The organism is Fibrobacter sp. UBA3718, assembly GCF_002371935.1.
Classification (GTDB): domain Bacteria; phylum Fibrobacterota; class Fibrobacteria; order Fibrobacterales; family Fibrobacteraceae; genus Fibrobacter.
Genome location: NZ_DFHR01000001.1, coordinates 1 through 47,638 on the forward strand (window position 1 = coordinate 1; position 47,638 = coordinate 47,638).

General features: G+C 53.9%; 41 protein-coding genes and 1 other RNA gene. 15 read left to right on the forward strand and 27 right to left on the reverse strand.

Features of this window, described 5'->3' with window-relative positions:
* Positions 1 to 84 precede the first annotated feature (84 nt).
* From B4A77_RS00005 to B4A77_RS00025, 6 genes are all read right to left on the reverse strand, one after another.
* Positions 85 to 240: a hypothetical protein gene (locus B4A77_RS00005; protein WP_173352310.1), complete on the reverse strand. Its 156-nt coding sequence runs from the start codon at positions 238 to 240 to the stop codon at positions 85 to 87.
* Positions 241 to 413: 173 nt separating this feature from the next.
* The gene (locus B4A77_RS00010; RefSeq protein WP_414654888.1) at positions 414 to 1,574 is read right to left on the reverse strand and encodes an alpha/beta hydrolase; all 1,161 of its coding nucleotides are present in this window, start codon (positions 1,572 to 1,574) and stop codon (positions 414 to 416) included.
* A gap of 71 nt (positions 1,575 to 1,645) precedes the next feature.
* Entirely contained in the window at positions 1,646 to 2,185 is a 540-nt protein-coding gene (locus tag B4A77_RS00015; protein WP_290737203.1) for a flavodoxin family protein, read from the reverse strand.
* A 207-nt stretch (positions 2,186 to 2,392) separates the two neighbouring features.
* Positions 2,393 to 2,671: a DUF4160 domain-containing protein gene (locus B4A77_RS12820; protein WP_349678358.1), complete on the reverse strand. Its 279-nt coding sequence runs from the start codon at positions 2,669 to 2,671 to the stop codon at positions 2,393 to 2,395.
* A complete protein-coding gene (locus B4A77_RS00020) occupies positions 2,655 to 2,927 on the reverse strand; it encodes a hypothetical protein (protein WP_073055544.1) in 273 nt (90 codons plus the stop codon). The genes B4A77_RS12820 and B4A77_RS00020 overlap by 17 nt, the downstream gene beginning before the upstream one ends.
* A gap of 193 nt (positions 2,928 to 3,120) precedes the next feature.
* Complete coding sequence (locus tag B4A77_RS00025; RefSeq protein WP_290737205.1) at positions 3,121 to 6,366, reverse strand: type ISP restriction/modification enzyme; 3,246 nt, start codon at positions 6,364 to 6,366, stop codon at positions 3,121 to 3,123.
* Between the two features lie 812 nt (positions 6,367 to 7,178).
* Here B4A77_RS00025 and B4A77_RS00030 point away from each other — a divergent pair.
* The gene (locus B4A77_RS00030; RefSeq protein ID WP_290737207.1) at positions 7,179 to 8,060 is read left to right on the forward strand and encodes a LysR family transcriptional regulator; all 882 of its coding nucleotides are present in this window, start codon (positions 7,179 to 7,181) and stop codon (positions 8,058 to 8,060) included.
* Between the two features lie 7 nt (positions 8,061 to 8,067).
* On the opposite strand, the gene B4A77_RS00035 is transcribed toward B4A77_RS00030, so the two are convergent.
* Positions 8,068 to 9,294, reverse strand: a complete 1,227-nt coding sequence (locus B4A77_RS00035) for a hypothetical protein (protein WP_290737209.1) — start codon at positions 9,292 to 9,294, stop codon at positions 8,068 to 8,070.
* On the reverse strand, positions 9,291 to 10,139 hold the full coding sequence (locus B4A77_RS00040) for a TIGR02147 family protein (protein WP_290730078.1): 849 nt from the start codon (positions 10,137 to 10,139) through the stop codon (positions 9,291 to 9,293). Before B4A77_RS00040 ends, B4A77_RS00035 begins: the two co-directional genes overlap by 4 nt.
* Positions 10,140 to 10,308: 169 nt before the next feature.
* On the opposite strand from B4A77_RS00040, the gene B4A77_RS00045 reads away from it, so the two are divergent.
* Together B4A77_RS00045 and B4A77_RS00050 are read left to right on the forward strand one after the other, a co-directional pair.
* On the forward strand, positions 10,309 to 11,985 hold the full coding sequence (locus tag B4A77_RS00045; protein ID WP_290727245.1) for a glycosyl hydrolase: 1,677 nt from the start codon (positions 10,309 to 10,311) through the stop codon (positions 11,983 to 11,985).
* 25 nt (positions 11,986 to 12,010) lie between these two features.
* Positions 12,011 to 13,396, forward strand: coding sequence for an SGNH/GDSL hydrolase family protein (locus B4A77_RS00050; RefSeq protein ID WP_290737211.1), 1,386 nt, complete (start codon positions 12,011 to 12,013; stop codon positions 13,394 to 13,396).
* A 9-nt stretch (positions 13,397 to 13,405) separates the two neighbouring features.
* On the opposite strand, the gene bioD is transcribed toward B4A77_RS00050, so the two are convergent.
* The 4 genes from bioD to bioA are packed head-to-tail and all read right to left on the reverse strand — an operon-like array spanning position 13,406 to position 17,397.
* Positions 13,406 to 14,071, reverse strand: coding sequence for a dethiobiotin synthase (gene bioD / locus B4A77_RS00055; RefSeq protein ID WP_290727243.1), 666 nt, complete (start codon positions 14,069 to 14,071; stop codon positions 13,406 to 13,408).
* On the reverse strand, positions 14,068 to 15,297 hold the full coding sequence (bioF, locus tag B4A77_RS00060) for an 8-amino-7-oxononanoate synthase (protein WP_290737213.1): 1,230 nt from the start codon (positions 15,295 to 15,297) through the stop codon (positions 14,068 to 14,070). Before bioF ends, bioD begins: the two co-directional genes overlap by 4 nt.
* On the reverse strand, positions 15,294 to 16,085 hold the full coding sequence (locus B4A77_RS00065; protein ID WP_290737246.1) for a 6-carboxyhexanoate--CoA ligase: 792 nt from the start codon (positions 16,083 to 16,085) through the stop codon (positions 15,294 to 15,296). Before B4A77_RS00065 ends, bioF begins: the two co-directional genes overlap by 4 nt.
* A 1-nt stretch (position 16,086) precedes the next feature.
* On the reverse strand, positions 16,087 to 17,397 hold the full coding sequence (gene bioA, locus B4A77_RS00070; protein ID WP_290737215.1) for an adenosylmethionine--8-amino-7-oxononanoate transaminase: 1,311 nt from the start codon (positions 17,395 to 17,397) through the stop codon (positions 16,087 to 16,089).
* Between the two features lie 137 nt (positions 17,398 to 17,534).
* Here bioA and argH point away from each other — a divergent pair, with 137 nt between their 5' ends.
* Positions 17,535 to 18,959 (forward strand): argininosuccinate lyase, encoded by a 1,425-nt coding sequence (gene argH / locus B4A77_RS00075; RefSeq protein ID WP_290737217.1) that lies wholly within the window; start codon positions 17,535 to 17,537, stop codon positions 18,957 to 18,959.
* Here the strand turns inward: argH and B4A77_RS00080 are convergent, their stop codons facing one another.
* The 4 genes from B4A77_RS00080 to B4A77_RS00095 are packed head-to-tail and all read right to left on the reverse strand — an operon-like array spanning position 18,960 to position 22,376.
* Positions 18,960 to 19,871, reverse strand: coding sequence for a TraB/GumN family protein (locus tag B4A77_RS00080; RefSeq protein WP_290737219.1), 912 nt, complete (start codon positions 19,869 to 19,871; stop codon positions 18,960 to 18,962). It lies immediately after the preceding gene.
* Positions 19,872 to 19,881: 10 nt separating this feature from the next.
* Positions 19,882 to 20,631 carry an ABC transporter ATP-binding protein gene (locus B4A77_RS00085; protein WP_290737221.1) on the reverse strand — a complete coding sequence of 250 codons (750 nt, stop codon included), beginning with the start codon at positions 20,629 to 20,631 and terminating at the stop codon, positions 19,882 to 19,884.
* Positions 20,628 to 21,605 (reverse strand): FecCD family ABC transporter permease, encoded by a 978-nt coding sequence (locus B4A77_RS00090; RefSeq protein ID WP_290730055.1) that lies wholly within the window; start codon positions 21,603 to 21,605, stop codon positions 20,628 to 20,630. Before B4A77_RS00090 ends, B4A77_RS00085 begins: the two co-directional genes overlap by 4 nt.
* A gap of 9 nt (positions 21,606 to 21,614) precedes the next feature.
* The gene (locus tag B4A77_RS00095) at positions 21,615 to 22,376 is read right to left on the reverse strand and encodes a hypothetical protein (RefSeq protein ID WP_173365546.1); all 762 of its coding nucleotides are present in this window, start codon (positions 22,374 to 22,376) and stop codon (positions 21,615 to 21,617) included.
* A 105-nt stretch (positions 22,377 to 22,481) separates the two neighbouring features.
* Here B4A77_RS00095 and nspC point away from each other — a divergent pair, with 105 nt between their 5' ends.
* Positions 22,482 to 23,609: a carboxynorspermidine decarboxylase gene (gene nspC / locus B4A77_RS00100; RefSeq protein WP_290730052.1), complete on the forward strand. Its 1,128-nt coding sequence runs from the start codon at positions 22,482 to 22,484 to the stop codon at positions 23,607 to 23,609.
* The gene (gene tsaE / locus B4A77_RS00105) at positions 23,610 to 24,032 is read left to right on the forward strand and encodes a tRNA (adenosine(37)-N6)-threonylcarbamoyltransferase complex ATPase subunit type 1 TsaE (RefSeq protein WP_173382667.1); all 423 of its coding nucleotides are present in this window, start codon (positions 23,610 to 23,612) and stop codon (positions 24,030 to 24,032) included.
* Here the strand turns inward: tsaE and B4A77_RS00110 are convergent.
* Positions 24,029 to 24,730 (reverse strand): hypothetical protein, encoded by a 702-nt coding sequence (locus tag B4A77_RS00110; RefSeq protein ID WP_290737223.1) that lies wholly within the window; start codon positions 24,728 to 24,730, stop codon positions 24,029 to 24,031. The genes tsaE and B4A77_RS00110 overlap by 4 nt on opposite strands.
* A 150-nt stretch (positions 24,731 to 24,880) precedes the next feature.
* On the opposite strand from B4A77_RS00110, the gene B4A77_RS00115 reads away from it, so the two are divergent.
* The gene (locus B4A77_RS00115; RefSeq protein WP_290727231.1) at positions 24,881 to 25,444 is read left to right on the forward strand and encodes a manganese efflux pump MntP family protein; all 564 of its coding nucleotides are present in this window, start codon (positions 24,881 to 24,883) and stop codon (positions 25,442 to 25,444) included.
* On the opposite strand, the gene B4A77_RS00120 is transcribed toward B4A77_RS00115, so the two are convergent.
* The 3 genes from B4A77_RS00120 to dapF are packed head-to-tail and all read right to left on the reverse strand — an operon-like array spanning position 25,441 to position 29,066.
* Positions 25,441 to 26,961: a sigma 54-interacting transcriptional regulator gene (locus B4A77_RS00120; RefSeq protein WP_290737225.1), complete on the reverse strand. Its 1,521-nt coding sequence runs from the start codon at positions 26,959 to 26,961 to the stop codon at positions 25,441 to 25,443. The two genes, B4A77_RS00115 and B4A77_RS00120, sit on opposite strands and share 4 nt — an antisense overlap.
* A 27-nt stretch (positions 26,962 to 26,988) precedes the next feature.
* The gene (locus B4A77_RS00125; protein ID WP_290737227.1) at positions 26,989 to 28,197 is read right to left on the reverse strand and encodes an LL-diaminopimelate aminotransferase; all 1,209 of its coding nucleotides are present in this window, start codon (positions 28,195 to 28,197) and stop codon (positions 26,989 to 26,991) included.
* The gene (gene dapF, locus B4A77_RS00130; protein WP_290734758.1) at positions 28,197 to 29,066 is read right to left on the reverse strand and encodes a diaminopimelate epimerase; all 870 of its coding nucleotides are present in this window, start codon (positions 29,064 to 29,066) and stop codon (positions 28,197 to 28,199) included. The genes B4A77_RS00125 and dapF overlap by 1 nt, the downstream gene beginning before the upstream one ends.
* A gap of 261 nt (positions 29,067 to 29,327) precedes the next feature.
* Here dapF and B4A77_RS00135 point away from each other — a divergent pair, with 261 nt between their 5' ends.
* Positions 29,328 to 30,218, forward strand: a complete 891-nt coding sequence (locus B4A77_RS00135) for an FKBP-type peptidyl-prolyl cis-trans isomerase (RefSeq protein WP_206674505.1) — start codon at positions 29,328 to 29,330, stop codon at positions 30,216 to 30,218.
* 203 nt (positions 30,219 to 30,421) lie between these two features.
* On the forward strand, positions 30,422 to 32,542 hold the full coding sequence (locus tag B4A77_RS00140) for a glutamine synthetase III (RefSeq protein ID WP_290737230.1): 2,121 nt from the start codon (positions 30,422 to 30,424) through the stop codon (positions 32,540 to 32,542).
* 113 nt (positions 32,543 to 32,655) lie between these two features.
* On the opposite strand, the gene B4A77_RS00145 is transcribed toward B4A77_RS00140, so the two are convergent.
* From B4A77_RS00145 to B4A77_RS00160, 4 genes are all read right to left on the reverse strand, one after another.
* Complete coding sequence (locus B4A77_RS00145) at positions 32,656 to 33,168, reverse strand: PAS domain-containing protein (protein WP_173365537.1); 513 nt, start codon at positions 33,166 to 33,168, stop codon at positions 32,656 to 32,658.
* Positions 33,165 to 34,667, reverse strand: a complete 1,503-nt coding sequence (locus B4A77_RS00150) for a LamG-like jellyroll fold domain-containing protein (RefSeq protein WP_290737232.1) — start codon at positions 34,665 to 34,667, stop codon at positions 33,165 to 33,167. The genes B4A77_RS00145 and B4A77_RS00150 overlap by 4 nt, the downstream gene beginning before the upstream one ends.
* Positions 34,660 to 35,499, reverse strand: coding sequence for a TIGR02147 family protein (locus tag B4A77_RS00155; RefSeq protein ID WP_173365535.1), 840 nt, complete (start codon positions 35,497 to 35,499; stop codon positions 34,660 to 34,662). The genes B4A77_RS00150 and B4A77_RS00155 overlap by 8 nt, the downstream gene beginning before the upstream one ends.
* A gap of 218 nt (positions 35,500 to 35,717) precedes the next feature.
* The gene (locus tag B4A77_RS00160; RefSeq protein WP_173382820.1) at positions 35,718 to 37,340 is read right to left on the reverse strand and encodes a cellulase family glycosylhydrolase; all 1,623 of its coding nucleotides are present in this window, start codon (positions 37,338 to 37,340) and stop codon (positions 35,718 to 35,720) included.
* 130 nt (positions 37,341 to 37,470) lie between these two features.
* Between B4A77_RS00160 and ssrA the strand changes: the two genes are divergently transcribed.
* Positions 37,471 to 37,830, forward strand: a transfer-messenger RNA (tmRNA) gene (gene ssrA / locus B4A77_RS00165).
* A 57-nt stretch (positions 37,831 to 37,887) separates the two neighbouring features.
* Here ssrA and rpmA read toward each other — a convergent pair.
* On the reverse strand, positions 37,888 to 38,148 hold the full coding sequence (gene rpmA, locus B4A77_RS00170; RefSeq protein ID WP_173365533.1) for a 50S ribosomal protein L27: 261 nt from the start codon (positions 38,146 to 38,148) through the stop codon (positions 37,888 to 37,890).
* A 3-nt stretch (positions 38,149 to 38,151) separates the two neighbouring features.
* Positions 38,152 to 38,637 carry a 50S ribosomal protein L21 gene (rplU, locus tag B4A77_RS00175; protein WP_290727222.1) on the reverse strand — a complete coding sequence of 162 codons (486 nt, stop codon included), beginning with the start codon at positions 38,635 to 38,637 and terminating at the stop codon, positions 38,152 to 38,154.
* A 131-nt stretch (positions 38,638 to 38,768) separates the two neighbouring features.
* Between rplU and B4A77_RS00180 the strand changes: the two genes are divergently transcribed.
* The 3 genes from B4A77_RS00180 to hisI all read left to right on the forward strand — a co-directional run bounded on the left by B4A77_RS00180 (position 38,769) and on the right by hisI (position 43,431).
* Positions 38,769 to 41,600: a glycoside hydrolase family 2 protein gene (locus B4A77_RS00180; RefSeq protein WP_290737234.1), complete on the forward strand. Its 2,832-nt coding sequence runs from the start codon at positions 38,769 to 38,771 to the stop codon at positions 41,598 to 41,600.
* Positions 41,601 to 41,765: 165 nt separating this feature from the next.
* Positions 41,766 to 43,037: a glutamate-5-semialdehyde dehydrogenase gene (locus B4A77_RS00185; RefSeq protein WP_290737236.1), complete on the forward strand. Its 1,272-nt coding sequence runs from the start codon at positions 41,766 to 41,768 to the stop codon at positions 43,035 to 43,037.
* 46 nt (positions 43,038 to 43,083) lie between these two features.
* Complete coding sequence (gene hisI, locus B4A77_RS00190; protein ID WP_290737238.1) at positions 43,084 to 43,431, forward strand: phosphoribosyl-AMP cyclohydrolase; 348 nt, start codon at positions 43,084 to 43,086, stop codon at positions 43,429 to 43,431.
* 62 nt (positions 43,432 to 43,493) lie between these two features.
* On the opposite strand, the gene B4A77_RS00195 is transcribed toward hisI, so the two are convergent.
* Positions 43,494 to 44,672: an iron-containing alcohol dehydrogenase gene (locus B4A77_RS00195; protein ID WP_290737240.1), complete on the reverse strand. Its 1,179-nt coding sequence runs from the start codon at positions 44,670 to 44,672 to the stop codon at positions 43,494 to 43,496.
* A 210-nt stretch (positions 44,673 to 44,882) separates the two neighbouring features.
* Here B4A77_RS00195 and aspS point away from each other — a divergent pair, with 210 nt between their 5' ends.
* Both aspS and aqpZ read left to right on the forward strand, forming a co-directional pair.
* Positions 44,883 to 46,670 (forward strand): aspartate--tRNA ligase, encoded by a 1,788-nt coding sequence (aspS, locus tag B4A77_RS00200; protein ID WP_290737242.1) that lies wholly within the window; start codon positions 44,883 to 44,885, stop codon positions 46,668 to 46,670.
* Between the two features lie 158 nt (positions 46,671 to 46,828).
* Positions 46,829 to 47,569 carry an aquaporin Z gene (gene aqpZ / locus B4A77_RS00205; protein ID WP_290737244.1) on the forward strand — a complete coding sequence of 247 codons (741 nt, stop codon included), beginning with the start codon at positions 46,829 to 46,831 and terminating at the stop codon, positions 47,567 to 47,569.
* Positions 47,570 to 47,638 lie beyond the last annotated feature (69 nt).

Sequence of the window (47,638 nt, forward strand, 5' to 3'; positions counted from 1 at the left end):
ATTTGAAGGGGTTGCAACTTTGCAGCAATTCCGAAGAAAGCCGAGCAAACGAGCATCGGTTCAAAAATTCGGCAAGGGTCATGTCTAGAAACCTTGTTCGCGGAGGAAATTTCTAACGAGCAGGATTTTATCACCAAAATCCTGTTTACGCTCGTTCTTTTCGGCGTATTCGGCTTCCTTGAGAAAGCGTTCAGCGTCTTCCCCTTGAAGCGTCGGTATGGATCTTATTGCCACTGCCATAGGTTTATTCCTCCGCTAAAAAATAGGTTTTGAATGTCTAATTGTCAATATGGCATTTACGCACATATCCCTAAAATAGCATTTAAAAATGGCAAAAAATGACAAAAAGCAACCAAGGTCACATTTGTGACCTTGGACAGCTGCGATAATCGCCGCAGTTTGATGGTTTTTGTTTACTTCAGGTTCGCCTTGAAGAATTCGTTCAGCTTTTCGAAGGGGATTTTTTCCAGGTTGTCGTAGAGGTCCACGTGGGAGGCTCCGGGGATAACGAGGAGTTCCTTGTTACCGACGGTCTTGCTCCAGTTCTTGGTGGCGTCAAGTTTTGCGGGGACGTTTGCCTTCTTGCCGGTCATCTTTTCGAATGCGCCTTCGCCGAAGTAGCGGCTATGGGCCTTTTCGCCGTGGATGATGAGCACCGGGTTACGGATTTCGTCGGCGTATGCGAGGAGCTTGGTGTTCATGAGCGAGGTGCCTGCAGAGGCGGCCCAGCCCTTGTTGCTGTTGAGGGAGCGCTTGTGATAGCCGCGCGGAGTCTTGTAGTAAGCGTAGTAATCCTTGACAAAGTAAGGAGCGTCGTCCGGGAGCGGGTCAATGACACCGCCGGCCAGGTCGTACGTACCGTTCTTGAAGTCCTTGGTGCGCTGGGCCATCAGAGCCTTGCGGGCTTCGTTACGGGCATCGGCGTTGTTTGCGGAATCGAAGTAGCCGTTTGCGGTCACGCGGCTCATGTCGTACATGGTCGAGGCAACCGTCGCCTTTACGCGGGTGTCGATGCCGGCGGCGTTAATCGCCATGCCGCCCCAGCCGCAAATGCCGATGATGCCGATTCGTTCCGGGTCAACGTTGTCGCGGGTCGAGAGGAAGTCCACGGACGCCATGAAGTCTTCGGTGTTGATGTCCGGGCTGTTCATGTAGCGCGGCTCGCCGCCCGATTCGCCGGTGAAGCTCGGGTCGAATGCGATGGTCAGGAATCCGCGTTCCGCCATCTGCTGGGCGTAAAGGCCGCTGGACTGTTCCTTGACGGCACCGAACGGGCCTGAGACTGCAATCGCCGGGAACTTGCCGTTCACCTTGAGGCTCGTGTCCTTGGGCACGAACATGTCGGCGGCGAGTTCAATGCCAAAATGGTTCTTGAAAGTGACCTTGGAATGTTCGACCTTGTCGCTCTTGGGGAAAACCTTGTCCCATTCGGCGGTGAGCGTAAGCTTGTTCATATTTTCTTCCTTTGTCTGTTGTGCTGCTTCTGTTGCGGACTTTGTTGTCGACAAGGTCCCTGATAAGGTTGGTGAGCCTGTTGAACCAGTCGAAGGGGCTTTTTCGGGGGAGCATGCCATCAGGGTGCATGCGGAAGCCACGGCAAGCGCCGCTTTTAAGAATTTGGATTTCATGATTTATCTCCTTGCTGTTAAATTTTCTTTCCCATGGCGAACGCCTTTTTCAGGAGCGCGGAATTCTTCTTGACGTCGCCTGCGCTTTCGGCACCCGTGGCGCAGAGAGCGCCCTTGAGCTTCACGCCGTCGAAGCAGGCAATCCACCCGCCAATGCCGCGCTTCGCGATGTTCATGGCCTTCGCGTCGGTGTCGGCAGCAGATGTGAGCAGGTAAATCTCGCGGAACTTGTAATCGCTGGAATAGAGGGAATTCGCGCGGTCGAGCATGGTCTTGAGCTGGCCGCTCATCTCGTAATAGTAAATCGGTGTCGCGAACACGATGACGTCGGCCGATTCCATCTTCTTGGTGATGGCGTTCGCATCGTCCTTGATGACGCACTTGCCCTTCTTCTGGCAAGCGAGGCAACCCATGCAGAAAGCAATCTTCTTGCCGCGCAGCGACTCGAATTCCACCTTGTTGCCCGCCTCGGCGGCACCCTTCGCGAACTCCTGCGCCAGGGTTTCGGAGTTGCTTCCCTTGCGCAAGCTGCTGGACAAGACCAATACTTTTTTCATAGGTTCCTCTCGGTTGAAGTCTTTACATGTTCAAATATACCTTCATTTTTCAGATATTGCAAATACTTTGTTTTCATAACTAGATATGCTTGTAAGGCATAGATTTAAGCGGCATAAAAAGGCGGGGCATTCGGATTTACATTTTTTAGTTAGTAAGAAATCCTTACATACTGAGATTACTTCCGATTCATATCCTTTTAATTTTTCTTAGCAGAAATACGATATTTCGTTGAAATGAGCAATCCATTTTGCAACAACATCCTCATGACGAGCTTCAACAATCCGAAGAATATTTTGCAAGATATGCGGATTAATACGCGAATTGTTATTTGCCAAGAGACATTTTCTAGCCCGAGTTATCCAGATTTTAGTGGCATTGGCGGCAGGTACACCTTCCGATACATGAACATGTACCGGTTCCAGAGGAACACCTTCGTTGGACCAGAAATAAACCCAGAAAGATCCTATCTTAAAGATTTGCGGCATTGCTGAACCCACCTTTCTGAGAAAATTCCATTATCAAATGAGCCGTAGATTCAATCACCTTCTTATAGCGATTGATTTCCTCATCTGAAAAACCGAATATATCTTCCCATGTATAGGAGGGTAAATAGCATGTCGCCCGATGGAAGCCGTCCTTTGCGTCGGGCTTTTCGATGTACACCTTAACGCGGCCATCCTTGCCCATTTCGGAATGGACAATTTCCGCGTTATCGTCAAGTGTCATGAAGGGGTACATCATATTGCTTAACGGCAATATAACATTTTCAGGCCTTGTTTGGCTAGTATTCATCTTTCACTCCTCCCGCCTACATGCTTAAAAAGGCGGGGCTTTGATTGTTTTACACCGTGTGCGAAGAGCAACTTTCTACACACTTGTGCACTAAATATAAATTGCAAGACGGCGGTTGTCAAGAGGGTTGGAAAAAAAGTAATTACGCTTTTTTATCAAGTTCCTGCATCAAATTGTGAGTCTCGATAAGGATGGCGATGATTTTGCGGTAATGCGAAATGTCATCGTAGGTAAGGGAGCGGTTTTTGCGGTCCTTAAGCCACTTTTGGGCGGGTTGGTAACCGCCGATGTAGAAATTCCAGGCTAGTTCAGGAACATTGCCGAAATACTGCGTCTTGTTGATGTAGACCTTGCCGCAGTTGTCATTCCCGGCTTGACCGGGAATCTCCTTTTCATACTTAATATCTGTCACGGCATTGTCGCCTTCGATGTCGAAGGAGGTGGCCTGCGGTGGAATTTCTTCCATCAGGTGCAATTTGCGGAGTTTATTGCCGATGGAAACGATGCGTTCGAAATCTTCCTTGTTTTCGGGATAAGGAATACGCGGGAAATCAATTTTCAGGAATTCCTTGTATTTTTCACGATATGACGGTGTATGGAGAACACCGTAGATGTAATCAAAGATTTGTTCAGGAGTTGTAATATGCGAATTGTCATTCTGATCGTAGTTCCCTGAGCTTGCCGAAGGGAACGGAGTCGAAGAATCTAGGCATGCGTCGATCTTACGCCAAATAGTTTCATCTAGATTGGGCTTGCGGGACTCGCCGAGTTTTTCTTCACCTTCTGTTGGGTAAAGGTAGAGCGGGAAAACATAAGACTGTTCCTTCGTTTGCAAAGATACTGAATTTAAATCAGAAACTTTATTTGATGTGAAAATATGATTGTATTCACTAGAACTCAGTTGCTTGCAACATAAGAAACAGATGTTCTCTCTTAATAAATTGGATTGGATTTTATAAAATGCTCTTTTTATTAAGTTTTCATCATAATAAATTTTGCGATTATCTAATGGCCGATAACAAAAATCAATTATTTTATTCGATCTATATTGACTATTTGAAATTCGACTGATTAAATTATATCCACTAGAGTCTTTAACTTTATATGTTTCAATAAATGTGTCATCTTTATCTAAAGAAAAGAGTTTTAACATTCTATTAGAAAGATTCTCTTTGCTATAATCAACATATAAATTGTCACGACCGGTTTGGACTCCGCTAATATATTCGCCCATCAATTCATCAATTTTAAATCCCTTCTCGTATTCAATCTGAACAGAAAAATCTTTAGGGACAAAGAAATACTGTGGTGCTTGCGGAATGAGTTCATTCCAAGGAATATCGCTGAATGATGTCTTGGCTAAAAAATCGTATTTTTCAAAACGTTTGCCAAAGAGCTCGTAATGGTATACTCTGGCTAGAGATCCTTCGACTTCGCCCTTACGGGTTTCGCTCAGGATGACACTTTGTTTTTTCTTAACAAAGATGTTGATGCTTACACCTTGCATGATGTCAAAAACATTTTCGTCTTTGCCACCATCAAGAGCGGTTTCTTTTTTTCTTGTATTTCCATGCAAATCTAGAATGTAGATTTCGTCAAATGTTTCCATCAATGCTTTTCGCATTTGCCGATGGATGATTCCATCTATAAAACTGTTGTTTGAAATATATGCGAGAATTCCTTCGCCATTCTTTTCTACATAATAATGACCTAATCGAATGAATTTGATGTAATCATCCGAAAGTGGCTGGATATTTTTCTCGTTTAGATTCTTCTTGTAGGTTTCTGACAACTCTTGAATCCAAGCGCTTTTATTGCTACTGCTTACGCTATACGGCGGATTGCCAATCATCACCATTACGGGCGTATCGCGCTTGACAAGATTAGCCTCATTCGCTTCTTGCGCTAGCCACTGCGCAAACAATGTTCCCGTGTCGTGATCACATTCTTCAAGGGAATTGGTAAGGAATATGCGGAGTCGTTTGTCCTGCCTTGCCTTGTAGCCCGTCTGTGCTAACACCATGTCCAATTTAAGGTGGGCAACGGCGTATGGAGCCATCATGAATTCAAAACCGTTTAGGCGCGGGAGCAGATGTTCTTCCACATAGTTTTGCCAAGCGCCTTTCTGGTTTTCCATACCGGAATATATCTTGCGGACCACTTCGGCAAGGAATGTTCCCGTTCCGGTCGCAGGGTCGAGAATTTGAACTTTGTGGTATTCCCGCGTTTCGTATCTCTTGTGGTCTTTGGTGCGATTGTCCGTATATAGGTTCGAAGTTTGGCGAATCGCCACCTTGCTCGTGTCGGCAAGGCCATCACTCAAATTGAAGCGGGTTTTCAGAATTTCATCAACAGCATTGACGATAAAGTGGACAACAGGTTCAGGCGTGTAATAAACACCACAGGCCTTTTTCTGCTTGGGGTCGTAATAGCGCAGGAAATCTTCGTAGAAGTGAATCATCGGGTCGGCCTGCCCCGTAGCCTTTCCAAAATTCTTCATGACCTTCGGCATGTCCGTCACCCGGAATGTTTCTGCCAGGTCATCAACAATCCATGCGATGCTTGTGTCAACATCGAATGCGGCGACATTCTGGAAAACCTTGCGCAAGAACGGATTCGTCTTGGGAATGAGCGTGGCAGCTTCTTCTCGACTGAATGTGTCGGGAGTATCGTCATGGAGCCTTGCCGCAAACATTCCGTAGCAGATTGTCTGCGCATAAATATCGGCAAATTGCCGTTCCGTCAAATCGTGGATCAACACCTTCTGGAAAGACTTCCATTGTCCCGCCAGTTCGCCCGTTTTTTCGCTATCGGTTTCGAGAGTCTTTTCAATCACTTCGGCAAGGAGGCGCGCCTTGGCGGCCATCATCTGCGCTAATTTCGTAGAACTCGTAATTTTCTGCGGCATTGATTCCGCGAGATGCGCCACCATTTCAAGAAACATCGAGACATTGGCATCTACCAGCGCAATCTTATTTCCTCGAATTTCTGCAATACGGATGCTGTTAACAAATTCACCGTTTTCATAAGAATGGAAATCAAGGTAATCCGTGAAAAGGATATGGTCTAGGGAGTTCTTGTAACGGTTGAACTGTTCCTTGTGCTGACGGTTGCCATCCAGGTCACTGTCGCCAATGTCTTTAGCCTCTACGAAGGCAACAGGAATCGATGTTGCGCCTTTCCCTTTCGCGATAATGTAGTCCGGAGCTCCGCACTGGATGCGGCTCGGTTCGTTAGTGATGGTGAATTTGGGAAGCAAGTCGCCAAGGAGTTTCGCGAGTGCAGGGCGGTAGCTGTGCTCTGTCGCCTTGCCCGTAGAAAACTGCTTGGAAACCTCGTCGATGTACTGTGCGACGGCTTGAATCTTGCTCTTGTCCAAATCGGCCATGGTGGCTCCAGTGTTGCGAGAGCCGTTCCATTCCAAGCCATGATTAAGCAATGGATTCTATCGCTACGCCTAACGGCTTCGCTCCAGAATGACATTCCACACATTTCCATAAACAAAAAAGGCGTGGAGTCGTAGGCTTATATGCTGGACGGGTCACCACAACCCTGCAATACATAAACACAAACGACCCACGCCCAATGCGGGCGTGAGCGTTCGTCCTATTCTGTATTGCTTTTAGAAGTGGTGATTTTCCAGCATCGAATAAGAGACGAATCTCAAAATTTCCGGTCGCCCATGGCTTCTATCAAGGTTGGGCCGGCCCTTCGGCAGGCTCAGGGACCTTGAAAAGTCACGGGCTATGTCTGTGGGAAATATATATAAATATGCGAGAGGAAGATCCTCGCCTACGCGAGGATGACGAGAAAAGACGCGGGGATGACGTATGGAAAGGAGATGCAGAGTGGATCCTATCGCCGCATTGCGGCTCCAGGATGACTGGGGCATGGCATTGGGGTGGGCGGGGTAAGCCGGGGGTTTTAGGGGGCGGAGCCCCTTAGGCGACCCTTGGACACTTGGCCTTTAGGCCTTAGTGTACATGGCCACCTTTAGGTGGTGGGGTGCTGGAAGACTTGCCCTAGTTCGGTCTAGATCCTTCGACTTCGCCCTACGGGCTCCGCTCAGGATGACACTAGGGCAAGGCTGCAAGCAGGGGGAGACATCCCCCTCCCCCATCAAATCAATCAGTTATTCCTTTCGGGCATTATTTTTGCAAATTCATACCCGCGGGGCTTGAATTTTATTAGTTTTCGGGTATGGAACTTCGAGTTTTGCGGTATTTTCTGGAAGCGGCGCGGTTGGGGAATGTCTCGCGCGCGGCGGATAATCTTTGCGTGACGCAGCCGACGGTGAGTCGCCAGCTCAAGGAGTTGGAGGAGGAGCTGGGCGAGAAGCTTTTCGAGCGCACGAACTACGCGATTCGGCTGACGCCTGCGGGGGAACTCTTGCGGGAGCGTGCGGAGGATATCCTTTCGATGGCGGACAGGACGGTGCAGGATTTCAAGTCGCTGAAGGAAGACGAGGTGGTGGGTGAAATCGCCATTGCCTGCGCGGAATCGCGGAACGTGAATTTTCTTTCGAAGTGCATCGGGATTCTCCAGGACGACTATCCGAAGATTAAGTACAACTTATATTCGGGCGACAGCGAGCGCGCCCTGGAAAAGCTGGACAAGGGCATTTTTGATTTTGCGGTGGTTGTAGACAACGTTGATTTGGAAAAGTACAACTGCCTTGCGGTGCGTTCGGTGGACCGTTGGGGCGTGGTGATGCGTCGCGACGACCCTTTGGCCAGGCGGGATTTCATCGAGCCGAAGGACTTGCTCGACAAGCCGCTGTTGGCGTCGCGCCAGGCGATGGTGGCGGATTTGCCGAAATGGTTCGGCGACGATATTTCGAGACTGAACGTGATTGTGGGGCTGGATCTTTCGTACAACGGTTCGGTGCTTGCCAAAGAGGGCACGGGCTACCTGCTCACTTTCGACGGCCTGGTGGATACGAGCCGCACTTCGCGTTTGTGCTTCAGGCCTCTCATGCCCGAACTCACCACCAACATGTACATCATTTGGCGGCGGGGCCAGCAGTTCACGCGGGCGGGCGAACTTTTCCTCGACACGCTCCGGCACGTGCTGGAGGAATAGGCAGAAGCTAGAATTCTACGCCTTCAAAGACGATTTCGTCAATTTCCAGATAGCTTCCGCTACTGGCAAAGATGCTCACGAACCCGATTTCGTGGGCGATATTTTTCCACTCCACCTGGTAGACGGATGCATTGAGTTTTTCCCTGCCGGGCCTGAACACGATTTCCTTCCAGGTGGTGTCGGCGGTCGCGTGCCAGAGCGATTTCTGGAAGTTGTTGTCGCCAAGATCCTTGTAATGCTCCAATGCGAAACTGAAGTCGCAATCCCCGCGCACCTTCATGCGGATGGCGGTGAGAGCGCTCAGGTCATAATAGCCCGTGTCGAGTCCGAGATGCGTACCGAGAAGCACGTAGCCGGAATCGCCCAGGTCGAACTGCAGCGAAAGATGTTTCCCGCGGGCACCGTCCACGATGGCTCCGCCGAACCCGCCTACAGAATCGGGCTTAATCCAGGTTGCCGTACCCGAGGCGATATAGTACCAGCCGTAGTTCTTGTAAGTCTTCGCGAGGTTGTTCAGGCTGTCGCCATCGTCAAAATCCTCAAAGACGAATTCGCGGGTCAAATCCCAAATGTGCATGAGCGTATCAACGGATGTCCCGGCATCAAGCGAAACGTCAGCAACGGGCTCGTTCCACATAAGAACGGTATATTTTCCCGACGGGACGTGCGAGAATACAAACTCGCCACCTTCGTTCCTGGCCCAATAGGGAGTTGCATCGAGCATCAAGGAGACATCCGAAACCGCAGAATCAGAAGCGGCGGCACCAAAACGCACTGTTAGCGAAACGGACGGCAGAAGCTCGATTTCATTCATCGTAGAATCCGCAGCCTTGAGCCTTGTCCACACCATGAGCGAGGAGTCCTCGCCGGCAATTCCTTCGACATAGCACCTTGCATTCTGGCACTCGTCCAGTCGAGTCTCGAACTGCACCATTCCGGAATCATCCGCAGTGGCAGTTTCCAGCGCTGAAACATGGGACGGGAGGAATTGCGTTATATCTTCGGACGGGCTTTCCACGGGGACGGCACCAGAACGCTGGTACAGCGTAACGCGTGCCTGCGGTATAGGCTTGTGCGCCCCGTCAAACGCAATGACGGCAATCCCGTTCGTCGTCTCGCTCGTGGCTCCCGCAGTCTCGGACCCGCTGTCGGAACAGCCCGAGAACGCAACCAGCGCAAGGCCGAATGCGATGCAAAAAAGTGTCCTGTTCCTAAACTCCTGGGATAATCTCATCGTTCTTCCTTTTTCATCATCGGGAACAACTGGAAATTTAACTGATAAACGCTGTCGCAAATTTGCGAAGGCATCGCATTAACCACATTTACGATGGATTTTCGCGTCTCGGCGAGGATTTCGCGGATTTTTTCAATCTGTTTCGAGTCGAGCGCCATCGTGAGCGTGCTGATATCGCGCTTTTCCTTGGGGGTATCGGCGATGGACTTGCGGGCAAGTTCCGCAATGCTCGCCTGGTAGTCGCTGATGCAGGCGCTCAGCCAGTGTTCCTTCGTCTTGAGGTGGGCCTCGGTAGGCACCACGCGGCCGTCCTTGCGGGTATGCGCGAGCCCGAGCTGCAACAGCGCGTCCACTGCGGTCTGTACCTGCGTGGCGGTGAGTTTCGGGACGCTGCTCTCGCCAAGCTTTGCGGCATCCTGCGGGCCACGGTAGTCGAACACGTCGAGGGCCGAGCGTATCATCGGGTAGAACCACTGCTGAAAATAGCGGTAGCGGGCTTCGTCCAGCTCGCGGCAGGCGGCAGGGCGCATCTTCTGCAGCGTCTCGAAATGCTTGCGCACCTGTTCGTCAGTTTTCGCCTTCCCGTAGGCGACCATCTCGCGGAAATACTCCGCCTTGGCTTCCTTGAACCGGAAGAACTGCACGAAAGTCTCGATGCACTTGGGCGAAACGTGGCGCTTGCCCTGCAAAATCTTTACCAGGAGGCTCGCATCCATATTGACCGCAGTGGCGAACACGCGGTAGCTGAACGTCGGGTCCAGCGACTTTTCCAGTTCGTAGAACTCCTGCAAAAACTTGCGGTAGTCGGAATAGTCGTATATGTTGATCTTGTTTTTCGAAAACATGGCGGGCCTGCCGGTATAAATATAGTTTCTCGCTATTAAATTTCCAATTTTTTCGGGTCAATTTGTAAATTTTTTCACAACAATGTTGACTTTTTTGTCCACACCCGTGGACATTTTGCTGGCGGCAACCCGCAAAACAAGGTATATTCAGTATAACCAAGGAGTTCTAATGAATATCGGCCTTAAATTCGCAATTCTCGGTCTGTGCGTCTCGACGGCGGCATTTGCCACCAAGTACGAGGCGGAATCGGCAACGCTCTCCGGAGGTGCCAAAAATGTCAACGCCTCGGGCGTCTCGGGCACGGGTTACGCCGACATGCAGGAAGGCAACATCACCTTCGCGGGCGTCACCGCAGAAAAGGCGGGCAAGTACCAGGTGACCATCCGCTACAAGGCGGGCGATTTCAAGGCGAACTACATCGTGGTCAACGGCGCCACCTCGGGTACCGTCGACTTCGAGGGCACCTCCAACTGGTCCGACGTCTCGACCGTCGTCACGCTCAAGGCGGGCACGAACACCATCTCACTCGAAAAGTACTGGGGCTGGATTAGCGTGGACTATATCGACGTGGAACCCTACGAATCCTCCCCCTTCAAGCTCTCCGCGACCCCGGTCACCCCGAATGCGACCGAAAGCGCCGTGAAGCTCTACAGTTTCTTGCGCGAGAACTTCGGCAAAAAAACGATTAGCGGCATCATGACCGGCGACATGAGCGGATACACCCTGGGCGCCGACTTCAAGACCCACGACGACGTGAAGTACATCTACACGCGCACGGGCAAGTACCCGGTACTTGTCGGCCTCGACTTCCTTTTCGCAACAGGTCCGAGTGCATCGCAAAGCTGGAATATGGAATACACCAACAAGGCGATATCCATTGCAAAGGGCCTCTGGAAGGCTGGCGGCATTCCCGCATTCACCTGGCACTGGAAAGACCCGCTGGACAAGGATGACGCGTTCTATATCCAGGGCGCAGACAACGGCCAGGGATACACGACCTTCGATTTCGCGACCGGATTCAAGGCCGGCACTACCGAATGGAACACCGAAAGTGCAGCCTACAAGGGAATCATCGCCGACATCGACCACATCGCCGACTACTTCCTCGAACTGCAGAAAGAAGGCGTGGCGGGCATTTTCCGCCCCCTGCACGAAGCGGGCGGCAAATGGTTCTGGTGGAGCATCAATTCGGGCGACCAGTTCGCCGCCCTCTATCGCCTTGTCTATGACCGCATGGTGAAAGTCAAGGGCGTGAAGAACATGATCTGGGTGTTCAACCCCGAAGGGAGTACCGTCACCTCCTGGAATCCGGGCAGCGAATATTACGACGTGCTCTCCATCGACATCTACAACAGCGCAAACGACCATTCCAGCAACGCAAGCGCCTTCGACAAGTTCAAGAGCGCATCGAACGGCACGAAGATTCTCGCACTCAGCGAAAACGGGCCTATCCCCGACGTGAACAACATGCATACCGACGAAGCGGTATGGAGCTGGTGGATGCCGTGGTATAGCACCTGGAGCGGAACCTGGCCCGGCCAGACGAAGGACGCCGTGTGGAAGAGCAACATGGACGACGAACGAGTCCTTTCTCTCGAGGACATGCCCGGCTGGGACAACTACACGGCGGACGTCACTCCCGATACGACAGTAACGCCTCCCGACTCCGGCACGACCCGCATCGCGACCGCACCGCGCCTGCTCGGGACGGCAACCACCATCGGAATTTTCGACATGAACGGCCACTACGTGGGACTCACTACGCAGGGGCTTCCGCAGGGCCGCTACGTCATCCGCAAGCAGGTGCAGGGCCACGTCGTGAATACGCTTTACCTCAAGAAATAACTGGACAAAAAAAATGGATGTGTGTATGGGATACATGAACAAAAAAGTCGTTGTCGCCTCTACTGTGTTTTTCTGGGTTGGTTTGGCAAACGCCATAGTCCCGAACAAGTTGGTTTCTGGCGGTTTGCCGGCACATACGGGGGCGGCAACGACCGATTATTTAACAGACGGTTACCTGACGAACTGGAAGAGCAGTAACGCCAAGGAAATCGCGCTGAACGTGGGCGAAGGTCCCACGAAACTGCGAATCAACTGGGAATCGTTCGGCGATTGCGCCTGGGCTACCGACTTTACGAGCGGCTGCGGGCATAGCGGCGTCGCGCTTTCGAATTTCAAGATTTTGACCTCCGCGAATTCCACCGACGGCAAAGACGGCGACTGGGTCGAGGCGGCAAGCGTCAAGAACAATCCCGTAATGGCGCGCGGCGTCGACATCGAATTTGCGGGAAAGTCGTGGTTCAAGTTCGTGAGTGAAGGCGACGTGGGCCAGATTCTCGAAATCGAGGCATTCGACATGAGCGCGGGTGGTACCGACACGTGGTTCTTCATGGGCACAAGCATCAGCCAGATGGGAATCAAGCAGCAGGATACCGACTCCACGACGGCGCAAATCATTCACGCGAAGTTCCCGGAATACACGCCCGCCATGCTCCGCGGAGGCATCGGCTGCATCAACAGTTCCGAGGTCGTCGAGCACTTGGGCGAATACCTGGAGTACGCAGGCAACGTGAAGTTCTGGGCCATCGAGATGGGCACGAACGATGCCTGGGGTGGTGGTGACTGGAACCTCGCCACATACAAAAAGAACATGCAGACGATTATCGATTCGGCGAAGGCGCACGGAATCACCCCGATTATCGCCCGCATCATCGCGACAGATTCTTCCAAGGCGGGCTGGCAGGTGAACCCCGCATTCCTCGAGGCTGTCGACAAGCTGACCGAAGAAAACAACCTCCCGAAGGGTCCCGACTTTTTCGCCTACTTCAAAGAACATCCGGAACAGCTCGCGAGCGACGGCGTTCACCCGAACGGCGACAAGAAGGGCGGGCAGGCGATGCACCACCTGTGGGCCGAAGCGCTCGCCCCGCTGTACGCCGCGGGCGACACGACGAAAGCAGACAGTTCCAAACAGGATTCTTCTGGAATTGTTTCTGGCGATTCCTCAAACAGCCTTGCTTCGCAAAAAAGAAGCCTTTCCCTCCCCCACATTTATTCGGAGGGCAAAAGCATCATCATCAATACAATCGGCCATTCCGTTGACATTATCTTGATTTCGCCATTAGGTCAAGTTCTTGCCCAAAGCAAAACATCTTATGGAGCAGTAAGATTTGACAACCTTTCTGCAGGACGATACGTTGCAATCATTCGCGGCAACGGGATCCGATTCGAAGCGAACGTTATCGTAAAATAAACCACCAGACTAAAACGGCTGCACACCTAAATCGGTGTCGCCGTCTTTCACTTTTGCAAGGATTTCGAGACCTGTCAAATCCTGCATCATGCGGATGTTGTCGTCTTCCATTTCCAGGTTGCCGCTACAACCATAGCGGTTCACGATGAGTCCGCGAACATCAAGGCCGCGGCTACGGGCGTATTCTACGGTGAGCACGCAAGCGTTAATGGAGCCGAGGGCCGCCGTCGTTACGACAAGCAGCGGAAGGCCCAGCGTCTTCATGATATCGACGAGGAAAATTTTCTGATCATCGTAGCGGATGGGGCAAATGATTCCCCCGCTGCCTTCGGCAAAAATGAATTCATGGCGAGCGCAAGCCGCTTCAAAATCAGCCTGGACTTTCGAAAGTTCTACGGGGTTGCCTTCTTTGCGGGCGGCGAGATGTGGCGAGACGGCTTCTTTATAGATGTAGCTCACGAGCTGTTCTTGCGTATCGGGAAGATTTGCAATGTTTTTCACATAGTCGGCGTCACCGGCGACCCATTTGCCGTCGCGGAGTTCTGCGCCGCTGAGGGCGGCCTTGTAGTAGCCCGCATCGATGCCGAAATCGCGCCACTTTTTAACGAGAAGGGCGGTGATAAAGGTCTTGCCGACATCCGTTCCGGTGGCTGTGACGAAATATCCTTTACTCATACACACTCCTTTACTGCTTGCGCAATTACTGTTGCGGCGGCTTGGAGCTGTTCGTGCGTGTGCGTGGCCATCAGGCTTGCGCGTAGGCGGGCTTGCCCCTTGGCAACAGTGGGGTAACGAATTGCGGGGATAAGTATTCCCGCATCTTGAAGCGCTGCGGATATTTTAAGTGCGCGGGCTTCGTCGCCGATAACAATCGGAACAATTGCCGAAGGTGACTGTTCAACGTTCACGCCCTCATGCAGCAGGGCGTCGCAGAAGAATTTCACATTATCGCGCAGGTTCTGCACGCGTTCAGGATGCGCATCGATGTAGCGCAAGTTGTTGCGGGCTGCGGCGGCAACGGCAGGAGCCATCGCGGTCGTAAAGATAAAACTGCGTGCCTTGTTGCGGAGAAAATCAATCAGTTGCTGCTTGCCAGCCACGAAGCCGCCCTCGGCGGCAACGGCTTTGCTCAATGTGCCGACGGTTACGTCGGCATGAGCACAGCCGTAGTGTTCGGCAAGGCCTCGCCCGGTCTTGCCGAGCACGCCCGTGGCATGCGCCTCGTCAATCATCAGGAGGCATTCGCTTTCGTGCGCAATCCGAAGAAGTTCCGGCAAGTTCGCAAGGTCGCCATCCATGCTGAAAACAGCATCGGTCACGATAAGCCCACGAAAGGTCCGCGCATCTTGTTCTGCAGGCTTTTCACGTGTGCTGAATTCTGCTTTGGCTGTCGAAATCACGCGTTCCAAATCTGCCATGTCGTTATGCTTATAGACAAAGCACTTGGCTCGCGAAAGGCGGATGCCGTCAATAATGCTCGCGTGGTTCAGTTCATCGCTAAAAATAAAGTCGTTCTTGCCGCACAAAGCCGAAATCGTGCCGACATTCGCCATGTAACCCGTATTGAACGTGATGGCAGATTCTTCACCCTTGAATTTTGCGATAAATTCCTCTAATTCCTGATGCGGAGACTTGTTGCCTGTCGTAAGGCGAGCGCCGCCGCTTCCTGTTCCCCACTCCAAAACCGCCTGGGCCATCGCCTGCTTGAGTTCGTCGACGTTCGCCAAGTCCAGGTATGAATTGGAAGCCAGCAGAATCTGTTCCTGCGAATCGCCATCGGGCATGCGAATCTTCACGCACGACGATTCCGGCGTTTCCATCAAGCGCATGGTGCGGTAAGTGTTATTCGCCCGAGCCGTTTCCAAAGCGTCTTTCGTAAAAATGTCAAGAATGCGACTCATGCCCCGACATCCACCAAAATTTTCTTCTTCTGCAAGTACTCGATACACTCTTCGGCAGATGCCTTGCGCGAATCGAACAAGAAAATGCGGCCTCCGTTTTCGTCGCCCATTTCCTTCATCTTCATGATGCGTACGTAGCCGAGTTCCTTGCTCGCCACATAGCCCGTCACGTAGTTCGGGTCGTCGCTCACGCAAAATTCCGCAACCATCCCCGGGGCGTTTGCCACCTTGGTCGCAAGCACGATGGCTTCGTTAAAGTGATTCTTGCAACTGTCCACTTCGCTCGAATGCAGCGCATCCATATAAGTCGCACGCACACCGCGTTCGTGGTCAGGTTCCAGGCGTTCGCACGTCGCGATATCGTACAGCATCGCGCCGCGCATCGGGAAGGTCTCGCGCAAAAGTTCAGGAAGTTTTTGGGCAAAATCTTTGATGAGGACTCCGTATTCGTCATTGCGAGCTTCGCGAAGCAATCCATCACTTACAGTTTTATTTATGAATCCAAACGCCTTCTCCAACCCTTCCTGCCATGTTTCCACGTCTACACGCGTCACCGGCAAGGCCTTCAAAATCTGGATATCGCTTTCGTGAATCTTCTCGATTTTCACGTTGATGAAATCCGGGTCGCCCTTGGAATGCGTCATGGCCCGGCGCACCATCGCCGCACACACAGCCTCAACAGAATCCCGGTTCACGATGCGCTCGGCACCGGATATGTGCTGCTCACGTTTCTGTTCGCCCTCGCCCACTTGCTGCGAGGCACGCATTTTCAAGCTGTAATAATCCATATCACTCATGAAATTCGTCTTCGCCTTCTACGATAGGCGCGGGTTCACATTCGCCAATCATCTTGATGGCTTCGCAGATGCGGTCGATTTCAGGATCGGTCGTAATGAACGGAGGCATCGTATACACGTAATTGCAGAAAGGCCTGAGCCACACGCCGGTTTCGCGAATCACGCACAGAATGTCGTCTGCGGAAGGTTTCGCCTTCAGTTCCAAGACTCCGATAGCGCCGAGAACACGCACGTCGGCCGCATTTTCAAGCGCACGGAGCGGTTCCAGATTGGCGCGGAGGCGAGCTTCGATTCGAGCAACCTCCCCCGCATAATCACGGTTTTCGAACAACGTTAACGAAGCAATTCCTGCAGCACAAGCGAGCGGGTTCGCCATGTAAGTCGGGCCGTGCATAAATGCCGGAATCTTGCTGTTCGTAATCGTTTCGGCGACCTTCTCGGACGCGACACAGGCCGCCATCGTAATGCATCCGCCCGTAAGCGCCTTGCCAATACACATGATGTCCGGCGTTATCCCCGCATGCATCATTGCAAAGCGCGGTCCCGTGCGGTAAAAACCAGCGGCAATTTCGTCTAGAATCAACAAGATTCCGTAACGGTCGCAAAGTTCGCGGAGCGATTTCAGGTAACCCGCATTGTAAAGCCACATGCCGTTTCCGCCCTGGAATACGGGCTCACAAATTACGGCAGCAATTTCATCCTTATGTTCTTCGACGACGCGTTCCATCGAAGCGAAATCCGTCGGATTCCACGCCTCATCATAGCGGCAGTTCGGACGTTCCGCAAAGTAATGGTGCGGCATGATTCCGCGGAAAAGCGTATGCATGCCGTCCGGGTCAGAAAGCGCCATCGCCCCAGCGGTATCGCCGTGGTAGCCGCCCTTCAAGGCGACCAACTTGCAGCGCTCCGAATGTCCGAGGGAATACTGATACTGCACTGCCATCTTGGCGGCACATTCCACAGAAATGCTTCCCGAATCCGCAAAGAAAATCTTGTCGAGTCCTTCGGGCAAAAAATTCACCAGCTTTTCGCCAAGCTCAATTGCGGGCTCGTGCGTAAAACCGCCGAACATCACATGGCACATCTTTTCACTTTGTTTTTGAATCGCCTCGACAATTTCAGGTGCATTGTGCCCGTGCGCCATGCACCACCAGCTAGACACGGCATCAATCAGTTTCAAGCCGTCTGCCGTTTCTATCGTTGTTCCGTGAGCTGTCTTGGCAAGAAATCTTGCGGGAGTATTTTTCAGCGCTGCATACGGGTGCCACAAATGCTCGCTGTCAAAATCTAATAATTGTTTCATTTCACGTAAAAATATAGAAAAAAGAGACACTTTCTTAATCTTCGGGGTTCCTGCATATCAAGGCTATAAACCAGCGGCGACATACGAGAAACAATAAAATTCTATATTTGCGCATGAAAAACAAAAGGACATTAATCATGGCAAAGACCAACGGAAAAAACACTTCGAAAAAAGGCACCCAGACCAACATGTGGACCGGCCGTTTCGCTAGCGGCATGGCGCAAAGCATGGTGGACCTGAGCTTCAGCCTGCAATTTGACGCCGAACTCATCGAAGAAGACATCGAAGGAAGCATCGGGCACGGCAAGGGCCTGGTGGAATCCGGTGTGTTAAGCAAAGCCGACTACAAGAAGATTTGCGATGGACTGGAGAGCATCCTCAAGGACTACAAGGCCGGCAAGAACCTGTGGAAGGAATCCGACGAGGACATCCATATGGCCGTGGAACGCGTGCTCACCGAACGCATCGGTGCACTCGGCAAGAAGATTCACACGGGCCGCAGCCGTAACGACCAGGTCTGCACGGACTTCAAACTCTACATGCGTCACCGCGCCACCGAAATCCGCGCTCTCGAAGTGAGCCTGATGGAAACGGTGCTCGACCTCGCGAAAAAGTACTTCGGCAAGATGATGCCGGGCTACACGCACCTGCAGCAGGCGCAGCCCATCTACTTCAGCCATTACCTGATGAGCATGTTCTTTGCCGTGAGCCGCGACGTGAAGCGCCTCGACAACTTCCTCGAGCTGCACAGCGAACTTCCGCTCGGTAGCGGCGCCATGGCCGGTTCCGCATTCCCCTACCACCGCGCACTCGTCGCGAAGGAACTCGGATTCAACGGCGTGAGCCCGAACAGCATCGACGCCGTGAGCCACCGCGACATGATGCTCGAATTCGAAGCCGATTTAGCGATTATCGCAAACACCATGAGCCGCTACGCCGAAGATTTTGTGAACTGGAGCACCAGTGAATTCGGCTACCTCACCCTGCACGATGCCTTCTCTAGCGGGTCTTCTATGATGCCGCAGAAGAAGAACCCCGACTCCATGGAACTTATCCGCGGAAAGTCCGGCCGCATGCTCGGCAACTTCAGCGCCCTCTACACGCTGGTGAAGGGAGCCCCGCTCAGCTACAGCCGCGATTTGCAAGAAGACAAGGAACCGGTATTCGACTCCGTCCATAACGTGAAGGTGATTCTCCGCGTCATGAAAGAGGCCTTGGAAAGCGCACGTTTCAATTTCGACAAGATGCACGCGAAGATGCTGCCGGCGCTGCTGGCCACCGACCTCGCTGACTTGCTGGTCGAATCTGGCGTGCCGTTCCGCGATGCCCACCACGTGGTCGGTAGCCTGGTCGGCGAAGCCGCCCGCCAAGGCCTCGAATTCACGGACCTCTCTGATGAGGCCTGGGCCAGCGCCGGTGTTCCGAACGTCAAGCAGATGAAGAAGACCCTCACCTTCGAATACAGCGTAAGTCGCCGTAACATCGAAGGCGGCACCGGTCCCAAATCCGTGAAGCAGCAGTTCGTGAAGGCCGCCGCGATCTTGAAGAAATTCAAGAAGTAATTACTTCTGTTCGACAGTGAAGCCCTTGGCGCGGAGAAGTTCTATGACGTTTTCGTCCTTCCCTGCCAGATGCGCCGCACCTACGACGATAAAGACCTTGCGGTCGGAGGCCAACAAGCCTTCGACCGTTTTTGCCATCTTGCGGTTACGCGAAGTATAGATGCGCTCGTTGAGTTCCTCTGTCAGAAGCGAATCCTGAGCATCCTTCGGGTGCGATTCCAATTCCATAGCATCGCGGAACATCGCGACATCGCCGGTTTTCCACGCACGCATCATCAGCGTGATACTCGAATCGAGCAGCGGCATATCGCGCAGCGTACTCCTCATGTAGTAAATGCCCAGAGAATCTGGGATTCCCTCGCCCGAAAGCGCATTGACCTGTTCTTCGACCGTTTCGAGCGAAACAATAGGTTTCCCCATTTTGCGGGCAGCCATGAGAAAATAAAGGTCTATTCCATATTCGGGATGGAAGCCCCTTCGCTGTATGGCTACGGAACTCAAGGTCATTGCCGCTGCCCAAGGCCTGTATGGGTTGAACGTCCCTAACGGAATGTACCACGCCATGCAGAGGCTATCGAGCGAGCTCTGCACATCCGCAGGTAAAATCTTGTCAAGGCTTTCACTATCCGGGAGCAGACCGCGCTGCGCAGAAAGCACCATAATTTCCTTGACAACGGAAGTATCGCTCATGTCGAGTTCGACACCCAGCTCATCCGAATTCTCGAATGCGACCGTTATCTCGGAATCGAGCGGATAGAACGAGGAATCCGCAAAATGCACACTTCCGAGAAGATAGACACTGGAATTGGAATCCGAGACCTTCCACAGGATATGCTTGCGCGCGGGAGCCGAAGCGGAACATCCCGTCAAGAACATCACGGATATAAGACCAAGCAATATGAACCTTATCATATTCAACCTCCTAAAATTCACCTGTCCAACCGAAAAGGCCCTCGGCACGGGCATTGGATGCGGGGGCTGCACGGAGCGCACCACCGTCGATGACGAGAATGCGGTCGCTGTACCTTTCCGCATATTCGAGCGAATGCGTCGACACAACAATTCCCATGTTGCGGTCATGCGCCAACGACCGAAGGGTACGGAAGAGCGCATGGCTTCGCGGAATATCGAGGAACGCATTAGGCTCATCCAACAACAGGACGCGCACCTCCCGCGCGACCGCCTGAGCCAAGAAGACACGGCTGCGTTCGCCGTCGCTCAATTCCGCAATGGCGCGATCCGCAAAGCGCGAGACATCAAGAAGATCCATCGCATCAAAAATGCACTTTTCGTCTTCTGCACTTCTTCCATCGAGGATTCCCGAATAAGGCGTTCGGCCAAGGCTAACGAACTCGCGCACCGTCATGCGGGCGGGAGGCGCGACGCCCATGCGGACGAGCGCCACCAGCCGCGCACGCTCGCGGTCCGACATGCGGTCGGCCGAGCGCGCGGCCGAAACGGTCCTGCCGCAAAGCAGGACCGTCCCGCCCCGCGGGGGCAATAGGCCAGCAAACGTCTTCAAAAGCGTACTCTTGCCACAGCCGTTTTCGCCCATCAAAGCGACAACCTCTCCGCCATGCAATTCGAAGTCGAAAGCCGAAGCGAACGGTTCCCGACCCGGATATCCAAAAAACAAGCCTTCGACACGCAAGAGTTCTGCGACCGAATTCACAGCGACCTCCCCTGCCGCGCCCCGCGCACAAGTACATACAAAATAACAGGAACACCGACAACGCTCAACACTGCGTTCAAAGGAATCCATTGCGGAAACACACCCGCTACCAACGCGAGCAACGAACCGCACAATGCTGAGCCCGGCAGAAGAACCCGATGGTTCGTTGTCCTGAACATCAGATAAGACAAGTGCGGCACGGCAATTCCGATAAAGGCGACAGGCCCGCAGAACGCCGTCGCTGCGCCGGCGAGGATGCTCGAACCGACAAGGACGCAAAGCCTCGAACGTCCGACCTGGATGCCCAGTCCGCGAACAAATTCATCGCCCAGGTGTGCCGAATTCAGATAGCGCATGGACAGGACCACCGGCAAAAGTCCGACCGCGACCGCCAGGGCGAACACCCAGATGCCGTCAAGCGTGAGCCGCCCGAAACTCCCGAAGCCCCATGCCACATACACCTGGAGGCTTTCGCCTTCGGCCCCGGCAATCAGGAGGCTCACCAGTGCATCGATAAAGTAGCCAAGCAAAAGCCCCGCCACAAGCAAGACCGAACTCTGCGAGAACCTGGATGCGAACGCGATAATCACTAGCGTCACGACGAGCGCACCGACAGATGCAGCCCCGAGCGTCCCGAAATGTCCGATACTAATTCCCGCAAGCAGCGCAAGCGCCACGCCAAAACTTGCACCGCTGCTGATGCCAAGCACAAAGGGCCCGCACAGGGGGTTGCGGAACACCGTCTGTAGGCAAAGGCCCGACACGGCAAGCGACATCCCGGCAAGGACGGCGGCAGCCACCCTCGGGATGCGGAGCTCCCAAAGGATCCGCGACACCATTGAAGAATCCGGAGACATGAGCGAATCGATTAATTTCGAGAACGGAACGTCGACCGGACCAGACACCAGCGTCCAGACAGAAAAAAACAGAACGCCTAGAAAAAGCGTCCCGAAACAGAGGGCTATCCGTTTCATCAAAAGCCCTTATTTTTTGGATTTAGCCTTGGCCTGATCCTGCTTCTTGAGTTCGTCAGAAGCCTTCTGGTCGCGAACGTAGTTCTCGGGAGGAACGTTCTCGAAGCCCTGGAGTGCGTTAAGCCAGTTATCGTTCAGGTCGCGGAACTCGAGCTTCTTCAGGTTGTGCTTAAGCGTATCGCCCGAAATCTTGAAAGTCACGTAGTCCCAACGGATGACCTGACGATCGCGGAACACTTCGCGGGTCACCATGGAGGAATCGTTGTCGAAGCGGTAACGGGCCTTGTAGGCGTAGTCACCCGTCTTCTGGTAGCGGTCGGCAGACGCATAGGTGCGGGTGGCACCCGTAAGCGTGTCGTTCATGTTGAACTGGAGTTCGGCATCGCGGAATGCATGGCCGTGGGCCACAATCGGAGTACGCCAAACGCCGTTGACCTGGTCCTTGACCTTCTTCTGGAAAAGCGTATCGACCTTCCAGTGGTCGAAGTTGCTCTTGTCGTACTTGGCACGCTGGACATACTTGCCCGCCTGGATCATCTTGCGCACGCTGTCAGCCTTCGCCTTCGCAAGGCTATCGGAATTAGCCTTAGGGGCACTGGACTGGTTTGCGGAGTTCAAGGAATCCAGCTTGTGCTGAATCATCTCATCAAGAGTCCCCTGTGCGCCACGGGATGCGACGACAGAGTCGACCGGTTGCTGTGCAAAAGACACCCCCGCAAAAGCAAGGGATACAAACGCTGCAAAAACACACTTATGTATAGACAAAATCATCGTCTAAAATTTAGTTAAAGACTTAAAAAAAAGGCTCGGTCAACTCAAAAAACGGCAAAAAAAAGCAGTCTACACAAAAACGGGGCACAATTTTATATTTGGGGCATGCTCGATTACACCCAAGTCCCCAGCCCCTGCTTCGTTCTGGACGAAAAAAGGCTCGTCCGGAACATGGAAATTCTTGACGATATCCAAAAAAGAACCGGAGCCAAGATAATCTGCGCCCTCAAAGGCTACAGTTTTTGGCGTTCCTTCCCGCTCATCGCGCGCTACCTCCCCGGAGCCACCGCTTCGAGCCTCAACGAAGCGCGCCTTGCCCGCGAAGAAATGGGAAAAGAGGTCCATGTTTTCGCCCCAGTCTATGGCGACGACGAAATCGACCAGATCCTCTCGCTTGCCGACCACATCAGCTTCAACAGCTTCAGCCAGTGGACGCGGTTCAAGGCTAAGACCCTTGCCGCAGGCGTGAGCGCCGGCATCCGCGTCAACCCGCAATTTTCGACCGTAGAGACCGACATCTACAACCCCTGCGGCAAGTTCTCGAGACTCGGCGTCACCGAGGCTGAATTCAAACCGGAACTCCTGGATGGAATCGAAGGGCTTCACTTTCATGCCCTCTGCGAGCAGGACGCCGATGCCCTCGAAGGAGTTCTCTCAGCTTTCGAGCAGCACTTCGGCAAGTACATCGACCGCATGAAATGGGTGAACTTTGGCGGCGGCCACCACATCACACGCAAGGACTACCACAGGGACGACCTCGTGCGCATCATCAACAGTTTCAGGCAGCGCCATCCTGGAGTCGAAGTCATCCTGGAACCGGGGGAAGCGGTCGGCTGGCAAACCGGCGAACTGGTAGCAACGGTCGAGGACATCGTCCACAACGAAATGGACATCGCCATACTGAACATTTCAGTGAGCGACCACATGCCCGATTGCCTCGAAATGCCCTACAGGCCCGCCGTAACGGGCTCTGGCATGCCCGGCGAGAAGAAATTTACATACAAGTTAACCGGATGTTCCTGCCTTGCGGGCGACCAGCTCGGGGACTTTTCCTTCGACAACCCGCTAAAGGTCGGCGACAGGATTATTTTCGAGGACATGATCCACTACACCATGGTGAAGACTACTTTCTTCAACGGGGTAAGGCACCCGAGCATCGGCAAGTTCGACATGGAAGGCAAATTCCACCTGCTACACAAGTTCACGTACGAGCAGTTCAAGGACAAGCTGTAGATGACCTTCAATAGCGAAGAAGAGACCTACAACTGGGCCGTGGAATTCGGCAAATCGCTCAGGCCGGGCGACATGGTCGCCCTATACGGGAACCTGGGGGCCGGCAAGACGGTAATGAGCCGGGGAATCTGTAAGGGACTCGGTTTTGAAGGTTCCGTCTGTTCCCCCACCTACACCATCCTGCACGAATACCCGAACGAGCCTCCCCTTTTCCATTTCGACCTCTACCGTCTGGAACCGGGCGCAGAGCTCTACGAAGTCGGCCTGGACCACGACTACCTTTCAAAAGGCATCACGCTCATCGAATGGCCCGAAAGGCTCGACGGCGATACCGGCGACATCACGCACAAGATAACCATCGAAATCATCTCGGAAAATGTCCGCGAGGTGAAGCTCGAAACGTTCGACAGGAAAAACGGCTAGAAAGCGTACTTGACACCGCAGATCAGCATTCCGGCCTGCCCTAACCCATATTCGCCGAACACGGAGATGGGGCCTCCCAATTCGAAGCCGAGAACACCGACATTGAACATCAGTCCGTGGCCGTCATACCAGAACACGCCGCCAATGCCTGCATAGGAATAGAGCCTGAAATATTTGAAGTTCAGGTAGTTCAGCTTGATTCTCGGAATGACCGAGATAATCGCGTGACTGTCCACGGTCGTATAGTCGACCATGACCCCCACTTCCAAAAGGTAGAACAGTTCGAAACCGTAGCCGAGAGAATAGGCGATTACATCCGGGTCACGATCGTCTTTATGCGCCGCATGGATAATGATATCCAGCCAAGAGGAGAGCGGCAGGAATCCAAAAAAGACGCTGACATTTTGACGTCTCTTCTGCCAGGCATCCTCCCAGGATTCCTCTTTCGGAGCAGCAGGCTGTACCGCCTTGGTATCGTCATAGACGATAGGTTCCACACGCGCAGGCGGTTCCGGTGCAGGAGATGCGCTTTCTTGCGGCAGAGGCGTCGCCATCGGTTCCTCTTGCGGAGCGGACGCCTGGACGGAAGAATCCGCACCAGCGGCAACCTCCCCATTCCCGACTTCTTCATAGCCACCATCATCGACCTGCGCAAACGCGACAGAGCACGCGAACAGCAAAAAAGCAATTTTTTTCATCGGGAACCTCCGCTATACGTTTTTTACAAAATAACCTTTTTTTCAAGAAATGAACAAGGGCGCAACATGAAATCCGTAAAAAGTGACATGGAACACCCAATTCCATCGCATATTTTCTAATTTTTAGCCCCGACACAAGAAAAATCCAAAATGGGAATCGTTGAAATCATCATCGTCGCGATCGTAGAGGCCATGGACTGCTTCGCTGTCGCAATCGCTACAGGGCTTTCCAAGTCGGGAATCCGCTATAGCCGAGCGCTGCTCCAGGCGGTAAGTTTCGGCATTTTCCAGGGCGGAATGACGCTCCTCGGGTATTTCCTCGGAAGTTTCGCCGAGCGCTGGTTCAGCTCCGTAGGCACGCCCATCGCCTGCACGATACTCTGCATCCTGGGATTACGCATGATGTGGGGAGCCATCCACGGCGATGCCGGAGAAAAGGAAGGCGAAGAGATCGCGGCCAAGAACCTCACCGTCGCCAACATCCTGCTACTCTCGGTCGCGACAAGCATCGATGCATTCGCAGTGGGAATCTCGTTTGCATTCATCAACGCGAACATGGCCATCGCGACATCTTCCATCGCATTCGCGAGTTTCGCCATGGGTGTCATCGGCTACGAAATCGGACGCCACGCCGCCAAGAGATTCAAGACAAAAATCCCCGAAATCATCGCGGGGATTATCCTGATAGGCATCGGCGTAAAGATGCTGTTTTAGCGTCCGGACTTGATGCCGAGTTTGTTCATGCGGTAGTTCATCATGCGCGGAGACACGCCCAGGTCACGACCGGCGGCAGAGAGGTTCCCGTTGTTGCGCTTGATAGCTTCCGTAATGATTTCGCGTTCGTAATTGTTCATCATCACCTCGAGCGGGGCTACCTTCGTAGAAACCGTCCCGTCGTTCCCGACACTCAGGCTCGTCTGCAGCGATGGCGGCAGGTTGTAGCTGTGGATACAGTCGTCACTCGCCGTAAGCACAGCACGTTCAATGCAGTTTTCGAGTTCACGCACGTTGCCCGGCCAATGGTAGCTCATGAGCAGGTTGATGGCCGTTGTCGAAAGACGCGCAACCTTCTTGCTGTAGCGGAGGTTCATCTTCTCGATAAAATGCTCCGCGAGCAGGATGATGTCGGACTTGCGCTTCGCAAGGTCGGGCATCGAAATCGGGAAAATGTTCAGGCGGTAGAAAAGGTCTTCGCGGAACTTGCCCTGCGCTATCAGTTCTTCGAGATTGCGGCTCGTCGCGGCCAAGAAGCGCACGTCGGAATGGAGTTCCTCGTTGCTCCCCACTCGGCTGAAGGTGCGTTCCTGCAAGAAGCGCAACAGCTTCACCTGCGTCTGCATCGTAAGGTCACCGACTTCGTCCAAGAAGAGCGTGCCCCCGTTAGCTGCTTCAGCACGGCCGATGCGGCGGTTCATGGCACCCGTGAACGCCCCCTTCTCATGGCCGAAAAGTTCGCTTTCCACCAGGTTTTCCGGGAGGGCCGCGCAGTTGAGCGTTATAAACGGCTTGTCCTTCCTTGAAGAAAGGTTAACGATGGCACGCGCGATCATTTCCTTGCCCGTACCGCTCCCGCCTCGAATCAAGACAGTCGCATCGCTCGGGGCAACCTGGCGCACCTGTTCGTAAATCTGCTGCATCTCGCGGCAGTTACCCACAAGGTCTCCCGGATTATTCGAAAGCATGTCGCGGAGCTTGCGGTTTTCTTCCAGCATGGCTTCGCGTTCGTTGTGAAGTTCGATACATTCGTTTGCCGCATCGCCCGTAATGTTGGCGATAATTTCGAGCAAGGCAACATCGCGGTCAAGATCGGTGGCCCCATCCACGGGGCGGTCTATGGAAAGCGTTCCTATGACAACTCCGTCATGAATCAGCGGGACGCAGATGAAGGCCACCTGGCTTTCGTAATGGCGGCTTCCGGTGCGGTTCAGGAACCGGGAATCCTTGCGGAGGTCGGGAATCACGTGGCTGATGCCGCGTTCGGCCACATGGCCCGTAATGCCCTCGCCCATGCGGTACAGGCCTTTCTGTTTTTCGGATTCGTCAAGACCGCGCGAGGCTTCAATCTTGAGCGTGTCGCCAAATAGGAGAGCGAAAGTGCCGCGCAACATGCCGAGCTCGGATTCAAGAATGCCAAGCACATTCTCGAGTAACTTTTCCACATTGCGCTCATGAATGATGGCGACGCTAATCTTCTGGATGACCGAAATTTCTGAGCCTATAGGAATGGGCATGGACATAAAATAGAAATTCCTCGAAAATTAAAGTTTTTCCCTTATTCTCCTGAGGGCTTCGCAGGTGCGTTCGTAGTCGCCGAAGGCGGTCAGGCGGAAGTACCCCTCGCCGCAGGGGCCAAAGCCGCTACCGGGTGTACCTACCACTTCGCAGGTGGCAAGCAGACGGTCAAAGAAATCGAAGGACTTTTCGCCGTCAGGAATCTTCCACCAGATGTACGGGGCATGCTCGCCGCCGAACACCGTGTAGCCCGCCGCGGCAAGTTCCTTGCGGATAACGCCCGCGGTCTTCATGTAGCCTGCAATAACGGCCTTCGTCTGCTGCCAGCCGACCGGGGAGTAGATGGCCTCGGCGGCACGCTGGGTCACGTAGTTCACGCCGTTGAACTTGGTGCACTGGCGGCGGTTCCACATGGAGCGGAGCTTGGAAAGTTCATGCGGGATGGCCGTGTAGGCGCAGCGCACACCGGTAAAGCCGGCAGTCTTGCTGAAGCTACGGAACTCGATGGCGCAGGTGCGGGCCCCCGGAATCTCGAAGATGGAATGCGGGAGGCTTTCGTCCTGGATATAGCAGTTGTAGGCGCCGTCGAAGAGTATTATCGCGCCGTTCTCGTTCGCGTAGTCCACAAACTTCTGGAGCGTCTCGCGGCTGAGCACCGTACCCGTCGGGTTGTTCGGGCTGCACAGATAAATCATCTGCCCCGGATTCTTGGGCAGGTCGGGCTGGAAGTTGTTTTCCGCTGTCGATGCAAGGTAGGTGACCTTAGAAAAATGTCCGTCATCTTGCAACACGCCGGCACGACCCGCCATCACGTTCGAGTCCAGATAGACCGGATAGACAGGGTCCGGGATGGCGATTTTTACATTTTCTGTAAAAAGTTCCTGGATGTTCGCAACATCGCACTTGGAACCGTCACTCACGAAGATATCGTCCGGATCCATCTCGATACCGCGGGAGGTGTACTCGCCCGCAACAATCGCCTGGCGCAAAAAGTCGTAGCCCTGCTCGGGCCCGTACCCGCGGAAACTCCCCTTCTCGGCCATCTCGTCGACAGCCTTGTGCATGGCCTTGATGACTTCGGGAATGAGCGGAGTGGTCACGTCGCCGATACCCAGGCGCACGATATCGGCATCGGGTTTCTTGGCCTGGTATTCGGAGATCTTCTTTGCGATGGTAGAAAAGAGGTAACTGCCGGGCAGCAAGTCGTAATTCGGATTGATGATAGACGCGTTCATTAAATGGTTCCTCTAAAAACTTCCTGTGCGGGGCCGGTCATGAGAACCGGGCCATCGTTTTCGTGCTTGATGTGGAGCGTTCCGCCGTCGAGAATCACGTCGGCTTCTACGCCCACGCGGCCCGTACGCTGGGCCGCAACGAGGGTTGCGCAGCTACCAGTGCCGCAGGCCATGGTAACGCCGCAACCCCGTTCCCAAACCCGCATGCGGATTTGGGTGGGCGCCCCCTGAACTGCAGGCAAAACCTGCGCGAATTCAATGTTGCAGCGGTCCGGGAACTGCCTGTCGCATTCGAGCACGCGCCCCCAGTCTTCCAGCTGAATCTTCTCGATGTCGTCCACGAAAATGACTGCGTGCGGGTTCCCCATCGAAACCGTCTCCGCGGTAAAGTCAAAGCAGCCTGCCGTAAGCTTGATGCTCCCAAGAAAATTCCTCGGGTTCCCCATGTCGACGCACACGCGTCCATCGTCCAGGAGTGCAGGCTTCACGAGCCCGCTTCTGGTGTGCAGGTTGAAAACTTTCTGACCCGGCTTTGCAAGCCCGCGGCTCACAATGAACTTCGCGACACAGCGGGTAGCGTTACCGCACATCGCCGCCTCCGAACCGTCGGCATTGAATATGCGCATCTCGAAATCCACGCCGTTCGGCGCGGACTTCGAAGCAGGACCGACACCCGCATCGCCAAGCACCAGGCAACCCTCGGCATCCATCGGCGTCACGATAACCACGCCATCGGCACCTATGCCAAAACGGCGGTCACAGAGTTTCTTTACACGCTGTTCAAAGCCGTCGCCATAATCCGGCGACTCACCCGGCTCCAGCAGCACGAAATCGTTGCCCAGCCCGGTCCATTTTGAAAATTTTGTCATTATATACCTTATAAAGGGTTTCGTTTGCCCTTCAAATGCAAAAATTATGCCATCTTTACAAAAAATGTTATATTCAACCCCAAAATGACGTTTTTTATTAAAAAAGTCAATTTCAGGCCTCTAAAACTTTTACATAGAATGTAAAAAACATCGTTAGTTTTTACAAGTTCTGTAAAAGTTATATACAAAACCAAAAGGCCCGTCCTCTCAAAAAAAGAGTTATATTTACGACATCCCTGCTCCCCGCACCACAGACAATATATGTTTTCCAACCTGATACTCGCCCTGGCCATAGCAGCACCCCTCGCCACGCAGAAGGACTCCGTCAGCTACGCATTCGGAACATTCTTCGCCAAAAGCGCCCACAGCCAGCTCACGGCCCGAGATTCCGTCAACTTTAACCTGGACCTCTACCTCGAGGCCTTCAAGATCCATTTTCGCCAGGACACCGCACACTACCTGATGAAGGAGGACGCCATCTACAAGGCACTCCGCAATCTACAGCACGTGGCGCAGGAAGAAAAGCAAAAACTATCCGAGACACTCCTCGACAAGGGAACCACGGTCGGCTACGCACTGGGCGCATACCTCGGCAAACAGGTCCATGATCAAGTCGTAGCCCGCGATTCTGTCGACCTCAATATCGATATTTTCTGCCAGGCCTTCGAGATTCGTTTCAAGGAAAATTCCGCCAAGTACCTGCTGAGCGACGAAGAAGCACATGCAATCCTATTGGACGTATCCAAGCGGAAGAATGCAGAAAGGCGGCGCGCCAATGACGAATTTCTCGTAAAGAACAAGAAAGCCAAAGGCATCGTGACAACCAAATCCGGTCTCCAGTACAAGGTCATCGCCAAGGGCAAGGGTGCGACTCCCGGCCACACCGACATCGTCAAGGTCCACTACACGGGCACACTCATCAACGGAAAAAAGTTCGACAGCTCATTCGACCGCGGCGAACCACTCGAGTTCAAGATTGACGCAGTCATTCCGGGATGGACCGAGATGCTCGAACTCATGAAGGTGGGAGAAAAAGTCATGGTCTGGATTCCACCCGAACTCGGCTATGGCGAGAACGGACGGCCGCCCAAGATTCCGGGCCACAGCGTCCTCGTTTTCGAAATGGAACTGCTCGACACGCACGCCCCTTAATAAAAAAAGAAAAAAGCAGTCGCCCACACAGCGATGTAGTTTACATTATTTGTAATTAAAAAACATTTCTTTCATTTTCTGGAAAAAATCAAATTAATGTAATCGGCCGTTTTTACCGATTCCGTGCTAAAAATATCGCTTTACCCATCTTGGCACAATTTTTGCATCCATGGCACCGAAATCAAAAATCATAGGAGATTGCCATGAGCAACGAATACAGGCTGAAAGCCATCAAGGAAATCGCGAGCGAAGCCGCGGGCGCAAACATGCCCGCCGCACCCGCAAGTCTCGACTTTTACGGCGAGGACGTCTTTAACGCGGAGGCCATGCGCGCCTACCTGCCCAAGGATATCTGCAAGAAACTGTTCGCCACCATCGACGAGGGCGCACCCCTTGACGCGAGCATCGCGAACGAAGTCGCACACGCTATGAAGAAGTGGGCAATCGACCGGGGTGCCACCCACTTCACGCACTGGTTCCAGCCCCTTACCGGTTCTACTGCAGAAAAGCACGATTCCTTCCTTGAACCCGAAAACGGCAAGGCCATCATGGCCTTCAGCGGCAAGAACCTGATCGTCGGCGAACCGGACGCGTCCAGCTTCCCGAGCGGCGGCCTGCGTTCCACTTTTGAAGCCCGCGGGTACACTGCCTGGGACCCGACCAGCCCCGCATTCATCAAGCGTCACGGCAACGGCGCCACGCTCTGCATTCCGACTGCATTCTGTAGCTACACCGGCGAAGCCTTGGACAAGAAGACTCCGCTGCTCCGCTCCATTCAGGCCCTGCAGAAGTCCGCCGACCGCCTGATGAATTTGTTCGGAGTCGCCCAGCAGAAGGTTACCGTCACGCTCGGCGCCGAACAGGAATACTTCCTCATCGACAAGCGTTTCTACCTGCAGCGCCCCGACCTGTACCAGGCCGGCCGTACGCTGTTCGGTGCAGCCCCTGCAAAGCACCAGCAGATGGAAGACCATTACTTTGGTAGCATTCCTGCCCGCATTCTGAACTTCATGAACGACGTGGAAAAGGAACTCTGGAAGCTCGGCATTCCGGCCAAGACCCGCCACAACGAAGTCGCCCCGGCACAGTTCGAACTTGCCCCGATGTTCGAGGAAGTGAACCTCGCCTGCGACCACAACATGCAGATTATGGAAGTGCTCCGCCAGGTGGCCGACCGTCATGGCCTCGTGTGCCTGCTGCACGAAAAGCCGTTTGCCGGCATCAACGGTTCCGGCAAGCACAACAACTGGTCGGTGAACTACGGCAAGACGAACCTGTTGAACCCGGGCAAGGACCCGCACCAGAACGCCATCTTCCTCACCACGCTCTGCGCGGTGATTTACGCCGTGGATACTCACGCCGACTTGCTCCGCATGGCCGTTTCGGGCGCGGGCAACGACCACCGTCTCGGTGCCAACGAAGCGCCTCCGGCAATCATCTCCATGTACCTCGGCGACCAGCTTGCCGACGTCATCGACCAGCTCGAAAAGGGTGACCCGAAGTCCAGCAAGCAGGCAGGCGTCATGAAGCTCGGTTCCGACACGCTGCCGCCTCTCCCGCGCGACGCGACCGACCGTAACCGTACTTCGCCGTTCGCCTTCACCGGCAACAAGTTCGAATTCCGCGCTCCGGGCTCCAGCCAGAGCTGCTCCGAACCGAACGTCATCTTGAACACGATTGTTGCCGAAGCATTCGACATCATCGCCGACAAGCTCGAAAAGGTTCCGGCCGACAAGTTCCACGAAGAATTGCAGTCCTTGCTGCAGAAGATCGTGAAGGAACACAAGAAGGTCATCTTCAACGGCAACGGCTACACCGACGAATGGGTGGAAGAAGCTGCCAAGCGCGGCCTCCCCAACACCCGCACCACCATGGAAGCGCTCCAGGCCCTCAACAAGGCGGAAAACGTCGCCCTCTTCGAAAAGTACGGCGTGTTCAACAAGCGCGAACTGGAATCCCGCTACGAAGTGAACCTGGAAGAATACCACAAGAAGATCCACATCGAAGGAAAGATTTCCGATGACATCGCTAAGAACGTCATCTTGCCGCAGGTGCTCTGCGCCTACAGCGCCGCCCTCAAGACCAACGCCATGGCCAAGGAACAGGGCTTTGCCGCGGTGGATTCCTACGCCCAGGAACTGGGAGAAGGCTACAAGGCTCTCGCCTCTGCAATCGAGCGCATGGAAAAGGCCCTGGGTGAAAAGCACGAGAACATTCTCGAAGCGATGGCGGATCTCCGCGTGCAGGTGGACAAGCTCGAAAAGGTCATCCCCGACGAAAAATGGCCCCTGCCGAAGTACCGGGAGATGTTGTTCATATACTAGACCTTCATAAGCATACTCATCCTTATTGCTCAATAGAAACAAGGCCGCGCATCATTTGATGCACGGCCTTTTTAAGGATTACTCTATGAAGGACGAAGTTGTCTAGAATGCTTTTACACCTGCGCGGCAGCGAGATTGAAAGCCTCAGGATAGGCCTTCGCGGCACAATTGTCGCACAGCACACGCATGCGGGTTTCGGCAAGGGTATTCACGCGCACATGCTCTCCGCAATGGGCGCACTTGGAAAGGAACACCACAGACCGTGTTTCTTCCGCAGGAGCCTGCTCCTTCGCCAAGACGGGTTCGCCAAGACGGCTGACCGTGTTGCGGAACGTAATCTTTCCATCGGCATCCTGGACGATTTCGCGAGAGAGGCAGCACTTGAAGCTACGTCCCTTGCGGTTACGCATGCGGAAGATAAACTTCGTCTGGGAAAGGTTTTCGCAGCTGCTGAACATTTCCCAGTCACCATGATAGCGGTAACAATCGGTGATGTAGTGCCACACAACTTCGGATTCGGAGAACCCGAACATACGGCAGAACCGTTTGTTGCCCGAGAGAATTCGCCCGCTCTGGTTGACCTCGAAGCGCGCGATATCGAGATTGTTTTCGTTTTCGGCCATCATATTGCACCTCCCTTGAGATAGTAGCGGTAAAGCACATCCGACGCGGTAATCGCCGTGGTGCTCAGCCGCACATCGTCCAGTTTGATATCCATGGATTCCTTACCGAAGAAAATCGGTTCAGAAGAAACTCCGATGCGTTCAACAGACACCTTCTTCTGCGAAGCGAGATTTCCGTTGATGTAGAGCGAAGAAGTTTTCCCATCCCATACTGCCGTCACATACACCCACTTGTCAAAGTTTTCGTAAGTCGAGAACACCGCATCGCTGCATTCAAAGCCGCTCGAAGAACCATCCGCGATAAAGAACCCAAGAGAAATGTCCTCGCGTCCGCATTCCCCATCCAGCACGGCGATACTGAACACGTCCTTGTCTTCGGGCGAGCCGAAACCAAGCTTTCCAACGATGTTCTTGCGATACTCACCGGATTTGAGCTTAGACAGGTAAATCCAGGCCTCGAACGTCAACGCGGTTGCGCTGTCCAGTATGCCCCGGTCATTCTCGATAACACCGAATTCATCGGCTCCATAGAGCGCAAGGGCCTTCTGCGAAGGGCCATTTTCAAGCGAATCAACTCCATAGAGGAGGATTCCTTCCGTCCAGCCGCGCGCATCGCCCACCTTTTTCGTGTCTTTCGTCACTTCGCTCAAGAAATCCATCGACCACCAGCTGCGAAGCCCGAACTCCGGAGAAAGCGGGAACTGGAGGCTCTTGGAGGCAACCACGTCGGCATCACGCACTATTTCGTCCGAAGAAGTTGTCGGCAAAGCCCCCACTAGCGAGGAATCATTGCCATTGAAAGGTTCGCCGGCGGATTTAGACGTGTCGGTACTGTGCGAGGGTTCGCTCTCGCTTTCGGTAGCCTTCGAAGCGAAGATTTCAAACAGTCCTGTCGGAATCGGCCCACGGAACTTGGACGACTTCTTGCCCACGCTCACCACGTAGATGGCATCCTGGAAATGAATCGGATCCGGAGATTTCGCCAATAGCGGCTGAACACCAAGCGGCACATTTTTCAATTCGAAAGAACCGTCTTCATCCGTCTCCGTCTGCCACGGGGATCCCGGAATTCCAATCTTGATTCCGGCTGACACCGTATCGAGCCTCAAGTGGAAATTGCCTTCCACAACTCCCGTCTTTTGAAGCTTTGCGGCAATTTCGATTTCCGATCCTTCGAAATCAACGGATTCATAATAGGACATGGAATCGCGACGTGCGCTGACGCCATACTGTCCACGCTTCATCAACGGGAATCCGAACTTGCCATCGCTATCCGTCGTATCGTTGAAAACGATCGAATCGACCGTGAAGTGCATCGCGCACACGGGAACGCCGGCAACCGCCTTGCCCGAACCGTCCACAAGTATTCCAGCGACGGTGTTCGTCTCTTCGCTCACGCCTCCGGAAATTCTTCCGTCAGAGCAGCCGACAGTCGAAATACCGACGAATCCCGCACACATCAAGGCGAAAGCGAACAATCCAAGATAGGTTCTCCTAAACATTTTCCACCCCCTTCTTGATTTCCTTGGTCAGGGGGAACAGTTGCACGTTCAGCCTATAGACACGTTCGTCACCGCGGTCCTGCATTACGATAGCGGCCACGCGACGGCGGAAATCTTCAATCTCTTTCGAGATGCGATAGAAAGCATCCTCGGAAATCCCCAGCGTGAGGCCCGAAATGTCGCGTTCGCGCACGGGCACTTCGTCAAGCGCACGGACAGCGAGTTCCCCCATCTGGCGGTGCATCTCGCGAACGGAAAGGCTAGCCACCTCGATGTTGCCGGTCGAAATTCCCTTAGAGGACTGTTCGAAATTCCCGTCGGAATCCTTGTTCAGGAGCCCAACCTTCTGAAGCAGCGCCAGGGATTTCTTGACCTCGGAGGTCGGCATGTCGAAGGCGATGTTGTCGGCCATCTGCGAAGGCGTGGCTCCCGGCATCTGCGGGGCGAGTTCGCGAACCACGGGATTCACCCACGATTCGTAATAATCGTACTGGTCCTCGCCCACCAGCGTAAAGGCGTTTTCTTTCGCAATAGCGCGAAGTTCCTTGAACAGGGACTTCTTTTGGGCGGCATCCTTTTCCTGATTGAAGTTGACGAGGGCGCGGAAATACTTGAGATCAGCGCCGACAAGGCCCATGGCTTCTGCCACACGTTCGATGCCGACTTCGCTCAGGTTTGTCTTGCCGTCACAAACAAGCTTGAGGAAAACCGGGGAGGAATAACCGGCCGCTTTCGCAAAATCACGCCACGTAAAGCCGGAACGGAGCTTCCGTTCGGCGTAGTAGTCGCGCACGAAAAAGCGAAAATTCTGGTATTCCATCACAGGTTTCATACATTTTTGAATATATATCTTTTTTTCGCGTCGCGCAATAGATTCATGATACAAAAATTAAAAATTTACATAAAATTCGACATTTTTATAAAAAACAACCATTTTTTAGCAAAAAATCATGATACACACTTGTCGAAAACGAATGATATTCCACACTAGAATATTGCGAAAAGGAATATTTAGGTGATTCCCGTCGTCAAAAATTACAAGCCAAGAAACTAGGCCTGGACGTCTTTTACGACCATGATGCCGCCCTTCTCGATTTTCGGGTAGCTGCGCATTCCTTCCCCGCCTTTGCCGCGGTCGAGGACTTCCTCGAGCTCGCCCTGGGCGTTGTAAAGGTGGAGTTCCCAAGGCCCGTTCGGGGCGTTGAAGTAGCCGGAGTTCTTCTGCACGTTGCGCTGGAAGGTACGGTTCAAGCGGTCAGCCACGCTGCGGGCCTGCACCAGGCTGATGTCGGCGAGCGTCCACGAGATCGGGGTACCGCCCATGTCGAAAATCAGGAGCGCATCGGGGTCGGTGTCCTCCTTCATGGTAAACTTCCAGCTGAAGTTCTGCCAGCTCGTACTCAAGTCGAGTATACGGCCGTTGGCATAGGGGGTATATTCCTCGGAATCGCGCTTGATATTCACATTCAAGGTGCGTGGCTTAGCCGCCTTCGCGCGCATGCTGAATATATAGGTGACGCCGTTGCGCAAGGTCAGGTGTTGTTTGAACTGGAGGCCCCAGGTCTCCTTGCCCGCCTGCTCGATATCGAAATGCACTTCTCCATTTTCCACACGGACGTTCGCCTTGCCGCCCCAGAAGTCGGTAGTCCAGCAATCGAGCGGATTTTCCGCAGAGAAGTCCCCGTTCTCGATGATGTTCGCACCACCGCCAAGGGAGCCCGTTGTATAATCCTTGTTCTGGATGAACATCGGAATGACGCTCGTATTCTGGATTCCGAGCGGGCTATCCACGGCCACCTCTCGACCCCAGCCCACGAGCGTGTTGTACGAGCCGTGCTCGGTCATGTCCATCTCGGTGCTGTCGAAGTTGCCCGGGCCCCAGCTCCAGCAGAGCCAGCCGATATTCAGGCGTTCGCATTCGGACATGATATGCTTGTAAGGAATCGCCTTGACGTCTCCCGCAGCAATCGGGGCAAACTCGCCCACCACCAGCGGCAGATCAATCTCGACGGACTTTTCGAGGCAAGCCGTGATGCGATCTTGGACCGTAGCAAAGCCAGTCGCCTTGGCATCGTGGCGTTCGCTGGGCCACCACATATGGATAGAGAAAATAAGGTTGTGTTCCGGATCCGCCTGCAACAGGCGCGGCCCCACGGAAAGCAGGTTCTTTTCGTTCTGGCCCCAGTAATCGGCATCGATCATGATGGGAATGCGGATTCCAGCCGCCCTCATGCGCGTCACGATGATATTGTACGCAGAGAAGAATTCCTCGGATTCGACTTCATGCGAGCCCGGTTCGTTGCCGACATTCAAGATCAGGTATTCCTGATGGTTCGAGATCATCTGTAACGTCTCGTCGCGGAGCCAGAAGTCGAGAGCCTCCGTCAGGCGGTCCCAGTTGCCCGTCGTGTCGTGAATTTCAACAATCGGGATCATGTTGTTTGCGATGCTGAGGCCCACAATCGTATCGAGATCGCTCACGCGACCGCGCGTGTTCCAGACAATGCGGACGCAGTTCGCGCCAGTCTTCGCTATTTCGGGAATGGTCTTGCCTTCGCGGTCAGTCCAAATGAACATATGGTTGATTCCGCGCAGAACCACCTTCTCGTTGTCCTTGCTGTAAAGGTAGCGCCCTTGGACAAAGAAACCCGGCTTCGCATTCGCTAAATTCATACTTCTTTTCTCCGAAATCATTTTTTCGTGTATAAATATATATAAATACCACCTTTTTTGAGCGATTAAAGATGGAACTTTACAAATCTTCCCTTTTTGACGATAAATTTGTATATTTGGGAAATACACCGGGGGTGATCTGGTTTCGACAGGGTTACCGAAGTGTTAGTTGCAAGCCGAGGTCTCAGACGAGGGCACTCGTAAAAAAGTCTGAAAAAAAATAAGTGCTGACGAAAACTACGCACTCGCTGCCTAATTAGCGGCAACGCCGGGCCTCATTCCGCTCCCATCGGGATGAACGTCCGGACGAAATATGGGATAGGATTCTCGCATGCCTGGGGCTAGAGTCCGAGATTCACTAGGCTGGCCGAAATCTGCACCGACCTTCTTGGGCGTGGACAAGGCGAGACCTTAAATACGAAGGGAAAGCTTGTAGGAATGGACATGGACGTGATTTTGGACAGGGGTTCGACTCCCCTCACCTCCAGAAACAACGAAAAACCGGACGCGATTGCGTCCGGTTTTTCAATTCCGATTCCAGATCAGATTAGGCTTCTTCCGGATAGACGGAGACCTTCTGACGCTTAGCATCGAGGCGTTCAAACTTCACCTTGCCATCGACGAGAGAGAACAAGGTGAAATCCTTGCCCATGCCCACGTTGGTGCCACTGTGGAAGTGAGAACCGCGCTGACGAACGATGATGTTGCCAGCCTTGACGGTTTCGCCCGCGTACTTCTTAACACCAAGATACTTGGCGTTACTGTCGCGGCCGTTACGTACTGAACCTTGACCTTTCTTATGTGCCATGGATTAAGCCTCCTTAGCCTTGCGCAGAGAGTTCTTCTTGACCTTGGCGGGCTTTGCGATACCCTGGGCAATCTTTTCCTTGCGAGTAAGGGGCTTGACCTGCTCCTTCTGCTTGGCGAGCGCGGCCACGCGAGCGCGGTTGCGTTCAATCACCTTGGAATCGACCTTTGCGGATTCTGCGCCGGAGCGAAGTTCCGTGACCAGCACCTCGGTATAGCCCTGACGATGACCGTTACGGCGTTCGTAACGGGTGCGACGCTTCTTCTTGAAAACGATGACGGTGTCGTACTTGCCGTGGGCAAGCACTTCGACCTTCACGGAGGCGTCGTTCAGGACAGGGGTGCCGATTTGCACTTCTTTTCCTGCGAAAAGAAGAACGGACTTGAGCTCCAGTTCGGAACCAACAGCGGCGTCAAGAGTGGGGACCTTGTAGGCCTTGCCCAGCTCGACTTTATACTGGAAACCACCTGTTTCAACAATAGAATACATTTTTGTAATCCTTTTTTGGTTGCTATTGGGACTCCAAATGTAGCAAAATTCAAGGAATTGTAAAGGGATTTGGCCCCTTATCGGCCAATTTTTTCTAAATTTTCCACGAAATTTTCATAAAGGACACCCGAATGAACAAGATTATGAGCCTTGACGGCGACTGGCAGATGAAATGGGACACTGAAGATTCCGGTATTTCCAACCGCTGGTACGCCACCTATCCCGAAGACACGGAGACCGTAACCGTTCCGCATATCTGGGAAAGGTCATTCGAAAAGCTTCTGATGTCGCAGGACTGCGCTTTCTATTTCAAGAGATTCACTATCGACGACGAAAAACAGGTCACCAAGCGCATATTCCTTAGATTCGAACGCATCGCGACTCACGCGACCGTATGGCTCAACGGCAAGCTCCTCGGCGACCACTTCGGCGCCTACACCCCCTTTGTCCTCGAAACGCAAAAGGCCATCAAGCTCGGCGAAGAAAACATCCTCTGCATCCGCGTCGCGAACATGGGTGCAGCCAACAGCCGTATTGACTTCGGCCGCGAAACCCATGAAGGCGCGAACGACCGCTTTGCCCACCCCGGCGAAATGCCTGTCGGCCTCCCCTGGAACCAGTACCCCTTCGGCGGTATCTTCGGACACGTGGACCTCATCCTCGGAAACGCCGCTTTCATTTCCGACCTCCATGTCGAGCCCGACATGGACCAGGAACGCGTAGCGCTTGAAATCAGCTTCAACAACCCCCGCGGTTTCAACACACGCCTCCGCATCCTCATGAGGAACCCGAACGGCGACGTCTACGAATGGTTCAAGGACAGTCCCAAGCTCGACAAGGAAAACGCGACGCTGCGCATCGTGCTCGGCATCAAGGACTTCAACCGCAGCAAGTGCGTCTGGAGCCCGGACCACCCCAACATGTTCGCCGTCGAAGTCCAGATGGAAATCAAGGGCGGCAAGGGCAAGGACCCGGAATACTCCTTCCCCGTCATGCGCACCTTCAGCTTCCGTAAGTTCGACTGCCTCAAGGGCGACTTCTACCTGAATGATTCCATCGTGAAAATCCAGGGCGTCTGCTACAACCAGCAGTGGAGCGAAGGCGGGCTCTGGACGACCGACAACCCGAACCTCAAGAAGGACCTTCAGGCCGTAAAGGACGCGGGCTTCAACACCATCCGCAGCTGCGGCGCGCCTCTCAGCACGGAAGCCCTCGACATATGCGATACCATCGGCCTTCTGGTGTTCCAGGAATTCCCCATCCACACCATGAAGTCGACCCCCAGCGGACTTGAACACGCCAAGAAGCTTATCAGCGACATTGTCAAGGAACAGCACCACCATCCGTGTATCGTCGCATGGGTCATGGGCTCCGAAAACGGGACCTTCATGCTGCAGAACGGCAACAAATTGCTGAACGCCATCAGCCCCATCGACATGACGCGTCCGGCCATCAGCAACCTGGACAGCATCTACATCGACAACGAAGGTAATTTCCACAAGGACATCGGCAAGCTGCTTCCTGTTTCCGTCGACCGCATCTCGCAGTTTGCGACACTTGCCGTAAATCCGAAGATGAACCCGAACGCCGCTTACTCGCACTACCTCGCCCACTGCTTCAACAAGGACGAGGAAGAACTGATGGTCCCGGATTCTGGACTCGGCGACAGCCATTTCCAGGACGAAGACGAAAACGCCACGGAAATCGAAAACAAGATGCTCGTGACACTCAAGAACCACACTCTCCTCCCGAAGAGCGCGACCAATATCAAGGGTCCCCGTGGCATCAAGAACCAGAAGGCAGTCAAGAACTTCTACAAGCTGCTCGAGTCTTTCGTCAAAGAATCCGGTCTTTCCGTTTGGGATAGCGTCGATTCATTCATCAAGGATGCAAACAGCATCGCAACCAAGAGCAAGCTCGACCAGATTACCGCATTCCAGAGCAATCCTCAAATTTCGGGATTCTTCCTTAGCCAGTGGGCCGACTACGGAGTCGATTTCAGCGGCATCTGCGACGAAAACCGCAAGAGCAAGGGCATCGAATCCTTCTGCAAGGCGATTACGACAAGGAGCCGTGTCCTGGTCAGCGAACTGGAACACGTGGTCGCACCGCAGAGCGAGGTCAGCTTCCAGCTCACACTCCTGAACAACGACCGCTTCGAGAATGTCTCCGTCGACGTGAACCTCGTGGACGAGAGCGGCAAGTCGCAAGCCTCGCAGAGCCTGACACCGGAGGAACCCGCCGGCAAGACAAGCCTCACCCAGCTTGGCATCTGCACGCTGATGGTTCCGCGCAAGACCGGTAAATACGAAATCCGCATTTCGCTCAAGGACAACGGCAAGGAAATCAACACCTCTGCCGAAGACCTCATTGTCATTGAGCAGGCCGACGTGAAGAGCGCCATGAGCAAGGTTTGCTTCCTCGACAACAGTGAAGAATCCAGCGACGCTCTCGCAGCCCTCAGCGGTCCGGAAAAGATTATCTTCACAGCGAACCTCAGTTCCTGGCCCGATGAAATCCTGAACAAGATTGTCGATGTCACCAAGAACGGCGGAAAGACGCTGTTGCTATCGGACATGACCCCCGAAGATATCGACTTCTTGAACCAGAGCCATAATTTCGACTTTACTATCGAAGCGCACTGGAGCACGGGAGCCAACGGCACGAGTCTGCACTACCTCCCCAAGGATTCGGCGCTCCTCCCCGTTTTCGGGAACAAGAGCGTGCTAGACCACAATGCTGCAGCCGTGATGCCGGGACTTTCGCTGAACGAACTGCCGGGTGCAACCGTATACGCTCGTTCCGTAAGCATCAAGGACGGTGAAATCAAGACGGGAGTCGACCTGCAGAAGCTGCCGTTCGGTGCAGGACAGATTGTTTTCAATCAGTTCAGCGTGTTCGAAGGCCTCGAGACGAATGCCCTCGCCGACGCCTTGTTCACGGCCATCGTAAGCCAGCTCTAGTCGTAAAAAGCATCAAAAAAGGACCCAGTGCGGAGAGAAACGCACTGGGTCTATACACCCAAGTCCGATACTCGACGACTACAAGACCTTGTCGTGAGTAAAAACAAACCTGTATTAGTAAAATACACAAAAGCGTGACTAAAATCAAGTTTCTATATTAAAAATATGCTGAAAAATTATTCCAACTTGGACGAATATTCGAATCTTCTGGCCCAGAACGCCAAGAAAGCAAGCAAGAACCTGCGCACGCTCTCCGGAGAAAAGCGGAGTACCGTGCTCAACCTCGTGGCAAAAATGCTCCGCGAGAAAAAGCCGGAAATCCTTGCGGCAAACAAGCTTGACCTCGAAGCTGCCGCCGGCAAGCTCGACGACGCCAAGATGGACCGTTTGACATTGAACGACGCCCGCATCGAGGCGATGGCCAAGGGCGCCGAAGAAATCGCCGCGTTTACCGACCCGCTGAACCGCGTGCTCGAAAGCCGCGAACTGAAGAACGGGATCAAGATTAGCCGCGTAGCAGTACCTATCGGCGCCGTGTTCTTTATTTTTGAAAGCCGCCCGAATGTGACCATCGATGGCGCATGCCTCTGCTTCAAGGCGGGTAATGCCGTAATCCTCCGCGGTGGCAAGGAATCGCTGAATTCCGCCAAGTGCCTCGCCGGAATTTTCCACAAGGCCCTCGCCGAAAACGGCATTGACGAAGACGCAGTGCAACTCGTGACCGAAACGAGCCACGATTTGGTGGGCATGCTGTTGCAGCGCAGCGACTGCATCGACCTCGTGATTCCCCGCGGCGGCGAACGCCTGATCCGCGCCGTGGTGGAACAGAGCAAGATTCCTGTGATCAAGCACTTCAACGGCATCTGCCACGTGTACGTGGACAAGTCCGCCGACATCGAAAAGGCGGTGAACATCCTCATCAACGCGAAGACGCAGCGCACCGGCGTGTGCAACGCCATGGAATGCGTGATTATCGACCGCCATATCGATGACGCCAACGTGAAAAAGTTGCTCGACTGCCTCGCCGACCGCGGCGTGGAACTCTTCGGCAATAAGGACGCCCAGAGCCACGACAGCCGTATCAAGGACATCGGCGATGACAGCAATTACCACCACGAATACCTGGCCCTCAAGGCCAGCGTCAAGTTCGTGGACAACGTGGCCGAGGCCTGCGACCACATCGAAGCGAACAGCAGCCGCCACACCGAAGCGGTGGTCGCCGAAGATACTAGCGTGCAGGATTACTTTGTCGCCAACGTGGACAGCAGCAGCGTGATGGTGAACGCCAGCACCCGCTTTGCCGACGGTGGCGAATACGGCCTGGGCGCCGAAGTGGGCATTTCTACCGACAAGCTGCATGCCCGTGGCCCGATGGGCGTAGAAAGCCTCTGCACCTACAAGTGGGTTCTGCGCGGCAACGGCCAGGTGAGGGCTTAACTAGACGAAAGAACGGCGCTTTGCGCCTACAGACGAAAGGCGAAAGATGAACTTTGATGAATTAATTAAAGAGATTAAATTCGAAGTGGTCGTGGACGGGGTTGCACTTGCGCCGGCAATTGTGCAGGACGCCGACAAGGGCGACGTTCTGATGATGGCCTGGATGAACGAGGAAGCGCTCCGCCGCACACACGAATGCGGCGAGATGGTATTCTGGAGCCGCAGCCGCAAGGAATACTGGCACAAGGGCGACACGAGCGGAAACGTGATGACGGTCGTTGAATGGGCCGCCGACTGCGACTCTGACGCATTGCTCTTCAAAGTCCGCATGCAGGGTCCGCAAGTGGCTTGCCACACGGGAGCGAGAAGCTGCTTCTTCAAGAAATGCGATTAACTTTCGCTTAAAATTTTCGTCCTAAATATTAAAAGTAGCGACTAAATATTTTTCTTTGCGGGTCAATCAAGAGAGGCGTGGGCGGCAATGGTGTAAATCGCGGTCACGTCCTTCGCCTTGAGCGGCACGAAGCCCCAGCCGTCGCCCGGGTTCAGCTTTTCCACCATCTTCGGGATGTCTTCTTCCTTCGCGCCGAGTTCTGCAAAGTTAATCGGCATACCGATGGAATGCAAGAAGCGGCGGAAAGCCTTGATGCCTTCGAGGGCGGTCGCCTTCGGGTTTTCGAAATTCATCTCGCAGCCGAACACGCGGGTCGCCATCTGGGCAAAACGCATCACGTTATGGTCTACCACATATTCCATCCAGGCGGGCATAATGACCGCGAGGCCCGCGCCATGGGCGCAGTCGTAAAGCGCCGAAAGTTCATGCTCGATGGCGTGGCTGTTCCAGTCCTGACTGCGCCCGCAGCCCACAACACCGTTGTGGGCTACCGTCCCCGCCCACATGATGTTCGCACGCACCTGGTAGTTGGCGGGGTCGGCAATGGCGCGCGGGCCTTCCTTCACCATCGTGAGGAGCACCGCTTCGCACAGGCGGTCGGTGATTTCCACTTCCAGCGTATTCGTGAAGTAGCGTTCAAACACATGCGCCATGATGTCGGTAATGCCGCAAGCCGTCTGGTAGGCAGGCAGCGTGCAAAGAAGCGCCGGATTCTGCACCGCGAACTTCGGGCGGATATGTTCGCTACTTGCACCGCGCTTGAGCATGCCGTCTTCCTTGGTAATCACGGAGTCGCCGCTGCCCTCGGAACCGGCCGCCGCAATCGTCTGCACCACGCCAATCGGGAGCGCTGCCGCCGCCGAGGCCTTGCCCTCGTAAAAATCCCAAAAATCGCCCTTGTAGGGAACACCCATCGCAATGGCCTTGGAGCTGTCAATCGTAGAGCCGCCACCCACCGCAAGGATAAAGTCAATACCGTTCTGGCGGACAATCTCAATGCCCTTGTACACAAGCGAATCATGCGGATTCGGCTTCACGCCACCCAGTTCCACATGCGGAATTCCTGCTGCATCGAGGCTCGCCTTGACACGGTCAATCAAGCCGGAGCGAACCGCCGAACCGCCACCGTAGTGGATAAGCACCTTCGTGCCGCCATACTTCTTGACGAGCGCGCCGCATTCATTTTCGCGGTCCATGCCAAATACAAATTCCGTGGGACTGTAGAAATTGAAATTTTCCATATTCCATCCTTATGTTTTTTGCTTAAAAATACAAGATTTTGACAACAAAAGCGGGAGTTTCTCCCATTTTTCTGTTCACAGGGGGAAACATCCTGATTTCATCATATCGGACCCGCTTTTTCTACACTTTTTCCTTGTTTTTACGCCTCACTCGCCCCAAACTCTTTTGCTATATTTACACCCGAAAAAAAACTATCCAAGGATACTAACATGAAACGTACTCATAACTGCGGCCAGCTGCGCAAGGCAGATGTTGGCCAGACTGTAACACTCGCCGGTTGGGTGGATCGCCGCCGCGACCATGGTGGTGTGATTTTTGTGGACCTCCGCGACAAGTATGGCAAGACCCAGATCGTCTTCAACCCGGACTACAATGCCGACGTGATGAAGACCGCCGAACAGCTCCGCAACGAATACGTGATTACGGTGACCGGCAAGGTTTACGCCCGCGAAGAAGGCAACGCCAACGAGAAGCTCGCCACGGGCGAAATCGAAGTCAAAATCGACCAGATTGAAATTTTGAACGCGGCCCTCACCTCCCCCTTGGCCATCAACGACCCGAACGAAGAGTGCAAGGAAAACGACGACCTACGCCTGCAGTACCGCTACCTGGACCTCCGCCGTCCGTGGATCCAAAAGAAGCTCCTCCTCAAGAGCCGCTTTCTCAAGGCCGTGTACGACTTCTTCTACGCTAACGGTTTTGAAAACATTGAAACTCCGGTGCTCTGCAAGTCCACTCCGGAAGGCGCCCGCGACTACCTGGTGCCGAGCCGTGTGAACCCGGGCAAGTTCTACGCCCTCCCGCAGTCTCCGCAGCAGTACAAGCAGCTTTTGATGATTGCCGGCATGGACCGTTACTTCCAGATTGCCAAGTGCTTCCGCGACGAAGACCTCCGCGCCGACCGTCAGCCGGAATTCACGCAGATTGACGTCGAGATGTCCTTCGTGGACCAGGACGACGTGATGGAAATGTTCGACAAGTTCGTGACTGAAGTTTTGGGCAAGGTTTGGAACTTCGAACCGCCCAAGAAGATCCGCCGCATGAAGTGGCACGAAGCTATGCTCAAGTACGGTTCCGACAAGCCGGACCTCCGCTTCGACCTCGAAATCCACGACGTGTCCGAAATCGGCGCGAAGAGCAACTTTGGCGTGTTCAAGAACTGCGTTGCCGCCGGTGGCAAGATTCGCGGTATCGCCGCCAAGGGCTGCGTGGACTTCACCCGCAAGCAGATCGACGAACTCACCGCCTACGTGGGCAAGTACGGTTCTAAGGGCCTCGTGTGGATGCGCGTCAAGGAAAATGACGAAGTGGAAACCCAGGTCGGCAAGTTCTTCACGACTGAACAGCTCAACGAACTGCGCGACGCCGTCGGCGCCAAGTGCGGCGACATGATGTTCTTCATCGCCGGTCCGGAAAAGGTTGCTGCTACGGCTATGGGCCAGCTCCGCCTGGAAGTTGCCCGCATCAAGGGTCTCCGCGACCCGAAGAAGCGTGAATTTGTGTGGATTACCGAATTCCCGATGTTCGAATACAGCGACACCGAAGGCCGCTACATGGCCATGCACCACCCGTTCACCAACCCGCTTCCGGAACATCTGGACATGATGCTCGGCGGCAACCTCAAGGATTGCAACGCCGAAGCCTACGACCTCGTTCTGAACGGCGTGGAAATCGGTGGCGGTTCTATCCGTATTCACAACCCGGAAGTCCAGGAGAAGGTGTTCCACCTGCTCGGCCTTTCCGAAGAACAGGTGAAGGAAAAGTTCGGCTTCTTCGTCGACGCCTTCAAGTACGGCGCTCCTCCGCACGGCGGTCTCGCCTTCGGTCTCGACCGCGTTGTCGCTACCATGGAAGGTGAAGAATCTATCCGTGACTACATCGCGTTCCCGAAGAACACGAGTGCTTCTAGCCCGATGGACCAGAGCCCGAGCGAAGTCGACCTCCAGCAGCTGCAGGACATCCACATCTCCGTGCAGATGCCGAAACAGGCGAAATAATCTTTGGCAAACACAGTTTGCCAAGGCCCCGCGAACCACGCGGGGCTTTTTTGTGCGATTTCTCACGAAAACTTTTTTTCTCATTTTTTTGCTGAATTCATGCAATTCGCTTTGCTAAATTAAGGCACAACTTTTAACCCCAAACTATGGAGATGTTTATGAAACTTACTACTCGTGCTATTGCCGAAGCTATCGGCACCTTCTGGCTTGTGTTTGGCGGCTGCGGTGCCGCCGTGCTTGCTTGCGGCGTTCCGACCACCGGTATCGGCTACGTGGGCGTGTCGCTCGCATTCGGCCTCACCGTTCTCACTATGGCATACGCCATCGGTCACATTTCGGGGTGCCACCTGAACCCGGCCGTCACGCTGGGCCAGGTTGCCGGCGGCCGCTTCCCCGCTAAGGAAGCCCCGGCCTACATCGTGGCCCAGGTGATTGGCGGCATTATCGCTGCGGCAGTGCTCTACTGCATCGCCCAGCCCGACCTCACCAACGCAGGCATTGGCGCATTCGCTACCAACGGCTGGTCCGATACGCTCAACAACGGCCTGAACGCCTTCGGCGGCAAGACCACCGGCATGTGCGGCGCGTTCCTGATTGAAACCGTGCTCACGGCCATCTTCCTGTTCGTGATTATGGGCGCTACCGACGGTCGCGCTCCGGCAGGCTTTGCCCCGATTGCCATCGGCCTCTGCCTCACGCTCATCCACCTCATCTCTATCCCGGTAACCAACACGTCTGTGAACCCGGCACGCTCTACCGCAATGGCAGTGTTCGTTGGCGGTGCTGCCATCAAGCAGCTCTGGCTATTCTGGGTCGCCCCGATTCTCGGTGGCGTCATCGGTGGTATTGCATACAAGTGCTTGGCCGAATGCAAGTGCGGCAAGGGCGAAAAGAAGTAAGGCGATCGTCATGCTCGCTATACGATACTTGGCAACTTGTTGCCATAGTAGAGTTATCCTCTTTGGGGA

Bases quoted from the DNA above. Each gene is read 5' to 3' on its own strand.
- B4A77_RS00005 (WP_173352310.1), bottom strand. From the start codon at position 240: ATGGCAGTGGCAATAAGATCCATACCGACGCTTCAAGGGGAAGACGCT.
- B4A77_RS00010 (WP_414654888.1), bottom strand. From the start codon at position 1,574: ATGGCATGCTCCCCCGAAAAAGCCCCTTCGACTGGTTCAACAGGCTCA.
- B4A77_RS00015 (WP_290737203.1), bottom strand. From the start codon at position 2,185: ATGAAAAAAGTATTGGTCTTGTCCAGCAGCTTGCGCAAGGGAAGCAAC.
- B4A77_RS12820 (WP_349678358.1), bottom strand. From the start codon at position 2,671: ATGCCGCAAATCTTTAAGATAGGATCTTTCTGGGTTTATTTCTGGTCC.
- B4A77_RS00020 (WP_073055544.1), bottom strand. From the start codon at position 2,927: ATGATGTACCCCTTCATGACACTTGACGATAACGCGGAAATTGTCCAT.
- B4A77_RS00025 (WP_290737205.1), bottom strand. From the start codon at position 6,366: ATGGCCGATTTGGACAAGAGCAAGATTCAAGCCGTCGCACAGTACATC.
- B4A77_RS00030 (WP_290737207.1), top strand. From the start codon at position 7,179: ATGGAACTTCGAGTTTTGCGGTATTTTCTGGAAGCGGCGCGGTTGGGG.
- B4A77_RS00035 (WP_290737209.1), bottom strand. From the start codon at position 9,294: ATGAGATTATCCCAGGAGTTTAGGAACAGGACACTTTTTTGCATCGCA.
- B4A77_RS00040 (WP_290730078.1), bottom strand. From the start codon at position 10,139: ATGTTTTCGAAAAACAAGATCAACATATACGACTATTCCGACTACCGC.
- B4A77_RS00045 (WP_290727245.1), top strand. From the start codon at position 10,309: ATGAATATCGGCCTTAAATTCGCAATTCTCGGTCTGTGCGTCTCGACG.
- B4A77_RS00050 (WP_290737211.1), top strand. From the start codon at position 12,011: ATGGGATACATGAACAAAAAAGTCGTTGTCGCCTCTACTGTGTTTTTC.
- bioD (WP_290727243.1), bottom strand. From the start codon at position 14,071: ATGAGTAAAGGATATTTCGTCACAGCCACCGGAACGGATGTCGGCAAG.
- bioF (WP_290737213.1), bottom strand. From the start codon at position 15,297: ATGAGTCGCATTCTTGACATTTTTACGAAAGACGCTTTGGAAACGGCT.
- B4A77_RS00065 (WP_290737246.1), bottom strand. From the start codon at position 16,085: ATGGATTATTACAGCTTGAAAATGCGTGCCTCGCAGCAAGTGGGCGAG.
- bioA (WP_290737215.1), bottom strand. From the start codon at position 17,397: ATGAAACAATTATTAGATTTTGACAGCGAGCATTTGTGGCACCCGTAT.
- argH (WP_290737217.1), top strand. From the start codon at position 17,535: ATGGCAAAGACCAACGGAAAAAACACTTCGAAAAAAGGCACCCAGACC.
- B4A77_RS00080 (WP_290737219.1), bottom strand. From the start codon at position 19,871: ATGATAAGGTTCATATTGCTTGGTCTTATATCCGTGATGTTCTTGACG.
- B4A77_RS00090 (WP_290730055.1), bottom strand. From the start codon at position 21,605: ATGAAACGGATAGCCCTCTGTTTCGGGACGCTTTTTCTAGGCGTTCTG.
- B4A77_RS00095 (WP_173365546.1), bottom strand. From the start codon at position 22,376: ATGATTTTGTCTATACATAAGTGTGTTTTTGCAGCGTTTGTATCCCTT.
- nspC (WP_290730052.1), top strand. From the start codon at position 22,482: ATGCTCGATTACACCCAAGTCCCCAGCCCCTGCTTCGTTCTGGACGAA.
- tsaE (WP_173382667.1), top strand. From the start codon at position 23,610: ATGACCTTCAATAGCGAAGAAGAGACCTACAACTGGGCCGTGGAATTC.
- B4A77_RS00110 (WP_290737223.1), bottom strand. From the start codon at position 24,730: ATGAAAAAAATTGCTTTTTTGCTGTTCGCGTGCTCTGTCGCGTTTGCG.
- B4A77_RS00115 (WP_290727231.1), top strand. From the start codon at position 24,881: ATGGGAATCGTTGAAATCATCATCGTCGCGATCGTAGAGGCCATGGAC.
- B4A77_RS00120 (WP_290737225.1), bottom strand. From the start codon at position 26,961: ATGCCCATTCCTATAGGCTCAGAAATTTCGGTCATCCAGAAGATTAGC.
- B4A77_RS00125 (WP_290737227.1), bottom strand. From the start codon at position 28,197: ATGAACGCGTCTATCATCAATCCGAATTACGACTTGCTGCCCGGCAGT.
- dapF (WP_290734758.1), bottom strand. From the start codon at position 29,066: ATGACAAAATTTTCAAAATGGACCGGGCTGGGCAACGATTTCGTGCTG.
- B4A77_RS00135 (WP_206674505.1), top strand. From the start codon at position 29,328: ATGTTTTCCAACCTGATACTCGCCCTGGCCATAGCAGCACCCCTCGCC.
- B4A77_RS00140 (WP_290737230.1), top strand. From the start codon at position 30,422: ATGAGCAACGAATACAGGCTGAAAGCCATCAAGGAAATCGCGAGCGAA.
- B4A77_RS00145 (WP_173365537.1), bottom strand. From the start codon at position 33,168: ATGATGGCCGAAAACGAAAACAATCTCGATATCGCGCGCTTCGAGGTC.
- B4A77_RS00150 (WP_290737232.1), bottom strand. From the start codon at position 34,667: ATGTTTAGGAGAACCTATCTTGGATTGTTCGCTTTCGCCTTGATGTGT.
- B4A77_RS00155 (WP_173365535.1), bottom strand. From the start codon at position 35,499: ATGAAACCTGTGATGGAATACCAGAATTTTCGCTTTTTCGTGCGCGAC.
- B4A77_RS00160 (WP_173382820.1), bottom strand. From the start codon at position 37,340: ATGAATTTAGCGAATGCGAAGCCGGGTTTCTTTGTCCAAGGGCGCTAC.
- rpmA (WP_173365533.1), bottom strand. From the start codon at position 38,148: ATGGCACATAAGAAAGGTCAAGGTTCAGTACGTAACGGCCGCGACAGT.
- rplU (WP_290727222.1), bottom strand. From the start codon at position 38,637: ATGTATTCTATTGTTGAAACAGGTGGTTTCCAGTATAAAGTCGAGCTG.
- B4A77_RS00180 (WP_290737234.1), top strand. From the start codon at position 38,769: ATGAACAAGATTATGAGCCTTGACGGCGACTGGCAGATGAAATGGGAC.
- B4A77_RS00185 (WP_290737236.1), top strand. From the start codon at position 41,766: ATGCTGAAAAATTATTCCAACTTGGACGAATATTCGAATCTTCTGGCC.
- hisI (WP_290737238.1), top strand. From the start codon at position 43,084: ATGAACTTTGATGAATTAATTAAAGAGATTAAATTCGAAGTGGTCGTG.
- B4A77_RS00195 (WP_290737240.1), bottom strand. From the start codon at position 44,672: ATGGAAAATTTCAATTTCTACAGTCCCACGGAATTTGTATTTGGCATG.
- aspS (WP_290737242.1), top strand. From the start codon at position 44,883: ATGAAACGTACTCATAACTGCGGCCAGCTGCGCAAGGCAGATGTTGGC.
- aqpZ (WP_290737244.1), top strand. From the start codon at position 46,829: ATGAAACTTACTACTCGTGCTATTGCCGAAGCTATCGGCACCTTCTGG.